This window comes from Haloferax sp. Atlit-10N (assembly GCF_003586325.1).
Classification (GTDB): domain Archaea; phylum Halobacteriota; class Halobacteria; order Halobacteriales; family Haloferacaceae; genus Haloferax; species Haloferax prahovense.
In genome coordinates this window covers 1-55,499 of the sequence record NZ_PSYX01000005.1, presented here as the reverse complement: position 1 = coordinate 55,499, position 55,499 = coordinate 1, and the positions used below count along the sequence as shown (strand labels likewise).

The following is a 55,499-nucleotide window of genomic DNA, read 5'->3' as shown; positions in this document are numbered from 1 at the left end:
CGTCGAGAAGCTTCGGGAGTTCGAGGCCGCCGTAGTCGCCGCGGGACTGCTGGTAGGGCGCGAGCGTCGAGTAGTTCCCGCGCTCGGAGGCCTCGGTGATGGCGACCATCGGTGACGAGGCGAGGCGCGCCTCCATCTGTCCGATGAGGCCGAGGCTTCCTATCCACGGCCCCTGTCCGGCGAGAACGCCCGGTTCGCCCGTCAACCGGCCGTACATCTCGGCCATGACGCTCGCCTCGCGCTCGTCGCGGGGGCGCACGAGGTCGATGTCCGACTCGGGTAGCAGGTCGAACAGCTCGATGACGCGGCCGCCGGGGTAGCCGAAGATTCGCTCGACGCCGAGCCGTTCGAGGCTCTCGACGAGTCGTTCGCTCGTGTTCATGGATTCAGGACCTGTCGAGGTGGACCGTCTCCTCGACGTAGAGCGTCGGCCCCTGCTCCATGTCGATGAACTCGGCCGCGTCGGCGTTCACGCGCTGGCCGACCTCGGAGTCGAACGCCGCCTTCAGTGCGGCCATGTCCTCGAAGTAGAGTTCGACGATGCCGTCGTACTCGGACCGCTCGGGGTCGGTCGGGACGCTCGTCGCGTACTTCACCAGCCCCGGTAGCTCCGCAGCGAGTTCCGCGTGGCTCCCCCGCCACCGCTCGACGAACTCCTCGTGCGTGTGGCCGTCGTCCCGGACGAGAATATTCACCAATTTAATCATGCACGTCTGCTATCCAATCGGACGCTACTTTGCTCTATCGCCGACTCGCGGTTCGAGCGTCCGCCGCGGTCGTTCGAGCAGGTGGAACCCTCGTTCGAACTGTTCGAACAAGATTTATCACGAACGAACACCGAAGATAGGTGATGACAGACGATGAACAGCGCCGACCGGTGACGACGGCCGCCACGTCGCTCGGCATCCTCGAACGGCTCAAATCGGGGGGCTCGATGGGGCCGACGGGGCTCGCCTCGGAGCTCGGGTTGGCCAAGAGCACGGTCCACCGGCACCTGAAGACGCTCGAACGCGAGGGCTTCGTCGTCCCCGACGACGACGGCTACCGGGTCGGCCTTCGGCTCCTCGACTTCGGCATCTACGCGCGCGACCAGCACCAGCTCTACGAGGTGGCGAAGCCGAAACTGGACGAACTCGCCGAGCAGACCGGCGAGAAGGTGTGGTGCGTCACGGAAGAGCAGGGCCGCGGGTTCCACCTCTACGGCGCGGCCGGCGCGCACTCGGTTCGGACGCCAGCCCGGGAGGGGACGCGCTCGTACCTCCACCAACTCGCCGCCGGCAAGGCCATCCTGTCGGCGTTCCCGGACGAACGCGTCCGCGACATCGTCGACCGACACGGCCTCCCGGCGAAGACGCCGAAGACGATAACCGCCCCCGACGCGCTCTTCGAGGAACTGGCGACGATTCGCGAGCGCGGGTTCGCGCTCAACCGCGAGGAAATCGTCCCGAAACTCCACGCCGTCGGGGTCGCCGTCACCGACAACGAGGGTCACCCCGTCGGGGCGATAAGCATCTCGGGCCCCTCGAACCGGCTTCGGGGCGACCGACTGACCGGCGACCTCGCCGACCTCCTCCTCGGCGCGGCCAACGAGGTCGAAATCAACCTCAACTTCTCCTGACCCGGCCACTCGCCCCGCCGGCGAACCGAGTATGCGGCACGTTCGTTCGAATGGTTCGAACTACCTCAACGAACATTCTCTCGCGCGAAGTCCGATATTTCCGCTTTCGAGAGGTCGAGACGACGACTCGATTTCGACAATCGCTGTTCGAACTCCTCGAACATATTGTGGTTATATACTTATTATACCATCGTAGATTGACGCGGTGGGAACGCGAGCAATTACAAAATTACACCTGTCACGGACTGTGGCGTGGGAGACGAACCGTCCGGCTGCCGTCCTGTGGGCCGGCCGCATCGTTGCTGGGTCTCGTTCGCCCCGAAACCGCCGTATCCCCGTCATTCGAGACTCGGTGTTCGGTTCGCGCGCGAGACGGTCTCGATAGCGACTGCCGATACGGCGGCGTCGCTCGAGTACGGACTCGCGTTCGAAAGGACGGAACGCCCGGTCCTCCACCGGCGCGCCCCCGATTCGGCCTCGCTCGCGGGCCGGTCGCTCCCGAAGACGTGTTCACGTCGTGAAACTAGCGCTCGCGCCTGCGCTGTGAGTTCTCGGCGGGCGGTCGCGGCGGTTTCGAAGTCGTTCGAGCAGTTCGAACGGCGCGAGTGGGGGTCTATCGTTCGCGCTCGTGCCACTCGGGCTCGCGGTCCTCGAAGAACGCGTCGATACCCTCGTCCTTGTCGGGCGAGCCGAACAGTTGGGCGAACAGCTCCGCCTCGTACTCGATGCCCTGTTCGAGGTCCGTCCGCGAGGCGGCCTTGACGGCCTTCTTGGCGAACTCCAGGGCCACGGGGCTCTTCGTCGCCATCATCTCGGCGAGTTCGTACACCCGGTCGTCGAAGGTGTCGTCGCCGTGGACCTCCTCGACGAGGCCGATGTCCGCGGCCTCCTCGGCGGAGATGAGCTCGCCCGTCAGGATGAGTCGCATGGCGTGGCCCTCGCCGACGAGGCGCGCGAGTCGCTGGGTGCCGCCCCCGCCGGGCATGATACCGAGATTGATTTCGGGTTGGCCGAGTTTCGCCCGCTCGTGGGCGATGCGCACGTCGCAGGCCTGCATCAGCTCGCAGCCGCCGCCGAGGGCGTGGCCGTTGACCCGGGCGATGACCGGCTGTCTGAGGTCGTCGACGCGCTCGTACACCCGCGGGCGCTTGCTCGCCTCGCGCTGTTCGAGCATGTCGCGCTCGCGGAGTTCCTTCACGTCCGCGCCGGCGACGAACGCCTTCGCCTCGTCGGAGCCGGTCAGGACGACGACGCGCGCGCTGCTCTCTTCGATGGCGTCGAGGACGCGCTTGAGTTCAGCCCGGAGCGTCGCGTTGAGCGCGTTCCGCGCGTCGGGGCGGTTCAGCGTCACGGTGACGACGGCGTCGACGCGGTCGCCGACGACGGCGTCGACCGTCTCACACTCGGCGGCGACGGACTCGACGGTCGGCGTTCCGCCGTCGGCTCGGGGGCCACCAGTCTCTCGGTCGTCGGCGCTCGGACCGTCGGCGCTTGGACCGTCACCGCTCATCGGTCCATCACGTCCTCGCTCGCGCCGACGATTTCGCCGTCCTCCCAGACGTAGAACCCCTCGCCGGTCTTCTTGCCGAGCTTGCCGGCGCGGACCTTTCGCTTGAGAATCTGCGGCGGGCGGAAGCGCTCGCCGAGTTCCTCGCGCAGGTACTCGAGGATGTCGAGTCGAACGTCGAGGCCGACCACATCGCCGAGTTCGAGAGGCCCCATCGGGTGGTTGTAGCCGAGTTCCATCGCGGTGTCGATGTCCGCGGGCGACGCGACGCCCTCCTGAACCATGCGCATGGCCTCGACGCCGAGAGCGACGCCGAGCCGCGAGGAGGCGAAGCCGGGCGAGTCGCCGACCTCGACGGCCGTCTTGTCGATGCCCTCGACGAACTCGGTGGCGAACGCCAGCGTCGCCTCGCTGGTCTGTTCCGCGACGACGACCTCCACGAGACCCATGATGTGGACCGGGTTGAAGAAGTGGAGTCCGAGGCCGCGCTCGGGACGTTCGAGGGCGCTCAGTATCTCGGTCACGGAGAGCGACGACGTGTTCGACGCGATGACGGCGTCGTCGTCGACGAGGGATTCGACCTCCGCGACCGTCTCGCGCTTGAGTTCCATGTCCTCGGGAACCGCCTCGACGACGAGGTCGGCGTCGGCGACCGCCGCCTCCAGCGAGGTCGTCCCCGAGAGCCGGTCGAGCGTCGCCGCCATCTCGTCGGGCGTCACCTTGTCGCGGTCGACGCCGCCCCGGAGGTTTGACTCGATGGCGTCCAGTCCGTCTTCGACGTACGCCGCTTCGATGTCGCGCATCGTCACCTCGTGACCGGCCATCGCGGCCACCTGCGCGATGCCGTGGCCCATGGTTCCCGCGCCGAGTACACTCACTTGCATCACCGGAAGGGGTTCGGGAACCCTCATAATCGTTTGCCCTCGTTAGAGGCCACACGACTTCGACGGCGTCCCGAACTACCGTCGCGCCTCGGTCGGGACGACCTTGAAGCCGTATCTCACGACGCCCTCCTGCTCGTAGATGCGGCGCGGCACGGCCTCGACGCGGTCGCCGATTGCGGGCGTTCCCGCGGGGGAGTGGACGACCTGTGCGGGCGCGCTCACGGTTCGAGTGTCGGCCTCTCCGCCCGGCCCGTCGAAGGCGACGACGGCGACCGGGAACGACCCGGCGCGCTGCTGCTGCTCGACGAACTCCGGCGGCGCGCCCCCCTGTCCGATGGCGGTCGCGGCCTCGACGGTTCCCGTCCCGGGGAGCGCCGCGTCGTCGTAGCCCGCGAGCGACCCGCAGTCGGGACACGCGCCCTCCGGCGGGAACGAGAGCGCACCGCAGTCGGCGCACTCGCCGGCGACGAGGCGGTGGCGCTGCGGAATCGTCCGCTTCCACGTCGGCACGCTGACGTACGCGCCCCCGCCGGCTGGCTCCCCGCCGGTGATGGTCCCACGCCGCCGGAGCGCCTCCGCGTAGGTGAGCTCCACGTCGCCGTCGAGGGCGGCCTCGACCGGGACGACGGAACTGGCGGCGGAGTTGGTGTCTGTTGCCCCCACGCTGAGCGCGAGCGCGGTCGCCCCCGCGCCGCCGCCGTAGCCGACGAGGAGCACCGAGCTCGCGGGGGACCGGCCGCTCGACTCGTCGCCTCCCGCGACGACCGCGGAGTCGAGTGCCGACGCGAGTCCGAGAAACGGCCCGGCGGCCCCGGTGTCGCCGGTTCGCGAGACGACGGTCCCGGCCGCGATTCGCGCCGGTTCGACGCCGAGCGCGTCGGCCGCGCGGTACGGGAGTTTCTCGTCCGGCGCGGTGAGCGACACGGCCTCGGGGTCCAGTTCGGCGACGTCGATACCGAGGGCCTCGACCGCCCCGCCGACCGCCCGCGTGTAGGCGTCGCGCTCGTACTGCGTGACGCCGATGGACTCCGTCTCGGCGCTCCCGAATCCTCGGAACCGCGTGCCGGGCGCGGGGTCGCCGAACTCGCCGACGGCATCGACGGCGAGCGGAGCGTCTCCGGTGAGAACGAGCGCGGCCGCACCCGCCCCGGCACCGGCCGCCTCGTCGCTTTCGGGCGCTCCTCGCGGGCTGTCGGCGACGACGACGAGTGCCGAACCGCCGCTCCCCGTTCCCGCGCCTGCGCCCGAGCCTCGGGTCGCCTCGACCGTCGCCGCCAGCGCCACCGCGCCGGCGCGGGTGCTTCCGCCGAACTGCCGGGTCGGAACCGACGGGTCGACGCCGAGGAGAGAGACCAGCCGGACCGCGCTTTCATCCTCGTCGTTCGGCGGCGTCGTGGTGGCGAACGCGAGGTGTCCGATATCGCTCGCGTCCACGCCGGCCGCGTCGAGCGCGCGCCGACCCGCTTCGGTCGCCATCGTCAGTGTGTCTTCGTCCGCGTCGGCGACGGCGACCCGCTCGACGCCCGGCGCGCCGCCTTTGCCCCACGCCTCGCGGTAGGCCGACGCGGGGAGGTACAACCGGGGGACGTACGCGCCGACCCCGGCGATTCCGGGAGTCGCTCGCGCCGAGTCGTCGGCGCTCATAGCGCCCCTCCTTCGAGGACGTGAACGACGGCGGCACCGCCCGACCCGCCGACGTTGTGGGTGAGGCCGACGTTCGCGCCGGAGACCTGTCGGTCCCCCGCCCGGCCGGCAAGCTGTTTGAACGCTTCGACGACCTGTCCAGCGCCCGTCGCGCCGATGGGATGTCCCTTCGATTTCAGGCCGCCGGAGGGGTTGACGGGTAGGTCGCCGCCGAGTTCGGTCGCGCCGGAATCGACCAGTTCGGGCGCGTGTCCGCGCTCGCAGAAGCCGAGGTCCTCGTACGCCAGCAGTTCGGCGATGGCGAAGCAGTCGTGGACCTCCGCGAAGTCCACGTCGTCGGGACCGAGACCGGCCATCTCGTAGGCGGCCGCGGCGGCCCGCTCGGACGATTCGACGGCGGTGTAGCTGTCGCGCTGGAAGAGGCCGACGCGCTCGGAGGCGGCACCCACGCCCGCGACGCGGACGGCGTCGTCGCACGCGCTGGCAACGTCCTCGCTGGCGACGAGGACCGCGGCCGCGCCGTCGGAGGTCGGACAGCAGTGATAGAGGTTCAGCGGCTCGGCCACGACGGGGGCGCTCCGCGCGTCGTCGAGCGAGCACTCGAAGCCGAGGTGCGCCTTCGGGTTCTTCGCGCCGTTCGCGTGGTTCTTCACGGCGACCTTCGAGAAGTGGTCCGGCGAGGCGTCGTAGGCGTCGAGGTACGCCGAGGCCATCTGGGCGTAGACGCCCGCGAACGTCGTCCCGGTGAGCCGCTCCCACTCCGTCTCGCCGCTGACGCCGAGCCAGTACTTCGCCACGTCGCCGCTCATGTCGGTCATGACCTCGTAGCCCCCCGCGAGGGCCACGTCCGCCATCCCGCTTTTGACCGCCTGTACCGCCTGTCTGACCGCGTAGCCGCTCGCTGCGCAGGCGTTTTCGATTCGGGAACAGGGGACGCCGTGGAGGCCGACGTGCTCCGTCACGGCCGGCCCCGATAAGCCGAGTTGCCGCCCGCCGACGCCGAGCGACCCGACGACGGCCTCGTCGATATCGGCCGCCTCGACGCCGGCGGCGCTCCCCAGCGCCTCCTCGAACGCGGTCGTGAACAGCGACCGATAGCTCTCGTCCGGGAACGCGCCGTACTTCGATTGGCCCGCTCCGACGATGTATGCGTCTCGCATGGTAGTCGATTGCGCATCCCCCTCGAAATAGGTTCGCCCCGCGGCGCGGTCGGCCGACCGCATCATTTTTGTCATATTCTATCATCGACTTCAAACGTACATGGTATTCGATAGCACGGAGGCCGCCTCGCGGGAGGAACTCCGCGAGGTGCAGGACGGTCGCCTGCGGGAGACGGTTCGGAACGCGTACGAGAACGTCGAGTTCTACCGCGAGACGTTCGACGAGGCCGGACTCTCGCCCGCGGACATCGAAAGCGTCGAAGACCTGTCGAAACTGCCGTTCACGACGAAAGAGGACTTCCGAGACCACTACCCGACGGGGATGTTCGCGGTCGACATGGACGACGTGATTCGCGTCCACGCGTCGTCGGGCACGACCGGCAAGCCCAAAATCGTCGGCTACACCCGCGAGGACCTCGACGTGTGGAACAAGGCCGTCGCGCGGTGTCTCGTCGCGGCCGGCGTCGGCCCTGACGACGTAGTCCAGAACGCCTACGGCTACGGCCTGTTCACCGGCGGTCTCGGCCTCCACCAGGGCGTCGAGGAGCTCGGCGCGACGGTCATCCCCATCGGCGGCGGCAACACCCAGCGACAGGTGGAACTGCTCTCCGACCTCGGAAGCGACGTCATCGCGTGTACCCCGTCGTACGCGCTCTATCTCGCCGAGGTCGCAGACGACATGGGAGTCGACATCCGCGACCTGCCGCTTCGGACGGTCATCTTCGGCGCGGAGCCCTGCACCGAGCCGATGCGGAACGAAATCGAAGCGCGACTCGGCGTGACCGGCATCGACATCTACGGCCTCTCGGAAATCGTCGGCCCCGGCGTCTCCGTCGAGTGCGAGGCGCAGGACGGCCTTCACATCTGGGAGGATTACTTCTACCCCGAGGTGGTCGACCCGAACACCGGCGACCCCGTCGAGGAGGGCGAGGAGGGCGAACTCGTGTTGACGACCCTCGCGAAGGACGCGCTGCCGGTCCTCCGGTATCGGACGGGCGACCTGACCACGCTGGACTACGGCACTTGCGAGTGCGGCCGAACCTGCGTCCGCATGGACAACATCACGGGCCGGTCGGACGACCTGATAATCGTCCGCGGCGTGAACTTCTACCCGAGCGAGGTCGAATCGGTCGTCCTCGAGTTCGACGAAATCGCGCCGCACTACCGCATCGACCTCCGCCGCGAGGGGAATCTCGACCGGGTCGAAATCACGGTCGAACTGGTCGAGGAGTTCGGCGGGTCGCTGTCGGACCTCGAAGGTCGGATTCAAAAGCGGCTCTCGAACGTGCTCTCGTTCACGCCCGACGAACTGAACCTCGTCGAGTACGGCGACATCGCGCGCACCGAGGTCGGAAAGGTCCAGCGCGTTTACGACCACCGCGGCCAGTAACGCGCGCCGTCAGCGACCGCCGGGCTTGTAGACGCGCCCTCGAAACGTCGCGATTCGCTCGCCGTCCCCGTCGGAGACGACGACCTCGTACTCGGCGGTCCGCCCCCCGAGATGCGTCTCCTCGGCGACCGCGCGGAGCGTCTCGCCCACCTCGGCGGCCGCGAGGTACGAGATGTTCGTCTCCAGCGCGAACGCGGCGTCGCCGTGGCTGTTCGAGGCGGCCGCGAAGGCCGCGTCGGCGAGGCTGTACACCGCGCCCCCGTGGGGCGTCCCGTGGAAGTTCAGGTGGTCTTCGGCCACGGTCAGCGTCGTCTCCGCGTACCCGTCGCCGACCTCGGCGAGGTCGATACCGACGCGCCCGCAGTAGGGGTCGTTCGAGGCGCGCTCCCGTCTCTCCGCGTGGTCGTCTTGCTCCGACATGCGACCACACGTCGTCCTGCGCTCCCCAAGTAGGCATCGACTGTCAGGAAAGATAGGTATGTAAACTACTTTATCTGATGGCGGTGACGGTGAGGTATGGCATACAGCTACGAACCGCACTACTTCGAGGACTTCGAGGAGGGCAAGGAGTTCCAGAGCGTCGGCCGCACCGTCACCGAGGCGGACTTCATGATGCACTCCGCGCTCTCGGGCGACTGGACTGAACTCCACACGAACAGCGAGTACGCGGAAGACACCCAGTTCGGCCAGCGAATCGCCCACGGGCCGATGACGTTCGTCCAGTCGACCGGCTTCGTGTATCGCTCGGGTATCGTCGAGCGCACCGCCATCGCCTTCCTCGGGATGAACTACATGGACCTGCCGAACCCGGTGTTCATCGGCGACACGCTCTCGCAGACGATGGTCGTCTCGGAGCGGAAGGACCTCGGGAGCCGCGATGACGCGGGACTGGTCGTCCTCGAAATCGAGATGACGAAGCAGGACGGCACCGTCGTCCTCGAAGGCGACATGAAGTTCCTCATCAAGACGAAGTCGGCCGAGGAGTAAGGCGGCTCCCCGACCGGCGACTCACGAATCCAACCGCTCGCCGCGGACGAACAACGCGTCGTCGGCTCCCTTCTCACCGTAGTCGTCGTGGTACTCCATCAACTGAGAGAGCGCGCCGGTCGGGTTTCGCGGCGAGACGAACGCCTCGGTCCAGCCGTCTTCCACCGCGCGCCCCACGACGCGCTCGCCCGGCGGCGCCGGCCCCGTCGCGGTCGCGGTTGTCGAATCCGAGGGTACCGAGTCGTCGGGAACCATCTCCGACGAACTCGGTGTTCCTAACTATTAATAGCTAAGGTGCGAACTCCGAGTCATGAAACTCGGGACGGGACTGTTCACCTGCCAGCGGCGGCCGGACGACGACCGGCCGATGGCCGACCTGTACGACGAGATGCTGACGCTCGGGCGCGCGATAGACGACGCGGGCCTCGACAGCGCGTGGGTGTCCGAACACCACTTCATGCCGGACGGCTACCTCTCGGGGACGATGCCCGCGCTCGGGGCGCTCGCGGCGGCGACCGAGTCGGTCGAACTCGGCACGTGTATCGCGCTCGCGCCGCTGTACGACCCGATTCGGCTCGCGGAGGACGCGGCGACGGTCGACCTTATCTCGGGCGGCCGAACGACGCTCGGCCTCGCGATCGGTTCTAACCCCCGCGAGTTCGACGCCTTCGGCGTTCCGCGAGACGAGCGCGTCGACCGCCTCGCCGATACGGTCTCCCTCCTCCGCGACGCGTGGTCAGACGGTCCGATAGCGCACGAGTCGCCGTTTCACGAGGGTGCGACCGGCGTCGACGTGACGCCCAAACCGGCACACGACGTGCCCCTCATGCTCGGCGGCGCGGCCAAGCCCGCGGTTCGCCGGGCGGCCCGGACGGCGGACGCGTGGTGTGCGCCGTCGTCGCTCTCCCTCGGCGGCCTGCGCAAGCGCGTCGAGGACATCCGGAGCGTTCGGGAAGCCGAGGGCCTCGACGGGGAGTTCACGATATACGTCCTCCAACACGGCTTCGTCGGCGACTCGAAGGCCGAGGCGTGGGACGCGATGAGAGACGGCTACCTCTACCTCCAGCTCCGGTACGCCGAGATATTCTCCGGCGACGAGGTCCACGAACTGTCCGACGAGCGCCGGGCGGAACTCAAAGCACAGGCCGTCTTCGGTACGCCCGACGACGTGGTCGCGGAACTCGCCCGCTACCGCGACGCCCTCGGCGACGACATCCACTTCATCTTCCGAACCTACCACCCCGGCATCGGTACCGACCGGATGGTCGAGTGCGTCCGCCGACTCGGCGACGAGGTCCGCCCGCGACTCGTCTGACCGACGAAACGAACTTAACGCACCTGTGCGAACTGGTGGCATGGACATCGAGGAGTTCTTCGAGAGCATGCCGTTCGCGCGGCTCTTGGGCGTCGAAGTCACCGAGGCCGCAGACGGGCACGCGGAGGGCCGCATCGAGATGCGCGAGGAACTGTCGTGGAACGCCGACCGGGTGATGGCCCACGGCGGCGTGACGTTCACCCTCGCGGACACGGTCGGCGGCGCGGCGCTCGTCAGCGAGGTCGACCAGCCCGTCCCGACCATCGACATGCGAATCGACTATCTCAACGCGGGGACAGGGGACCTCCGCGCCGAGGCCGACGTGGTCCGGCTCGGCGGCGACGTGGGAACCGTGGACGTGGACGTGTACGCGACGGACGGAAATCACGTGGCGACCGCGAGGGGGGTCTACAAGACCGGCTGAGTTCTCCCGCCGCGGAGTTAGTAACCAACAATAGTTAATATTATGCGCGAGAAGGATATTTCGTAATGGAATACAGTGGCCCCACCAGTCTCTACATTGACGGGGACTGGGTAGCCGCGGCATCGGACGAGACCATCGAGACGCGCGACCCGGCGACCGAAGCGCCGTACGCCGAGGTCGCCAGCGCGGGCGAGGCGGACGTCGACGCCGCGGTACGGGCGGCGAAATCGGCGGGCGCTCGCGGCGGCGAGTGGGAGACCACGAGCGCGGCCGAGCGCGGCGAGAAACTGCGCGCGATGGCCGACGCCATCGAGGAGCGGAAAGACGAGATAACGCTCGTCGAGTCCCACGACAACGGCAAGACGCCGTTCGAGGCCGCCATGGAGGTCCAGATGGTCGTCGACACCTTCCGCTACTACGCCGGGTGGACCGACAAGGTGACCGGCGAGTACAACCCCGTCCCCGGCCGGCGCGTCAACTACACGACCCGCGAACCGCTCGGCGTCACCGGACACATCGTCCCATGGAACTACCCCTTCCAACTCGCTGGGCGGAGTCTCGCGCCGGCGCTCGCCTGCGGCAACACGGCGGTGGTAAAGCCCTCCAGCCAGACGCCACTTTCGGCGCTCTACTACGGCCTCGCGGCCGAGGAAGCCGGCCTCCCCGACGGCGTGGTGAACGTGGTTCCCGGAAGCGGGTCCGAGGCGGGGTCGGCGCTCGCCTCGCACCCCGACGTGGCGCACGTCACCTTCACCGGCAGCACCGAAGTCGGTAAAGGCGTCATGGCCGACGCCGCGGCCAACGTGACCGGCGTCACGCTCGAACTCGGCGGGAAGGGCCCCAACGTCGTCTTCCCCGACGCCGACCTCGACGCCGCCGCCAAGGGCGTCCACTACGGCATCTTCATGAACGCCGGCCAGATGTGCTGGGCCGGGTCGCGCCTGCTCGTCCACGAGGGCGTGGCCGACGACCTCGTCGAGCGAATCGTCGCGCGCGCCGAGTCGACCCCGCTCGGTTCCGGCATCGACGACGACGGCCGGATGGGGCCGGTCGTCAGCGAGTCCCACCGCGAGGACGTGTTGGAGTACATCTCTCTCGGCGTCGAGGAGGGCGCGACCGTCGCCTGCGGTGGGGGCATCCCCGAGGACAAGGACACCGGCTACTTCGTGGAGCCAACGGTCCTCACCGACGTGACGAACGACATGACCGTGGCCCGCGAGGAGATATTCGGCCCGGTCCTCGTCGTCACCGAGTTCTCGGACCAAACGGAGGCGATCGAACTCGCCAACGACTCGCCGTACGGGCTTCTCGCCGGCGTCTGGACCGAGGGGCTCTCTCGCGCCCACCGCGTCGCCGACGCGCTCGACTACGGAATGGTCAGCGTCAACGAGTACCCGGTGACGTTCCCGCAGACGCCCTTCGGCGGCACGAAACAGAGCGGTCACGGCCGCGAGCAGGGCGCGGAGGCCGTCCGCGAGTTCACGCAGGCGAAGAACGTGAACCTCAACATCGGCTGACTCGGCCCCGAATCCGGCCCGTAATCTGCCGAACGCTCCGGCCCTCAACTTGCCGCCCCCGGACCGACCGCCTCGGCTCTCCGTGGCGGTCGGTCCCGAAAAAATCGTTCTTCTCCAGTCTCTCCGCCGACGCTATTCGAACCGCTGGAACGGCTCCTGACAGTCGTTACAGAAGTGCATCGACCGGCACAGTCCCGGCCCCTTCGGATGCTCGCGGACGGTGTTCGTGCCGTCGCAGTACGGGCACTCCGCGCCCGACGTTTCGCCCGTCGTCTCGGTGCTGGGGTCGAAGCGGCGCATCGCTCACACCCCCAGTCCGAACTCGCGGAGGGCCTCGCGGCCCGCCTCGGTCACCATGTCGACGGTCCACTCCGGCGTGAACCGGAGTCGCACGGACGCCTCGTCGACGCCGGCCGCCAGAATCGCGCACTGCACGTCGTTTTCGAGGTAGTCGCGCGCCGGACAGCCGGTGTAGGTCAGCGTCATCTCGACGATGCCGAGCGTCTTCGCCTCGCCGTCTTCGCTCTCCCGCTCGACGACGCGAACGTCGTAGATGAGGCCGAGGTCGACGATGCTCACCGGCATCTCTGGGTCCTCGATTTCGTAGAGGGCGTCCCAGATGTCGGCTTCGACGCCCGCGGCTCCGACGCCCGTCTTCGGGAAGCCCTCGGGAACCTCGCCGCCGGCGTACTCTGTGTAGCCGCAGGCGGTCGCCTCGGGCGCGTCGTCGGCGCTCACGTCAGACACGCTCCCTGCCGATTCTCGCCGGCTCGGGCGCTTCGAGCTCCTCGTAGGTCCGCCGGAACTCCGCGGCCAGTTCGTCCCAGTGGTCGGTGTGGGTGCCGTCGCGGCCGCGGGCGCTCGGGCGCTCGACCTCGTCGGGTTCGGGCACGTCGAGTCCGAGCGATTCGAGGTACGGGATGACCGTCTCCAGCCACTCGATGCGGAGGTCGGCGGTGGACATCGTCCGGAAGCCGTTGTCGACGATGGCCTCCTCGTGTTCGGGCTCGGCGAAGAGCGAGAGCGCGTGGGGGAACAGCCGGTCGAGCGCGTCCTGCACGCGGTCGCGGCTGTCGCCCTCGGCGAGGCGGTCGAGCCAGCTCTGGGCGTTTTCGAGGTGGTAGCGCTCCTCGCTCAGCACCTTGCCGACGCGGTCGGCGAGCGGCGCGTAGCTGGTGTCGACGAGCGCGTCGAGGCGCAGGCGCTCGGCGGCGTCGTAGAGGTAGCTCCGCAGGACGACGTCGGCCCAATCGCCCTCCGCGAACGGGAGTTCGACCAGCGTGGCGTGCCTGAACTCGCCGGCGGGGCGCTCCCAGATGAGTTCCGCTTCGGTGTGACCGAGTTCTTCGAGCAGGTCGTACCACAGCCGAGCGTGGCCGAACTCGTCCTGTGCGACGTTCGCCAACGCGAGGTCGGACTCCAGCGTCGGCGCGTAAATCTGCCACTCGATGAGGCGCTCGCCGTGGACGTACTCGTCGTCCGCGAGGCGGAACAGCAGCTCTTCGAGCGCGGCGCGCTGCTCGGCGTCGAGGTCTTCGGGGTTGAGTGCGTCGGTCATGGTTAGCTGTCCGCCTCGAGCGATTTCTCCACGTCGGCCTGCTCGGCCTCGCTTTCGGCGACTTCCGGCGCGGCCGGTTCGATGTCCGTGTACGAGGTGGCCCAGCGGTAGGTCTTGTCGGTCGTTCCGCCGAAGCTCGTCTCGTCGGCGTCGATTTCGCCGATTTCGTCGTGCGGGACGACCCACAGGCTGTGGGTCTTCATCCGCCGGCCGTGCTGGACGGCCGCGAACTGGAGCGCCAGCTCGCGGTCCGGCGCGTGGACGTTGCCGCAGTGTTTGTGGTACGCTCCCGGTTTGTCCTGTCTGAACACTTCCCAAATCATGGTTCTCAGTCCGCCGCCTGCGGGGTTCCGGCCCCCGACGCGCCCTCCCAATCGTGCATCGATTCGCGCACCCACTCGACCGCCTCCTGTGCCTGTGCGCGGGAGTTGATCTGCTCGTGGCTCCCCTCGGAGGCGTTCTTGGCGATAGTCCAGAACTCGTCCCAGTTCAGGTCGTCCTCGTTGACGTGGTAGGTGTCGAGTTCCCCGTCGTACTCGATGCGCGGGTACTCGGGGACGACGAGGCCGTACTTTTCGGCCTTCGGGACGTACGTGTCGAGGAACGTGTCGCGCAGTTCGTCGTTGGACTTCGTCTTCAGGCCGACTTCCTGCGCGAAGTCGTTGTGGACGGACTTGTCGTTGGTCGGGCCGAAGAACTGGATGATACGCGGCCACCACGTCTCGAAGGCGGCCTGCGTCTTCTCTTGGGTCGCCTTCGACCCGTTCATCAACTCGGAGAGGATGGACTCGCCGTGTTTGACGTGGAAGCCCTCCTCGAAGCACACCTTGTCCATCGCGTGGGCGTACGGCGTCCACGACGTGTTCTTGAGCGTCGCCTGCCGGTGCATGGCCGCGCCGTCGACGAAGAACGCTATCATCGGCACCTCGTGCCACGACTCCATCGGGTAGTGGAAGCAGTTGAGGAACTTGCCGTCGCCGCGGGCGAGCTCGTCCAGCATCTCGTCTCGCGTCTTGACGCCGAGGGACTCGGCCGCGCGGTAGAGCAGTTGCGCGTGGCCGATTTCGTCCTGCACCTTCGCTGAGAACGCCAGCTTTCGGTCGATACTCGGCGCTTGCCGGATGAACGGCTTTTCGAGGTATCCGCCCATCACCTCGCTGTTCGCGTGGAACTGAATCATCCGCGTCGCGGCCTTGCGGTACTCCTCGGGCATGTCGTCTTTCGGAGCGAACTGCCGCGGGCCCGCTCGTTCTTTGACGGTTTCGAGGTCCATTGGTCTATCAGGAACTATCATCTATAACTACTTACGAATTGACCCGTCCATGGCCTGCATTTTTATACCCGTGCCGCGTACGCACACGCCGATGATAGCGGAGTGCCTCGTGGCCGAGTTTCGCATCGACGGCGACGACTGCCCGTTGGCGCGGGCGACCGACGTGGTCCCCGTCGCGGTCGACGCGAACGCGCCGCAACTCCGCGCCGACGGCAACGTCCTGCTTCACTTTTCGGCCCCCGCGGACGACCGGCTCCCCGAGGCCCTCGACGACGACGACGCCATCCGCTACCTCCACGTCACCCGCGGCGACGACACGTACACCTTCCGCTGTCTCTCGAAACACCCCTGCGTCGTTCACGAACTCGTCGACGCCGGCTTCCTCGTCGAGTCGATGCGGTACGACGCCGGCGGCGCGACGATGCGCGGGGCGGTCGTCGGCTACGACGTGCTCCGCGGCGTAATGGAGAAGGCCGGCGGCACCGTCGGTATCCAACTCCAGCGCGTCTACCCCCTCCGGGCGGACGAGGAATCGCCCATCGGTCGGGCGTGGGACCTCACGCCCGCGCAGGAGGCCGCCCTCCGAACGGCCGTCGAGATGGGGTACTTCGACCTCCCCCGGAGCATCACGGCTCGGGACGTGGCGGACGAACTCGGAATCAGCAAGTCGGCGTTCCTCGAACGGCTCCGCCGGGCGCAACAGTCGGCGTTCGGAGCGCTGCTTGAGTGAGCCGGGGGCGTCGTCGACCCGCTCGACTCGCCCGGCGGTCCGCCGGCGAGGCTATTTACCCCGCGTCCCCGTAGCGCGGGTATGCGAGTCGACGACGCCGACGGCGTCCGGACCGTGACGTTCGACAGACCCGAGGCGAAAAACGCGTTCACCGCCGACGTGGCTCGAGAGCTCTCGGCGGCGCTCGAAGAACTGACGCCCGAGGCGTTCGACGCCGCGGTGATAACCGGCGACGGCGACGCCTTCAGCGCCGGCGGCGACATTCAGGCGATGGCAGAGCGCGACGAGACCGCCCGCGAGGCCTACGAGCGCGTCCGCGGCACCCTCGGCCGCGTCGCCGAGGCGATTCTCACCGCTCCGGTGCCGGTCGTCGCCCGCGTCAACGGCGACGCCGTGGGCGCGGGGACCTCCGTCGTCGCCGCCTGCGACTTCGCCTACGCCACCCGCGACGCTCGCTTCGGCGCGTCCTTCGTCAACGTCGGTCTCGTCCCCGACGCGGGCGCGACGGTGACGCTCCCCCGGTTGGTCGGCCTCCGGGCCGCGAAGGAACTCGCCTTCACCGGGAAACTCATCTCGGCCGAGCGCGCCGCCGAACTCGACCTCGTGAACGAGGCGGTCGCCGCCGCCGACCTCGACGCCACCGTAGACGAGACGGTAGAGACGCTCGCCGCACAGCCGACGGAGACGCTCGCGCTGGCGAAGGAAGCGATACACGCGAACCTCGGCCGGTCGTGGGCCGACGGTCTCGAACGCGAGGCGCACGCGCAGACACTCGCCTACGACACCGACGCCCACGAGGAGGGCGTTTCCGCGTTCTTGGAAAAGCGGCGGCCGCAGTTCGACTGAGGACGCCGGCCCCGTCCTGTTTCGTCTTGTCTCGCCCGTTCCGTTCTGTCCCGTCCCGTCTCACTCGTCCGTTCTGCCCTGCCTCAGTCGAGGCCGAGGAACTGCTCCGCGTTCTCCCAGAGGAGCTTTCGCTTCACCTCCTCGGAGGCGTCGAAGTGCTCCTCGAACGACTCGAACCACCGGCCCGGCCGAATCATCGGGTAGTCGGTGCCGAACATCACCTTGTCCTGCAGGACGGTCTTGGCGTAGTGGAGCACCTGCTCGTCGATGTACTTCGGGAGCCAGCCCGAGAGGTCCATGTAGACGTTGCCCTTCTGCTGACAGATGGCGAGCTGTTCTCTCTCCCACGGGTACGCCGGGTGGGCGATGAGAATCTGGAGGTCCGGGTGTTCGGCGGCCACGTCGTCGATGAGCATCGGGTTGCCGTACTTGATTTTCAGGCCGCGACCGCCGGGCGAGCACGCGCCGAGGGTGGAGTTCCCGCCGTGGAAGACGACCGGGACGCCGAGGTCCTCGATGGTATCGAATAATGCTCTGTGTTCGTCGTCGCTCGGGTCGAACCCCTGCGCGATTTGCTGGAACTTGAACCCCGAGAGACCGAGGTCTTCGACACACCGAACCGCCTCCTCGACGCAGTCGTCTTTCAGTGGGTCCACGCTCCCGAAGCCGACGAAGAAGTCGGGGTACTCGTCTCTCACTTCGGCCACGTAGTCGTTCGGAACCGGCGGGTTCCCGGTGTTCGTCTCGGCGTCCCACCCGAGGAGTACCGCCCGCCCGATGTTGTGCTCGCGGTACTCGGCTATCATCTCCTCGTAGCTCCACGTCTCCATCTCCGCGCCGAACCTGTTCGCCGCGTCCCGCATCATCTCGCCGCCGGCGTCTTCGAGGAACTCCGCGGTCGGTTGGTGGGCGTGCGTGTCGATGATGCGCGGCTCGTCGAGCCAATCCAACACGGTCATTCGTGTATGACCGTCGCGGAGCGATAAAAATCGAACGGACGAATCCGACCGAATGATGGCGCGGCGGCGTTGGCGTACCGCCACGGGAGGCGATTCGACGCGCAGCCCAATCAGTCACCGGCCAATCCGGTTAGGCTCGCCGCTCAGTCGTCGTCTCGGTTCGAAGCGGCGTTGCACTCGTCGCTGAAGTCGGATGTGACACTCGCATCTGTGGTCTCGCTGAGACCGATGAAACAGACGTGAATTTTAATATATAAAAATGGAGTTCCGTTGAATATTTTTCTCGCCTGCGATTTACTAAGGCAGGTTTCCAGCAATACCCACGGAAACTGTGTGAAGAGGGGCTACTATCAATATCAACGTTGAACTACTTCAACAGATCCAAATTGATACACTTTGTCTATTCTGGTATATGGACCAAACGATACTACGAGTCAAATTGGAAAAACAAATATTTGATAACGAATCACCAGCAATGAATCGTTCGTAGTTGTGGTATTTTATCTTCTGTACCCGGTCCAGTCCCTCGTTTCACAATACTTTCGTTAATAAAATAAAAAGATCGCCAGGCTGTACTTCCAGCTCTTCTATCTTCAAGGGTTGTCACTTCTACGCGATGTATTGTAATCATAAACCCGTCTCCAGATTCACCCACGGACACATCTCTTGGAGTAATCGTTACTGAATCCAGGTCGTCGTCGTACTCGCTGTTGTATGCTACAACGCTTTCGACATCTACTGCAAGTTGCCCAACACTACCCCGGGAAATTTCGTTCGGCTTCTGAGGGAATTCTTTTGCCTCACTTTTGGATAATTCTTCGTTGTTGGGTGTATATGCAATATCACAACTTTGCACAGTTGCGGTCTGTGTATCTGCCATGGTTGTAGTCTGTTCTGTTGGCGTACTTGCAATACACCCCGAAGTCGCTAACATCAAAACCACCAAAATGATCTTTTTCCACATTTCAACCAAACCAATTATTAACAAATAGTAAAAATTTATGCCCATGATAAATTATCAATGAATTGTCTTAATTGCGAAGTGGCAGTCTACCTCAGCAAACGCGTGGCTACGTGTGTTGATTCAAATCACGCGACAGAATATTAGTTCAAATACGAGCAGAAATATTCCAACACTAAAGTAAAATGGACCATAATGAGGTCAGAAAATGATGTCTTTTAGAAATGTGGGCGGGTTCACAATTTAGTTTGATATCAATAACACATATCAAAGATATTTTAAACAGATAATTGTTTCTACACGGACTCACTAAATAATTCTGTATTGGGCGTAATAAGCGTGAATCACCGAATTGCCGACAAAATCTGAGACTAGCCATTTCAGAACTAATATGTGATTTCTTTTATTTAGACGCGTTTCAAGCGTGTTCTTCTTCGAACTTCTCTAAGACAAATTTATTGGAATACTTTCATTTACTCCTCTCCGCGGATACGACTGCGCGCCACCCCTCGTGTTCCGCGCGATAATTGTCGCTGTCGCGGAGCGTCGGTCGTCGCGGAGTTCGGTCGATTCGTCGTAGTAGACCACGGTGAGGTCGAGACAGGCCCGGAGCAGTTCGTTCGAATCGAAGCGGTATCTGTCGGTGCTCGGCCCGACCGTCGCCGGCGGGTCGGCCCGCAGGTGGTGCTGGTAGAACAGGACGCCGCCGGGTTTCAGCGACGCTTTGATGTCCGCGAGGCGGTCCAGCGTCCGGAAGTAGCTGATGGTGACGAGGTCGTACGTCGACTCGGAGAAGTCGTAGGTCGTCGCGTCCGCCTGAATCGTCTCCACGCGGTCGGCGAACCCGCGGGACCGAGCGCGCTCTTCGACGATACTGAGCCCCTCGCCCGACTGGTCGAGCGCGTCGACGCGATAGCCGTTTTCCGCGAGAAAGAGCGTGTTGCGGCCGTTCCCGGCCGCCACGTCGAGGGCGCGACCCTCGGGCAGTTCGTCGAGGTACGACCGTAACACCGGCGACGGCTCGGGGTCGGTCGGGTACGTTCCGGTCCGGTAGCGCTCGTCCCACTTCATGAGGGCGCTACGCGGACCGCCGTGTTCAAGCTACGGCGTCGTTCCCGGCGGACGGGACGGCGTCGAACGCTCACGCGGAACCACCGGCGGAGCGCCGGGACGCCGGAAGCACCAGCGCTTTCCGCGTCAGCGACGTGGAGAGAGCCGTGACCACGATTCGCCCCGACGAACTCGACGCCCGCCTCGCCGACGGCGACGACCCCTTCATCCTCGACATCCGCCCGGAGTCGAACTACCAGCGCGGCGCAATCGACGGGAGTCGCGTGAGCGTCAGCGAACGTGACTACGTCGGGGAAGTGAATGGAGCGAACGGACCGGACAGGAGCCGCAACGTCCCCGTCTACGACGACCTCCGGTCGGGCGACGACGCCTCGCTTCGAGGTCGGCTGGACGAGATTCCGCGGGACCGAGACGTGGTCGTCGTCTGTAAGATGGGCATCGTCGCGAAGCGGGCGACGGAGCTCCTCCGCGAGGAGGGGTACGACGCGGCGACGCTCGCGGGCGGCATGAGCGGGTGGAACGGCTACCAGCGCGGGTCACTGAGCTACAAACTTCGGTCGCTCATCTGGCGACTGTTCTGAGGCCGTCGAGGAACTCCCGAAGGGCGTCCCCGAAGAACGCGGGGTTGTCGAGGTTCGACGCGTGGCCCGCGTCGGGAACCGCGCGGACCGTGACGGTCGGAATCCCGTCGCCGAACGCCGCGGCGTGCCTGCGCACGAACGGGAGTTCGTTCTCGCCGTACAGGACCAACGTCGGGACGTCGATGTCGCCGAGGACGACCGACGAGTCGGTGAACCGACTGACCGCCCGAATCACCTTCGCGAACTCGTCGGTCGCCATCGGCGGGCCGCGCTCCCGAAGACGCTCGACGTTTCCGTAGTCGCCGCCCGCGGGCGTTCCCGACAGCCGCTCTTGGAACCAGACCATGACCTTCTCGACGCGCTCGTAGCCGACGAGTCGAACGAACGGAATCGTCAACCGGGGGACGACGAGTCGCTGGAACCGTTCGAGACGGTCGAAGACGACCGGGGAGAACGTGTCCGCGAGAACGAGCCCCGAGAGCCCGTCGGGATACCGCATCGCGTATGCCTGCGCGACACAGCCGCCGGTCGAGAGTCCGCAGACGACGGGCCGGTCGAGGCCCAACTCCGAGACGAGCGCCGCGAGGTCGTCGGCGAACAGTTCCATCGAGTACGTCGCTGGCTCCGAGCCGCCGGTCCGGCCGTGTCCCCGGACGTCGTACGAGACCGTAGTGTAGTCGTCGCACAGCGCCTCAGTCTGGCGGTCCCACTGGCTGTGGTCGAGAATCGCCCCGTGAACGAAGACCACCGGCGGTCCCTCACCCCGCCGTTCGTAGTAGGTGTCGATGCCATTTGTTCGAGCGAACGCCATGCTATCTAGTGGCGCGCGGAGAGCATGAGCGCGCGCCTCGATGTAACAGATAGATGATACTCTCGTCGGCAGTACGGTCACTTATCCGTCTCCGGCAGAGAGTAGGCGGTATGACGATAGAAACCGGCGACTCCGTTTCGCTCGAATACGTTGGAAAGCTCCCCGACGGCACGGTCTTCGACACGTCGCGTCAGGACGTGGCCGACGCCGAAGGACTCTCCGAGGCGCAGGGCGACCGCGACTACGAGCCGCTCGTGGTCGAAGTCGGCGCGGGAACCGTCATCGAGGGCCTCGACGAGGCGCTCGTCGGCATGTCCGTCGGCGACGAAGAGAGTATCGAGATTCCGCCGGAGAAGGCCTACGGCGAGCACGACGAAGACCTCATTCGCGAGCACGAGACCGAACAGCTCCGCGAGGTACTCGGCGACGAGCCCGAGGAGGGACTGTACGTCCAGACCCAGCAGGGCGGCCTCGGCGAAATCGTCCACGCCGACGACGACGTGGTCCGCATCGACTTCAACCACGAGCTCGCCGGCGAGACGCTCGTCTTCGACGTCGAAATCGTCGACGCCAACTGAACTGAACTGAACTGAGCCGCGGTCTCGCGGTTCGACCGTTCTTCTCCCGCTACTCGCGCCACCATGCGACGGCGTACAGCACTCCGCCGACGAGAATCAAGACCGCGCCGACGCCGGCAACGCCGAGTCCGACGACGAGCGCGGCCCCGAAGCCGAAGTCGTCGACGTGCCCGTAGACGGTGATGCTGTGGAGCGTTCCATCCTTCTCGACGAGCGCCGGGAGGCGGTCCACGAAGGCGTCGTTCACCCGCGGTCGGTAGCCGAAGTCCTCGTCAGAGGAGTTCCGAAGGATTCTATCGACCGTCTCTCTCGCCTCCGGCGAGAGGTTCTCGTAGCGATACGCCCCTCGCTCGACGGTGGCGTTTGCGACGCGCTGGAGTGTGGCGTTTCGCGCGGTGACGACCGAGCCGTTTTCTTCCACGCTGAACCGGTAGTACTGCTGGCGCTCGCCGTAGGCGTCGTGGACGTACGTGTTGTTCCGCGCTATGGCTTGGAGGTCGGCTCTCGCGCCCGCCGCCGCGGTCCGGGCGGTGCCGTTCCGCATCGCCGCCGCCAGCGTCTCGCGGGTCTCGTTCGGCGCGCGGTACCCGCCGGCCGAGTACCGGTGGCTGACTTGGTGCACCGAAATCGAGACCGTCCGCCCGTGGCGACTCACGATAGTCTCGACGTCCGATTGGTTCGCGAGCGACACGGTCTCGGCTCGGTACGACTGCGAGGTTTGCGGCGGCGGCGACGTCGCCTCCGCGAGCGCGGGCAGGTACACCGGCGCGGGGAGACAGACGAGGCCGACCACCGCGAGGATGAGGGCGAGTTTCCGGAGACGCATCGTCGGAAGTTCCGCCGAGCGCGGTAAGTGTTTTTTTGTCGCCGTCTCGCTCGCCTCACGGTCCCATCGCCGCGGTCGCCGGGCGACGCTCAGTCGTCCAGTCGCGAGTGCGCGTCGAGGCAGTCCCGAACCCGCTCGCGCTCCTCGCGGGCCGAAGCCAACTCGTCGGCCACGACGCCCCGCCGGAGGCGGTCGCGCTGGTCGTCGGTGAGTTCGGCGCGGGCGACCGCGGCGTCGCGGAGGCGGTCGTAGGACTCCTCGTACGTCAGTTCGTGGACCTCGCGGACCCGCGCGACCGTCTCGTCGCCGGCGAACCGACTCACCACGGCGACGAGTTCCTTCGTCCGCCAGCGGAGTTCCGAGGCGGGCTCCGGCGGCCACGACACGGTCAGCGGGTCGGCGTCGAGCGTCTCCAGAAACCGCTTGTTCGTCCCGACGGCCGCGGAGAACCGCTTGGGGTCGTCCACGTAGTGGTCGAGTTTCGACCGCGAGTAGCCGGCGTACTCGACGAGCGTTGGAATCGGCTCGTCGCCGATGGCGGCGGTTTCGAGGTACTCGCGCAGTCGCTCAGGAGGACTGGGCGTCTCGACGAGCGGATAGGACTCCGCGGCCGCCAGCCACGCGAGCACCTCGCGGGCGGGCGACTCGGCGCGGAACCGGTCGAACGCCTCGGCCACGGCGTCGTCGTACCGCTCGATGGGGTCGCGGAGTTCGTCCACCGGCGCGTCGATGTCGACCTCGCCGAGCCGCTCTACGCGTTCGAGGCGCTCGATTCGCGCGTCGAGTTCGTCCGCGCGCTCCTGCACTCGGCGACGGGCGCTCCGGTAGTCGTCTTTCGCCTCGTCCAGTTCGTCGAGGAGCGCCGCCTCCTCGCGGGCGGGGCCCAACTCGCGTCTCGCCTGCTCGAAGTCCGACGCCGACAGCGACGACGTGATGCCGGTGGTGAGCGACTCGTTGGCGGCGATGAAGGCGTCGCTGTGGCGCACGTCGGCGGGAACCTCCTCCAGCCGGTTCGACAGCGTCTCGCGGAACGCGACGTAGCCTTCGAGGTCGTCGGTCGCCCGCTCTTCGAACCGGTCGAGAATCCCCGTCACGTCGCTGACGGCTGACGAGAGCGTCCAAAGCTCCTCGCGGCCGATTTCGTCGACCGTCTCGCGTCGGCCGCGGAGGGTGTCGGCCGCCGTTCGGAGCGCCGCTACGGGGTCGTCGGCGAGCGCGGCGTCAGTCACGCCGCGGCACCTCGGGAGGGCGGCCCGTGCGCGGAATCGGTGTCATGCCCGACGAGTCGGTGCGCGAGGGTTGAAAACTTGGTGACCGAGGAAGACGGGACGGCAGTGGGTCGAGGAAGCCGAGTCAGCGCCGGTCTCGGCCGGTCGCCACGTCGAACGCGGCGGCGAGCGCGACCGCGAGCACGCACAGCGCGACCGACGGCGACAGGGAGAACAGGTCGACCATCCCGGGGAACGTGGCGACGACGAGGAGCGAAACGGCGTAGTAGACGCCGGCCACCGCGGCCGACGTACGGGCCGGCGCGGCGCGCAGTCGAGGGAGCGCGAGCATCGCACAGAGCGCGACGCAGCCGGCGACGACGACCGAACCGGGGAGCCCCGCTCCGGCGAGGTCGGCGCGCGCGCCGAGGAACGTCCCGAGGCCGAGCGTCGCGTTCAGATAGGCCGCCCGGCGGGCGAGAAAGCCGTACCCCGCGTCGGGGCCGAGGCCGATTTCGTTGTCCTCGATGCGGTGCCACGGCGCGCCGACGGAGACGGCGTTCATGCGGAGCGCGCCGATGGCGAGGCAGGCGACCGCCAGCGAGACGACGGCCGCGGTCGTGACCGCCACGGGCGTCGAAACGGTCATGAAGCCGACCCAGAGCATCGGGAGCGCGAGGAGTAGGTGCTGTCCGAGCCCGAAGTAAATCGTCGCGTCGAGCCACGCGTCGACGCCGGTTTCGTCGTCGTCGCCGCCCTGTCGGCGGTGGCGTCGCGTCCGCGCGCCGCCGTGCGGAGACTCGTCTGTCGGTGCCATGACCGTCCGATTGTGACTGTCGAGTGATAACTGTGTGGTGCGGTTGGAGCTAGCGCCCCCGACGATGGCCGGTCCGCGGTCGCCGTCCGGCGAAAGGACTTACCGGCGACCGGGTGTATGACAGGCTATGTACGAGCGCATCCTCCTGCCCGTCGACGAGAGCACGTCGTCGAGCGCGGTTCTCCACCACGCCAGCGAACTCGCCCACTGGGACGACGCGGAGATACGACTGCTCTTCGTCGCCGACACGACCCGCGACAGCGTCACCGTGGTCGGGAACGACGTGGTCGACGCGCTCGAACGCGAGGGCGAGAGCGTCGTCGACGAGGCGGCGGAGACGCTCCAAAACCTCGGCGTCGATTACTCGACGGACGTGGTGCAGGGCAACCCCGCGCCCACCATCGTCGAGTACGCCGAGGAGTACGACTACGACCTCGTCGTGATGCCGACCCGCGGGCGCAAAGGCATCTCTCGACAGCTCCGCGGGAGCGTCACGGAGAAGGTCGTCCGCCTGTCGGACCGGCCGGTGCTCACCGCCCGCATGAAGCCCGACGAGGAGCTGACGTTCCCCTACGAGCGCATCCTCATCCCGACCGACGGAAGCCGCTCCGCGAAACGAGCGACGAGCCATGGCCTCGCACTCGCAGCCGAACTCGACGCGACGGTTCACGTCCTGTCGGTCGTGGACGACTCCGCGCTCGGCTTCGACGTTCGGTCGATGCTCTCCGGCGAAGAGAGCGAGCGCGGCGCAAACGAGGCGATTTCGAAGGTCGTCGAGGAGGCGAACGAACGCGGCGTCACGAAGCTCGCCGAAACCATCGAACACGGCTCGCCGAGCGAGGCGATTCGGGAGTACGTCGAAGGTAACGACATCCACGCCGTCGTCATGGGGGCCACCGGGCGGAGCGGCGTGGACCGAATCCTCCTCGGGAGCGTCGCCGAGCAGACGGTTCGGAGCGCGCCCGTCCCCGTCATCACGGTGTCGCCCGGCGAGGAGTAGCCGGGACGAATTGGAGGCGGCGGACCGCCCAACGCGAGCGGGTAGGCCGCCCGGCTCGGGATACAGCTATTACCCGCGGGCGACGTATCGGCGTAGTAACCGTGGTCGAACAGGACCGTCCCGGACGCCCGCCCAGCCCCGACAGCCGGAGGTCCCGGTAGCGATGCTTCGCGCGACCATCCTCCTCGAACTGAACGAGGACTACGTGCTGTCGCACGTGAGCGACCTCGTCGACGGGCCGGTCGTCGTGACGAACTGCGAGGTGCTCGGCGAGACGGACATCCGATTCGTCGTCGACGCCGGGGAGCACCGCGACGAGATGGCCGAACGGCTCGCCGCCAGCGAGGTCGTCCGCGACCTCGAACTCGTCGGCGACGACCAACTGCTCATCACGAAGCGGTCGTCCGGGGCGCTCCCCGTCATCCGCGAGAACCACGGGATGCTCCAGCGGATGAGCCAGTTCTACGGTCGCTCGCGCGTCTTCGACGTGGTCGTGTTCCGGCGGGCCGACCTCAAGGCCATCATCTCGGGGCTCCGGTCGCTCGGGACCGTCGAACTCCGCCGGCTGAAGCCCTTCGTCGGCCCTTCCACGCGGCTCTCGAAGCGGCAGGCCGAGGTCGTCGGCTACGCGCTCGAACGTGGCTACTACGACTGGCCGCGGGGCGTCACGGTCGAGGAAATCGCGGCGGCGTTCGAGGTGAGCCGACCGACCGTGTTGGAACACCTCCGGCGGGCGGAAAAGAAACTTCTCAGCGACGCGCTCGCCGATGCGACGACGCCCGCGAACCCCGACAGCACCTGACCTCAGCCGAGTCCGACTGCCTCCGGCGCACGCTGCACCCCGAATTTTGAGCACCTAGTACACCTGAAACACGTCACCATATCTTCGAAAACCACTATAAAGAGCCAACAGGTGTAGGCACTACTCCCGTGGCCTCTAGCGGTGTACGTATTGTTTGCAATTACCATGATGAATGGGAATCACTCTCGTGGTGGTGACGGGCGGAAAACGCGCGGGTCGTCGCGCCGGACGTTCCTCGCGGCGGTCGGGAGCGCGGCGGCGGTGACGACGGCGGGCTGTCTGGGCGGCGGCGGTGGCGGCGGCTCCAACGAGCCGATTCGATACCTCTCGGACCGGGGCGACTCGAAGGACGTGATGGACGAAATCATCGCCGAGTTCGAGGAGGAGACAGACCACACGGTCGAGATGATTTACACGGCGAAGGGGACCTCCTCGGACGCCGAGATGCAGAAGATGGTCGCCGCTGGCAACCCGCCGGACCTGCTTTTCGACACCTCGACGGACGCGTATCGGCTCCAGCGCGACGGCGTCCTCGCGCCCGTCACGGGGGCGGTTCAGGACAACGACCTGCCCGACCCGGTCAGCGTCGGCGGCGAGTCGTACTTCGCGGCCGCGATGGTCGAACCACTCATGGGCTGGTACCGAAACGACGTGTACTCGGAGATGCCCGCGTCGTGGAGCGAGTGGGTCGAGGCGGCCGGCGAGGTGTCGGCCAACGAGTCGATGGAGGGCTACGTCATCCAGTCGGGCCAGACGAACAACGCCGACACCCAGATGACGCAGTACCTCTGGCAGAACGACGTGGAGATTTACGGCGGCCCCTCCGACGGCATCGAGGTCAGACTCGACAACGACGACAACCGACAGGCGGCCGTCGAGACGTTCGAGTGGGTCCAGTCGATGGCCGAACACTCGCCGAACGGCTCGGGGTGGGCGTGGGGCGACGCCATCGGCGCGCTCCAACAGGAGAACGCCGCGGCCATCGCCAGCGTCGGCGGCCTCCCCATTCTCACGATTCAGGCCAACCGACCCGACCTCGTCGAGAATCTCAGCCCGATGCCCTTCCCCGTGCCGAGCGGGGCCGCACAGGACAGGTGGTGGGCGTACATGGAGGGTCACCTCGTCCGCAACGACGGCCAGAACACCGAGGGCGCGCAGGCGTTCGTCGACTTCTTCACGAGTTCGTCGCGCTTCTTCGACTTCGTGCTCTCCGCGCCGCTGTTCCAGTTCCCGCCGACGCGGGAGCAACTCGACGCGCCCGAGGTGGCCGAAAACGAGGTCATCCAGCAGCACCCCGACGTGATGAATCTCGTCCGCGACAACTGGGACGCCTTCACGAGCGTCCTCGCGACGGGCGACGACGGCGCGCCGAACATCGTCGCGGCCGACGCCTACAGCGAACAGCTCTTCGGACAGGCGGCTGACCAGCTTCTCGTCGGCGGGCTCACACCCGACGAAACGGTCGACTGGTTGGCCGAAGAGCTCCGCGGGTTGCAATGAGTACGGCCCTCAAATCGCGGTTGGCGGCCGCCGGGTCGGCCCTCCGAGAGCGTGACGTGGACGGCACGACGCTCCTGTTGGCGGCGTGTTTCGTCCCGATGCTCGCGTTCTTCGTCGTGGTCTGGGTCATCCCCATCGTCTACGCGCTCGGGATGAGCCTGTTCGCGTCGCCGGTGCGGAACCCCGAGTTCGTCGGCCTCGGCAACTACGCGGAACTCCTCGGAAACGGCGCGTTCTGGGGCTTCCTCTGGAACAGCGTCGTCTACGCGGTGGCGACGACGGGGCTGAGCCTCGTCATCGGGCTGGGGCTCGCGCTCGTCATCAACCAGCGCATCCGCGGCGGCGACGCCCTGCGGACGCTGATGATTTTCCCCTACCTCCTGCCGACGCTCGTTGTCATCTTCATGTGGAAGTTCATCCTCGACCCCAACATCGGGATTCTGAACCAGTTCCTCGTCGACGCCGGGCTCATCGACAAGCCGATAGCGTTCTTTTCGACCCTGGAGTTCGCCATGCCGGCGGTCGTCGTCACGAGCGTCTGGAAGTTCGCCAGCTTCGCCTTCTTCATCCTGCTCGCGCGCCTGCAGGCAATCGACCCCGACCTCTACGAGCGGGCGCGGGTCGAGGGCGCGACGACGTGGCAGGCGTTCCGCGACATCACCTTCCCGCACCTCCGCGGGGCGATCCTCATCATCCTCCTCGTCAGGGGTATCTGGATGTTCAACAAGTTCGACATCATCTACCTCTCGACCCGCGGCGGCCCGCTCCAGCAGACGACGACGCTCCCGATTCGCGTCTACCAACTCGCGTTCAGCGAGGTGAACTTCGGCATGGCGACGGCGCTCGCCGGCGTCATGTTCTTCCTCCTCGCCGGCGTCGCGGTGGTCTACTTCCGGGCGTTCGCCCCCGAAAAGGAGGTGGCGTGAGATGGCGACATCGACCGGTCGCAGCCTCGTCTCCCACGACACCCAGAAACGCCTCCAGCGAATCGCCGTCTACCTGACGGCGCTTCTCATCTCGGTGTTCACCATCATCCCGGTGTACGTGATGGTGGTCATCGCCATCCAGTCGCCGGCGACGACGTTCGCCGGCGGGCGGGTGAACCTGTTGCCCACCCAGCCGTCGCTCCGGAACTTCCTCGTCCTCCTCGGGTCGACCGACACGGTCCGGTACTTCGTCAACAGTCTCGTGGTCACGCTCGGTTCGACCGTCCTCTCGACGACTATCGCGGTCGCGGCGGGCTACGGCCTGACGCGCTTCGACTTCACCGGGAAGTCGCTGGCGGCGCGGGCGGTGCTGTTCTCGTACATGTTCAGCCCCATCGTCCTCGCCATCCCGCTGTACGTCGTCTTCTCGACGCTCGGCCTGCTCAACAGCCACTTCGCGCTCACCCTCGCGCTGACGGCCATCTCCGCGCCGTTCTGCATCTGGCTGATGTGGCAGTACTTCCAGACCGTCCCCATCGCGCTCGAAGAGTCCGCGTGGGTCCGCGGCGCGAGCCGCTGGCGCACGGTTAGAGACGTGGTCCTGCCGGTCGCCCGCCCCGGCTACATCTCCGCGGCCATCTTCGCGTTCGCCGTCGCGTGGAACGACTTCACCATGGCGCGCGTCGTGATGAGCCGCGACGAGATGTACACCATCACCGTCGGCGCGTCGCTGTTCTTGGACCGCGTCAGCATCGGCTGGGGCGAGACGATGGCCGTCTCGCTTCTCATCTCGATTCCGCCGTTCCTCATCGCACTGTTCCTGCAACGATACCTCCTCCAGGGCTTCAGCGTTGGAGGCCTCGAATAATGGCAACCAGCATCCACCTCGACACCGTCAGAAAGGAGTTTCGCACCCTCGGAAACACGCACGTCGCCGTCGACGACCTCAGCCTCGACATCCCCGAAGGCTCGTTTACGACCTTCGTCGGCCCTTCGGGCTGCGGGAAGACGACGACCCTGCGCATGCTGGCCGGGCTGGAGACGCCCACCTCGGGCACCGTCTCGTTCGGTGACGAGGACGTGACCGACCTCCCGCCGCAGGAGCGCAACGTCTCGATGGTGTTCCAGTCCATCGCGCTCTACCCGCACATGTCCGTCCGCGAGAACATCGGCTACGGCCTGAAGATTCACGGCGTCCCGAAGGCCGAGCGCGACGAGCGCATCGACGAGGCCGCCGAGGTCCTCCAAATCGAAGCGCAGTTGGAGAAGATGCCCGCCGAGCTCTCCGGCGGCCAACAACAGCGCGTCGCCCTCGGCGGCGCGTTCGTGCAGGACCCCGACGTGTTGCTGTTGGACGAGCCGATGTCCGACCTCGACGCGAAGCTCAAATCCGACCTCCGCGTCGAGATTCAGCGACTGCATCAGGAACTCGACACGACCGTCGTCTACGTCACTCACGACCAGACCGAGGCGATGACGATGAGCGACCAGGTGGTCCTCCTGCGCGACGGCGAACTCGCGCAGGTCGACCCGCCGAAACAGCTGTTCGACTACCCGAACTCGGAGTACGTCGCGCAGTTCATCGGCATGCCCTCGACCAACGTCGTCGACTGCGCGGTCGAGCACCGCGACGGCGAGACCGTGCTCGTCGGTCCCGGGTTCGAGCTTTCGCTCCCGGCCGGCGTCGACGCCCCGACCGCCGGCCGCGTCAGACTCGGTATCAGGCCGCAGTACCTCGATGTCGGCTCCGCCGGGGCGTGTCGGCTCTCGGTCGACGTGGAGGTCGTCGAGACGCTCGGCACCGAGTCCGTGGTCCACGGCCGCCTCGAAGACGGCACCCCCTTCGACGTGGTCAGCGACGCCGTCGACGACGCGGTCGCGGGCGACCGCCTCGACGTGTCGTTCGACCTCGCCGACGCGTTCGTCTTCGGCGAGGACGGCGAGACGATACTCTTCGGGTCTGAACGCGCCGGCGAGCGCTCGTCGTCGCCCGCGGGGGCGGGGGGCGTCACTCCATGAGCGGCGACAGCGCCGAGCGCGCCGAGAGTACCGAGACTGCCGCGGGCGCGACCGACTCTGTGACCGCGTCGGCGACGCGAGGACTCCCGCTCGACGGCGTGCGCGTGCTCGAACTCGGCCATATCATCGCCGGGCCGTTCTGTTCGATGCTCCTCGCCGACCTCGGTGCGGACGTCATCAAGGTCGAACACCCGAAGGGCGGCGACCTCATCCGCGGGTCGTCGCCGGTCGGAAACAGCTCGTTCAACTACGTCAACCGGGACAAGCGGAGCCTCACGCTCGACCTCAAGTCCGACGCGGCACTCGACGCGTTCTTCGACCTGCTCGACGAGACCGACGTGGTCGTCGAGAACTACGCGCCGGGAACCGCCGAACGGCTCGGCATCGGCTACGAGCAGTTGAAAGAGACGCATCCGGGCCTCGTCTACTGCTCCATCAAGGGGTTCAATCCCGGCCCCTACGAGTCGTACCCCGCGCTCGACCCCATCGCGGAGGCGCTGTCGGGGCTGATGAGCGTCACCGGCCACGAGGGGATGCCCCCGGTCCGGTCGGGCACGAGCATCGCCGACATGGCCGCGTCGTTCTACGGCGCGATAGCGGTCCTCGGGGCACTCTACCGCCGCGACCGGACCGGAGAGGGGTCGAAGGTGACCGCACCGCTGTTCGAGTCCACCGTCTCGATGATGGGCTACTGGCTCGCGTACACCGAGGCCTACGACGACGTGCCGGGTCCGATGGGCGCGTCGCACCCCAACTGGGCACCCTACGACGTGTTCGAGACGGCCGACGACGAGTGGGTGTTCATCGGTCCTTCGGGTGAGCGTCAGTGGGCGGCGCTCTGCGAGGCGCTCGGCCTCGACCTCCACGAGGACGACCGGTTCGACACGCTCCCGGGCCGCCGGGAGAACCTCGACGAACTCATGGACCTGCTCCGCGCCGAGTGCGAGACCCACGACGCGGCCGACCTCGTCGCCGGCCTGCGCGAGGTCGGCGTCCCCGTCGCCAAGGTGAACTCGATGGACGAGGTCGCCGAGGACCCGCACCTGCGGGCGACCGACTTCTTCACCGAGGTCGAGACCGCTGAGGGAACGTCGCGGTCGGTCAGCGTCCCGCGGTTCCCCGTCGTCGCCAGCGGCTTCGACCGTCCCGAATCGACCGACCCGCCGAAGCTCGGCGAGCACACCGAGGCGATTCTCTCGTCGCTCGGCTACGACGACGCCGACATCGACGCGCTCCGGCGCGCGGGAGGGGTCTGAATGGCCGCCGCGGAGCCGGTCCTCCTCGACGTGACCTGCCGCGAGGGCGAACAGCGACCCGGCGCGTCCTACACGACGGAGCAGAAGGTCGCGGCCGTGCGCGCGCTGTCCGACCTCGGCGTCGACTACGTGCAGGTCGGCTTCCCGATTGCGGGCGCACAGACCGGAGCGGTCTGCGACGCCGTCGACGTCGAGACGAAACTGACGGGCATCGCCCGAGCCGTCTCGAAAGACGTCGAGGCCGCGGTCGACGCCGGCGTCGACGTTATCGACGTGTTCGCGCCGACCAGCGAGCGACAGCGGACCGAACTGCTCGGGAAGGACGCGGACGAACTGCGCTCGCTCGTCGGCGAGACGGTCGATTCCGCGACCGAGACCGGGCTGGAGGTCCACTTCACCGCGATGGACGGCTTCCGGACCGACCCCGCGTTCCTCGACGGCCTGTTCGACTCGATAGACGCGACGTACCTCACTATCGCGGACACCGTGGGCTCGAAGACGCCGTTCGAGGTCTCGTCGTTCCTCCACGACCTCGACACCGACCCGACCCGCCTCGGCGTCCACTTCCACGACGACCTCGGCGTCGCCACGGCCAACGCGCTCACCGCGGTCGCCCACGACGTGCAGAAAGTGGACGTGTCGGTCGGCGGTATCGGCGAGCGCGCCGGCAACGTCCCCGTCGAGGAGTTCGTCGTCGCGGCCGAGACGAGCCGCGCCGTGAACCGCCCGGCGCTCGCCCCCTCGACGCTCATCCCCCGGGCGAACGACGTGTTGACGGCGCTCGGCGAGTCGGTGCCGGCGGAGAAATCGGTGCTCGGGTCGGACGTGTTCTCCCACGAATCCGGGCTCCACACCGCGGCGATGCTCGACGACCCGGCGACGTTCGAGCCGTTCGACCCGGCCGCGTTCGGCGGGTCGCGGACGCTCTACTTCGGCCCGCAGAGCGGGACCGGCGCGGCCCGGCGGCTCTTGGAGCGGGTCGGCGACGACCCCGACGAAACGCGGGTCGCGGCGCTCGTCGAGACGCTCCGGTCGCTCGACGAGCCGGTGCCGACCGACGAGGCGCTGGACATCGCCCGACGGCTCTGAGCCGTCGGCGCTCCGTCGGACTGGCCGACGCGCTCAGTATTCAGTTCCTTTTCTCGCGCGCTGGCCGGCGTCGATGGGGTGTTTCTCCTTTCGAACGTTGGTCACGAGGTCGGCGGCGTCGGAGACGTAGGTCGGTTCCTCGTGGCTCCCGGTCAACACGAGTTCGAGATGCTCGGGCTTTCGCTCCACGAGGTCGAGCACGTCTTCCTCGTCGAGCAGTCCCATCGCGACGGCGTAGAGGAGTTCGTCGATGATGAGGAGATGGACGCCGTCCTCCGGCGGGCCGTCGAGGGCGAGCGGTTCGGTGAGGTCGGCGTCGGCCGCGGCGTCGACGAGTTCGCGCGCCCGGTCGAGACCGGCGGCGACCTGCGCCTCGTGGTCGGCGTCGTCGCTCCCGTCGGCCATGCCGGCCCAGCCGTAGTGGCCGAGGTTCTCGAAGGAGAAGCCGGGCATCGCCGCGATAGCGTTGTACTCCCCACGGACGGCCTCGACGGAGTCCGCGCCGCCCTTCAGGAACTGGAGCATGTGGACGCGGTAGCCGTGGCCGGCGGCGCGGAAGCCCATGCCCATCGCGGCCGTGGTCTTGCCCTTGCCGTCGCCCCACCACACCTGCACGAGGCCGAAGTCGTCGGGCGCGGCGGGTTCGATGGCGGCCGCTTCGGGGCGGACGCCGCGGCCAGGGGTGTTCGCTCGAACCGAGTCGGGGGTGGTCTCGTCGTCTGTCTCGGGATTTCCGTCGGGTGCGTCGGTCATCGTTGAGTGTGAATCGGTGTCGCGTCGGGGTCGGATCGGTGCGGATCGGTCAGGTCCGTCCCGCCCCGCGTGGGTCGGTCGTCGGTCGGTGCTTGTCGCGGCTTCGTATATAGGGGTTCGCCGCCCTCGCTCCCGCGCTCTCACGCCCTCGCGCTCTCGCCGCGGTCAGTCCGCCAGCCGCGAGACGAAGCGGTCGAAGGCCCCGCTCTCGGGGTGGACGTGGGCGTAGGTGCCGAGGGTTCGGTACTCCGTGAGTCCCTCGCGGCCGTCGATACCGGTGCCGCGCTCCACGTCGAAGGCGAACCGGGCGTCGGTCGCGGGGTCGGCCGACGAGTAGTGGAACTCGTGGCCGCGGAGCGTCTCGCCCGCGTCGGCGGTCAGCGTCCCGTCGGTCGCGCGGAGTTCCACGTGGTCGAGCGCCTGATAGCGCTCCCGCATCGTCACGTCGGCGGGGAGGATACCGGCCATCTCGTGGGTGTCGCCGTCGGTCGTCGTCAGCGACTCGGTGAGCGCCATCAGGCCGCCGCACTCGCCGAACACCGGCAGGCCGTCGGCGGCCCGGTCGGCGAGCGCCGGGAGCGTCGTCGACGACGCGAGTTCCGCGGCGAACCGCTCGGGGTAGCCGCCGGGCAGATAGACGCCGTCGCAGTCGGGGAGGTCGTCGCCGGCGACCGGCGAGAAGTACGAGGCGGTTCCGAGCGATTCCAGTCTGTCGAGGGTCGACGGGTAGACGAAACAGAACGCCTCGTCGCGGGCGACGGCGACCGTCGGACCGTCGGAATCCGTAGCTTGGGACGACTCGGCTCGAATGCCCGCTTCGAACTCCTCGGTGTTCCACTCGGGTTTTCGCGCCACCTCGGCGAGCGCGTCGGCGCGAATCCCGTCGGCCGCGGCGTCGAGCGCCTCGTCGGACAGCGGGGCCTCGTCGCCGAGGTGGAGTCCGAGGTGGCGCTCGGGGATTTCGAGGTCGTCGCTCGGCGGGATTCGACCGAGATACGGCAGTTCCTCGGGGAGGGCGTCGCGGATGCCTTCGGCGTGTCGGCCGCCGTGGGCGCGGGAGGCGATGACGCCGGCCACGTCGGCCTCGATGCCCATGCGGTCCGCGTAGGTCCGGAAGCCGTAGGCCGTCGCCGCGACGCTCTGCATCCCGGCCCTCGCGTCCGCGACGAGGACCACGGGGAGGTCGAGGAGGGCGGCGACCCGAGCCGTCGAGGTGTCGCCGTCGTAGAGGCCCATCATGCCTTCGACGACGCAGATGTCGCCCTCGCCGCGGGCGTAGGTCCGGCGCATGCCGTCTTCGCCTTCGAGCCACGGGTCGAGCGTCCGCGACGGTTTGCCGACGACGGCGGCGTGGTGTGAGGGGTCGATGAAGTCGGGGCCGGCCTTGGCCGGCTGGACCGCGTAGCCCTCGCGTTCGAGCGCACGGCACACCGCGAGCGTCGTGACCGTCTTCCCGACGCCGGAGGCCGTGCCGGCGACGACGACGCCTCTCATCTGGTCACCGCGGCCCGGGTCGCGGACGGCGCTCCCGGCGGGTCGCTCGCGAGTCGAGACGGACGTTCAGCAGTCATATCAACAAGTGAAATTTCAGTAGTCAAAGTTGTGTTGGGTCGGTCGCCGGGGGCGGCGTCGGTCGGTGACTCGCGTTCTGCTCAGTCCCAGAGGTCGTACATGTCGTCTTCGACGCCGTCGGCGTAGTCGGTCCCGTCGTAGACGACGCCCACGTCCGAATCAACGACAGTGTCCGCGGCCGCGCTCGTGCCGTCGTCCGCCGCCTCGACGGTTCCGACGACTGTCGCCTCGATTCGCTCGTCGTCGAGCGCGGCGAGCACCTCGTCGGCCTCGTCGCCGGGGACCGCCGCGAGGAGCGCGCCGGAGCCGAGAATCCGCATCGGGTCGACGCCCATCGCGTCGCAGAGCGCCCGCGTCTCGGGGCGGACGGGCACGTCGTCGCCGTCGACCTCGATTCGGACGCCGGAAGCGCAGGCGAGTTCGACCAGTCCGTTGAGGACGCCGCCCTCGGTCGGGTCGTGCATCGCGGTCGCGTCGGACGCGAGCACGGCGGATTCGGGGAGGACGCTGATGTCGTCGAAGAAGCCCGCGGCGCGCTCGACCGTCTCGGCGTCGACGCCGGCGGCATCGAGGTCGGCGCGGAAGTCGGTGGCGAGGACGGCGGTGCCCTCGACGCCGGCACCCTTGGTGAGAATCACCGCGTCGCCGGGTTCCGCGCCGCCGGTCGGGACGTACCGGTCGGTCGGACCCATACAGGTGAGCGACAGGAGCGGCCGGGAGAGACCGGCGACCGTCTCGGTGTGGCCGCCGACGATACTGATGCCGAGTCTGTTGGCCTCCGCGTCGAGTTGGGCGGTGATGTCGTCGAGCAGGTCCACGTCGGGTTCGGGGAGGAGGACGGTGCTCACGAGCCACTCGGGCACGCCCCCGCAGGCGGCCACGTCGTTGCTGGCGATAGCGACGCCGAGGGTGCCGATGCGCTCGGCGGCGAGCGAGATGGGGTCGGTGCTGACGACCATCGTCCCCTCGCCGGTGGCGACGGCGGCGGCGTCCTCGCCGTAGCCGGCCCCGACGAGCAGGTCGTCGTTGGGGGCCCCCGTCCGCGAGAAGACGTAACGGTCGAGGTCCGCAGGTGAGAGTTTGCCCATACACGTGGGTGACGGCGAGGGCGCTTTTGTGCCTTCCCGTCCGCCGCCGGCGCTGGCGGTCGCGCTCGCCGGCCGCGTCCGCCGCCCACCACCCCCGCCGAGCAGGCCGTGGTCGGGCACCCGCCGCGGATGCCGTACTGCTAAGACGCTCTGTTCGTAACGGGAATCCATGCTGATGACACCCGGTCCCACGGCCGTGCCGCCGCGGGTCCGCGACCGACTGAGCGAGCCGATGCCGAATCCCGATATCGAGCAGTCCTTCTTCGACACCTACGACGGCGTCTGCGAGAAGCTCCGGCGGGTCTACGACACCGACGACGACGTGGTCGTCATGGGCGGTGAGGGTATCCTCGGTCTCGAAGCCGCCATCGCCTCCACGGTCGCCCCCGGCGACGACGTGCTCTGCGTCTCGAACGGCCTCTACGGCGACGGCTTCGCCGACTTCGTCGAGAGCTACGGCGGCGAACCGACCGTCGTCGGTGCCGACTACACCGACCCGCTCGACGTGACGGGCGTCGAAGCCGCGCTCCACGAGGGCGAGTTCGAGGTCGCCACGATGGTCCACTGCGAGACGCCGACGGGGACGCTCAACGACATCGCGCCGGTCCTCGAACTTCTGTCCGACCACGGCGTGTTGACCATCGTCGACGCCGTCTCCTCGCTCGGCGGCACCCCCGTCCCGAGCGAGCACATCGACATCAACCTCGGCGCGTCCCAGAAGGCGTTCAGCTCGCCCCCGGGCCTCACCACGGTCGCCGTCAGCGACCGCGCGTGGGAGGTCATCGAGGAGCGCGACCCCGACTCCCTCTACACGAACCTCCTGCCGTGGCGCGACACGAGCGGGGGCTTCCCGTACACCCACCTCGGCGCGAACGTCGCCGCCCTCGACGAGTCGCTGTCGATGCTCCTCGAAGCGGGCCTCGACGCCGTCTACGAGCGCCACGAGGAGGCCGCCGCGCACTGCCGCGAGCGCGGGGCCGACCTCGGACTCGACCTCTACCCCGACGCCGAGCGGAGCGCTCCGACGGTGACGGCGTTTTACCTTCCCGACGAGGCGAAACGCGTCCGGAACGAACTCGAAGCCGAACACGACATCGTCCTCGCGACCGGCCTCGCCGACCTCGCCGACGACATCCTCCGCGTCGGCCACATGGGTTACAACGCCGACGTGGAGAAGGTCGACCGCGTGATGGACGCGCTCGCGACCGTCGTCTGAGGGCGGCCGTTCGTCCGGAACCGACCGCCGTCCGGCTGTCAACGTTTTTACCCGAAGCCGACGACAGTCTCGGTGAGAACAACCGTGACCGAGACGAGTGATTCAGCGGGACGGCGGCGACCAGACGACGGAATCAGGGCTGCCATCGTCGCCGTGTTCCTGACGGGGCTCCGCCGCCGCAACCCGGCCGCGATGGTGAACGCCGTGTTCGCCCTCGCGGGCACGTTCCTCCCCGTCGCAGTCGAGCGACTGGCCGGCGTCGAGTTCCGTCCGTGGCAGCGCCTCTACGTCGAATCGGCGATGCTGACCCACTCGGTCGGGATGCTCGGCCCCTACGACGACGTGTGGTGGTGGGACCACCTCACCCACGCCCACTCGGCGACGATTCTCGGCGGGGTCGTCTACGTCCTCTCGCGCCGCCGCGGCCGCGACCCCTCGACGCGCGTCCTCGCGGTCGTGGTCTGCGCCGGCGTGCTCTGGGAACTCGCCGAGTACGCCATCCACCGCGGGGCCGACGCGCTCGGTATCGAACCCGTGCTCGTCTCCTACGGCCGGGCCGACACCGCCCTCGACCTCGTCTTTAACCTCGTTGGCGCGGCGCTCGTCGTCCTGTTCGGCGACCGCGCCCTGACGAATCTCGTTCCCGAAGTCGCGTGAGCCCCGGCCAGAACGCGCCGGGCACCGGAACGGTGATGTGACTCCGTCGGAGTTACAGCGTCGTGAATCGGCGGTCGCTACTTGCAACATCGGGCTCGGTTCGGTCGCCGCGCTGAGCGGCTGTCTCACCATCGAAGGAGTCAACGGGGGCGTACTCACGGTGATGCACATCCCGTCACCGGAGGCCGCGGAGATCGTTTCCGCCTCGGACGAACGACTCGACGGAGCGGAGTTGATACTGCGAGCGCTCGACCGAGTGACCCAACGAGACCCCTACAGCGTGATGGACTTTCGTCTGGCCAGAGACGAGTACGCGGCTGTCGCGGCCGCACTCGAGGACCTTCCGTACTACGACCGCTCGGAGCACGAAGCGTCGATTCCATCGGGGTACTACGTGAGCCACGGCGAGTTCGTCTATCGACTCGCGCACACACCCCTCTGTTCTGATACCCCGCTCGTCTCCGCTGACGACTCTCGGAACCGGTGTTGGACGTCAGTTCCCGAAGTTCCCGAAGACGCAACCACGTTGTAGCGACGCTCTCGTCGTCTCCGTCGACCCGTTCTCTGCTACGGGGCGGGTGTGCCGCGGTTCTCGCCCGCTGAGACGGCAGATGCTTCGATATTGCAAATAATTATTCCGTCTCGCACCACGAGTAGCGTATGTCAGCAGGCAGTTTTCGAGTCGCCGTTCTCGGGGGAGGGGTCGGCGGGCTGAGCGCGGCGCACGAACTCGGGGAACGCGGCTTCGACGTGACCGTGTACGAGGCCAAATCGCGACTGGGCGGGAAAGCTCGGAGCTTCTCGGTCCCCTCCGGTGACGACGGTCACTCGCTGCCGGCAGAACACGGGTTTCGGTTCTTCCCGGGGTTTTATCGGAATCTCCGCGACACGCTCGGCCGAATTCCGCGGGCGGCCGGGGGCACGGTCGCGGACAACCTCGTCGAGACGGACGAAACGCTCATCGCGACGACGACGGGCGAAGAGATGCGGTCCGAGACGCGGACGCCGAACACGATTGCCGAGTGGGTCGCCGCGCTCAAACCGACAATCGGCGGCGGCGAAATCAGCCCCGCCGAGACGAACTACTTCTTACGACGCCTGCTGGTGCTGCTGACGAGTTGTCGAGCGCGCCGCGAACGGGAACTCGACCGCGTGTCGTGGTGGGAGTTCGTCGACGCGGAGGCGCAGTCACCGGCCTACCGCAAGCACCTCGCCGAGAGCACGCAGGCACTCGTCGCGCTGAAGCCCCAGCGCGGGAGCGCCCGTACCATCGGACAGATCTACGCGCAGTTGATGCTCGATCAGATTGACCCCAACCGGCCGACCGAGGCGGTGCTCAACGGCCCGACGAGCGAGGTCTGGATGACGCCGTGGGAGTCCTATCTGGAATCGTTGGGCGTGTCCGTCCGCACGGAATCGCCGGTCACGAAAATCGACTCCGACGGCCGTCGCGTCACCGGCGTCGAACTCGCCGGCGGGGAACGAGTGACCGCGGACTACTACGTGGCGGCGCTTCCGGTCGAGGTAATGGCGTCGTTGGTGACGCCGGAACTCCGGCTGGCGGCCCCGTCGCTCGGAACCATCGGGCGACTCGACACCGCTTGGATGAACGGGATTCAGTTCTACCTCACCGAGGACCTGCCACTCGCGCGCGGCCATCAAGCGTACACAGACTCCCCGTGGGCGCTGACCGCGATCTCGCAGCGCCAGTTCTGGGACGACGGCCCGTTCGACATCGAGACGTGTGCCGACGGCTCGATTCGAGGGGTCCTCTCCGCCATTATCTCGGACTGGGAGACCCCCGGATCGGTGTACGACAAGCCGGCCCGCGAGTGTAGCCGCGAGGAGATCAAAACCGAGGTCTGGCACCAACTGACGGCTCACCTCAACCGGGATGCGGAGCGGCTCTCGACCGAGTACCTGTACGACTGGGTTCTCGACCCCGCAATCGTCGAGACCGGCGACGGCATGGAGAATCACGAACCGCTGCTAATCAACACGGTCGGCTCGCTCCGAGACCGGCCCCCTGCGGTGACCGACGCACCGAACCTCGTGTTGGCGGCCGACTACGTCCGCACGGACACTGACTTGGCGACGATGGAGAGCGCGAACGAGGCGGCCCGCCGAGCCGTCGGTGGCATCGTCGAGCGCACGGGGGCCGGAGCGCCGCCCCCGACTGTCTGGGGGCTGTCTGAGCCACAACTGTTCGACCCGCCGAAGCGGCAGGACGAGGTCGCGTTTCGGCTGGGACTCCCACACCCCGGCGAGGCCGAGCGCGGACTGCGGTCGACGTTCCGAGGGCTGCGCACGAGCGGCTGGGGATTCGATGACTGACCCTTGTCCTCGGCGCTGGGTTCGCATCGAAGCTCCGGAAACGGATCGATTGCCGCGCCCCCGGAGTCGTCTGTGACGGCGTCCACCGCGACCGACCGGATTCGAGACGCCGTGTACGACTCGCTGACGGCCGAGTTCGCGACGACCCGCGACAACCGCCCGGCGGTGGTGCCGGTCACGCCCTTTTTCGACCGCGAACGGGAGGTCGTCGTGGTAACGGCCGCGCCGGCGTTCGCGGGGAAAGCCGAGCGAGCGGCGGCCAACCCGCGGGTGTCGCTCCTGCTCCACGAAGGTGAGGGTCGATTGCACCTCACTGGACGCGCAACGGTTCGAGACGACGACTTGGAAGCGAACACCGCCGTCGTCGAGCGACTCATCCGCGACGAGCCGCCGTCGCCGAAACGGGAGGCGATGGTCGAGGCGGCAGACTTCCTCGGAACGCGGCTCGGGCTGCTCCTTCTGGACTGGTACGGGCTTCGGATTCTCATCGAAATTCGGCCGACTGCAGTCGACTCCCGCCCGTCCGATGGCACGACGACGGTCCCGACGTGGAGCGCGGCCGGCGTCGACAGCGGAGAGGCGGAGACGTACGACCGGGTGGTCGCGACCGTCACCGACGACGCGGGATATCCCCGAAGTTGGCCGGTTTCGTCCGCGACCGTTCGCGACGGTCGGCTCCGGCTGACGCCGCCGGACGACGTGAGGCCGGTCGACGGCCAGCCCGCGTGCGTCCTCGTCCACTGGCACGACGCGGACCTCGCGAAGCTCGAACAGCGACTCATCCGCGGTCGGTGTCGGAAGGACGCGCGCGGACTGGTGTTCGACCCCGCGAGTTCGTTCCACCTGCGGAACCGAACGCCGCGGGACCGCCTTCGGTTCATCGTCGACGGCAAGCGTCGGACGCGGGCCTACTTCGACGACCGCGGACGGACGTACAGACCGGTTCCTCGCCTTCGGACGCTCCTCGAGTGGTGAAAGTCAGTACGACCGCCGAACGGACACCCTACGCGCGCTGGGTGTGTTCCGCGGACTCGGTGCCGCCCTCGCGGGCGGGCTTTTCGTCCATGTTTCGGGTCCGGACCGCCGTCCTGAGCCCGACTTCGGCGACGTTACCGGCGTGTTCGGCAGTTCGTTCGAGCGCGTGAAGCGCGTGCGCGAATCGGTAGTTCGCGTCAGCGTCGACCTCCTCGAACAGCCGTCGCTCCACGTCGGCGACGCCCTCGCAGACCCGGTCGCGCGCCGCCAGCGCCTCCCGCGCCGCGTCGGGGTCGTCGCCTTCGAGGGTGACCTGTACCGCTGATTCGAGCGACTCCGGGACCAACTCGGCGAGTTCGGACACCTCGTCGGCGACTGCGGGAGGAAGCGGGTCGGCGACCGCCGACGCGACGGCGGCGATTCGCTCGGCCTGGTCGGCGACGCGCTCTAGCTCGCGGGCCGCGGTGTGGAGTCGGAACAGCTCCGGGCGCGTCTCTCCGAGGGCGTCCACCTCGTCGAGGCGGTCGAGCCCGCGGGTGAAGTGCCGGTCGACCATGGCGAACAGGCGGTCGGCGCGGTCGTCGCGCTCCGCGAAGCCGTCGAGGGGGGCGGCACCGGTGAGTGCGGCGGTCGCGTCGCGGTGCATCGAGACGGCGACGAACTGGAGTTGTCGAACCGACTGGCGGATAGAGACCTCGTTCGCGTCGAGGACGTTCCGCACCGTGACGGCGGTGTCCGACTCCTCCGTGATGGTCACGCCGACGAGGTTCCGTGCGACCCGCCTGACGGCCTGTCGCTGTTCGGCGTCGAACGTCCCGTCGGCCTCGATGACGACCTGTTTCGACCCGGCGGCGTAGGCCGCCCGGAGCGTCTGTTCGAGGAAGTCGCCGCCTGTGGAGTCGACTCCGCCGTCCGCGTCGCTCCCACCGACAGTCACCGTGAACTGCATCGACGAATCGTCCTCGCGCTCGGGAGCCTGCACGACTAACATCCCGTCGAGGTGCGTGTGGAGGTTGACGACGGTTCCGGCGGTGATGCCCTCACCGTCCGCCCACTCTCGGGGGAGCGAGACGGTGAACGTCCCGTTGCTGACCTGCTGAATCTTGCGTGTCTCCATTGTGTTGGCTGTCTGAGTTCGTGTTGTCTGAATGCCAGTTCCGCGGTGACGCCGACCCCGCCTCGGCGGGTGGCTCGACTGGCGAGAAGCGAGCGCCGCCGACTGATGGGCCGACTCCGACGGCGGCAAGTCGTCGAACCCCGTCGTCGCGTCGGGAAGTCGAAGTCGGGATACCGGCCGCGGGGACGGGCGGGCGGGTCGGCGGTCTGTCCGGGTCGAGACGGCGGGTGTGGGTCTGGCGTCGACTACCCGAACTTCCCGCTGATGTAGTCCTCGACGCGCTGGCTCTGGGGGTCTTCGAACACCTGGTCGGTGTCGCCGTACTCGACGAGTTCGCCGCCGGTGAGGAACACCGCCGTCTGGTCCGAGATGCGCGCCGCCTGCTGCATGTTGTGGGTGACGATGACGACCGTGTACTCCTCGGCGAGGTCGTGGACGAGGTCCTCGATTTTCGAGGTCGCGATGGGGTCGAGCGCCGAGGCGGGTTCGTCCATGAGCAGCACTTCGGGGTCGGTCGCCAGCGCGCGGGCGATGCAGAGCCGCTGTTGCTGACCGCCCGAGAGCCCGAGCGCGTTGTCGTCGAGGCGGTCGTTCACCTCGTCCCACAGCGCCGCCTGTCGGAGGGAGCGCTCGACGAGTTCGTCGACCGCGTCGTCGTCGCTCCGGCCGAGCAGGTTGGCGAGCAGACCGGTGTCGAGGTCGCCGTGCTTCCGCGGGCCGTAGGAGATGTTGTCCGCGATGCTCTTCGGGAACGGGTTCGGCGACTGGAACACCATACCGACGCGCTTGCGAAGTTCGACGAGGTTGACGCCGTCCTGGTAGAGTTCCTCGCCTTCGAGTCGGACCGAGCCGTCGATGCTCGCGGCCTTGATGCGGTCGTTCATTCGGTTGAGACACCGGAGGAACGTCGACTTCCCGCAGCCGGAGGGGCCGATGAGCGCCGTGACGCTGTTTTCGGGAATCTCCATCGAGACGCTCTTCAGCGCGTGGTCGTCGCCGTAGTACACGTCGAGGTCGGAGACCGAGAGCTTCGCCTCGCCCTCGAACTCGTGTTCGACCCACTCCTCGCGGGTCCGCTCGCGCGTCTCGCCGCTCGTGACTTCGAGCGGCTGGTCGGTGCCGGGGCTCGCGCCGCCGGCGAGTTCGCTGTCCGCCGTCGCCTGTGCGTCGTCCGTCGTCTGTCTGGTTTCACTCATGGTTAGTCGTGCTGAAGTTTACTCCGGAAGTAGTATCGCGTCGCGATGCCGATCGCGTAGAAGCCCAAGACGACCACGAGCAGGATGAGCGCCGTCGCCCACCGGAACTCGTCGATGGCGCTGATGTTCGACGACTCCCCGACGCCCGCGGTGATAAGCGAGTAGAGCTGATACGGAAGCGCCGAGGTCGCCTGCATCAGTTCGGGGTTGGTGACGAACGGCGGCGCGTACTGGAGCTGGAAGCCGCCGAGCACGTCGACCGTCTGGCTGCCCGGCGGGGCGACGCTCCCCGACATGGTCAGGAGAATCGGCGCGGTCTCGCCGGCGATGCGGCCGACCCCGAGGATGATACCCGTGACGATGCCCGGAAGCGCTGCCGGGAGGACGATGCTCCGAACGGTCTGCCACTTCGTGACGCCGAGGGCTGCGCTCGCGTCGCGGTACTCGTCGGGGACCGCCAGCATCGACTCCCGACTCGTGATGACGACGAGCGGGAGGAGCATGAAGCCGAGCGTGAGCATCCCCGCCAGCAGCGACTTCTGGTTGCCGAGCCGCGGAACGAGGAACGCCAGTCCGAACAGCCCGAAGACGATGCTGGGCGTGCTCCACAGACCGTTAGTTGCGATTTCGACGACCTGCGTGAAGCGCCCGCGGTCGGCGTACTCGGTGATGAAGACTGCCGCACCGATACCGAGCGGAACGGCGAACAGCACCGCGCCGACGACGAGCCAAATCGTGCCCACGATGGCCGGAAGGACGCCGTTCACGTCGTTGAGGAGCGCAACGCCGTTCATCACGAACGGCCACGAGACGGGAAGCGAGAACGTCACGCCGACGAGCGTCACTTCGGGACCCGCACCCGCGCCGAACGCGAGGCCCTTGAACAGCCCCGGCAGGCCCTTCAGGACCGTAAACGCGACGAGGAGGAACAGCAGCGCGATGATGGAGATGGCGTTCAGGTAGACGAGGACGTACGCGCCGATGTGGCGGCCGCGCGCGCCGAACCCGCCGTAGGCCTTCGCGGCGGCCCAGCCGACGAGCAGGGAACAGAACGCCGTCAGGACCGGAATCGTGAACTCGGCGTTGAACGACGCCTGCTGTTCCCACCCGAGGTCCCAGAGCCACGATGGGCCGATGACGCCGGTGAGGAAGACGACGCCGGCGAAGACGGCCAGCGCGCCGGCGGGGAGCGTCGAGCCGATGTCCTCGCGGGGGAGCGCGCTCACCGCGAACGCGGCCCCGCCGGTGACGAGCGACGCGACGACCCACCCGGCCGTCCCGAGCCCGAGCGTCTGCGAGGCGACCAGTCCGCCGACGACGAACCAGATGAGGCCGAACGTCCCGGAGGCGAGAAGCCCGGCGGTCGGTCTGGGGTCGGTGGCGACGTAGCCGAGTCGGGAGCCGACGCCGAAGGTGACGACGGCGAAGCCGAGAACGACCAACAGTCCGCCGAGGAGCGCGACCATCGGCACGCCCGCGACGGGGTCGGTGATGGTCACGAGTTCGAACACCGACGCGAGCGAGAGGGCGAACAGCACCGCCGCCAGTCCCACCGCGCCGGCGGCGACCGCTTCTGTTTCGGAGGTGTCCTCGCTGACGAGCGCGGTGTCGGTCGCGCCCGCCATTATTCGGCACCTCCGAGCTTCCGGCGCATGCGCGCCTCGATGTACTGCGAGCCGATGCTGAGGAACAGCACCGTGACGAACAGGATGACGCCCGCGACGAACAGCGCCGAGAGCTGGAGACCGTCGGCGTCGCCGTAGTTCGCCGCGATGAGCGACGTGAGCGTGTCGTTACCGTAGAAGACGTTGTACAGCGGCTTCGTGAGGCCCGGACTGCCGCGGAGCATCACGGTGGCCGCCATCGTCTCGCCGATGGCGCGGCCCACGCCGAGGAGGACCGCGGCCGAGACGCCCGAGAACGCCGCCGGCAACGTGATGGAGGTCATCGTCTGCCAGTCGGTCGTGCCGAGAGCGAGCGACCCGCTTTTCATCGACTCGGGGACGCTGTTGAGCGCGTCTTCGGCGACCGAGACGACCGTCGGGAGCGCCATCAGGCCGACGACGATGCCGACGAACAGGTACGTGCCCTGCCCGACGATGTCGAACTGGTCGGCCGCCCACGGGCTGAGGATGGTAAAGCCGATGAAACCGTAGACGATGGAAGGGATGCCCGCCAGAATCTCGACCCCCGGTTTGACGAGTTCGCGGACGGTCCGCGGGGCGATTTCGCTGAGGAAGAGCGCCGCGGCCACGCCCAGCGGGGCGGCGACCGCCGTCGCGATGATGGTGACGAGCACCGTCCCGTGAATCATCGGGACGAGCGAGTACTGAATCGGCGGCGTCACCGGACTCCAGCGCGTCTCGATGAAGAGTCGCAGGCCGGGAATCGGCACGCCGAAGACGTTCACGGTCGCGTACTGCACGGTCGGCCACGCCTCCGCGAAGATGAAGACGAGAATGAGCCCGAGGACGAGGATGGTCGAGACCGTCGTCGTCAGCGTGAGCACGCGCGCTGTCAATTCTTGGTGTCTGAGCCAGCCGTAGCCCGTCGCGACGAGGAACACCGCGAACGGGATAGCCGTCAGCGAGGAGACGGCCAGAAAGCCCGCGAACGCCGCGAGAAGCGACACCGCCGCGACCGTGACCGTGACGAGCGCGTCAGGCGGCGTCTCGTCGACGAAGTCGCGACCGCGCCGGAGCCCTCGCCGAGCCGCCGCTCGGAGGCCGGCACCGTCGGAGTTTGGAAGTACGTTCATGATTGGAGCGTCGATGAATGGAAAGAACGAGGTTCAGGAACCGCTACCGCGTCCGAGTCGCGTTACGCTTGGCTCGGAAGCTTGTCCTTCTCGGACTGAAGGTCCTTGTCAGGCAGTGGGATGTAGTTGTTGTCCTCGACGAACACCTTCTGACCGAACGTGGTCAGGAACATGTTCATGAACGCGGCTTCGCGCATGTCCGTCCCGCTCGGGGTGTCCTCCGTGATGGTCGTGTACTGGTGGAGGTCGCGGTTGAGTGGGTAGTCGCTGTCGAAGATGGTGTGCTCCGCGCTCTTGTCCGGCGCGTAGAGCGTGCCCTCGAATTCGATACCGATGGGCTGGACCTGCGGGCCGGTGAACGCGAGTGCCATGTACGCGATGGCACCGTCGTTCTGCTGGACGACGGTCGCAACCTGCTGGTTCTGGCCCTTCCGGGTGTCGACGCCCTCCATCGAGGCGTCGGCGCTGCCGAGCATGTTGAGGCGGAACGAGGTGTCCGTCCCGGAGCCTTCCGCGCGGCCGACCACGTAGATTTCCTGGTCGTGGCCGCCGACTTCGCTCCAGTTGGTGATTTCGTCCTGGTAGATTTTGCGAACTTCTTCGCCGGTGAGTTCCGTCACGCCTGCGTCGTAGACGTCCTTCGAGACGACGACGGGCTGGCCGTCGCGGCCGAGGACGTGGTCCACGTAGTTCGCGTCGCGCTCTTCTTCGCTGATGCCGAGTTCTGCCGTGATGGGGCCAGAGGAGTTACCGATGTCCACGAGGCCGTCACGGACGGACTTACAGCCCGTCCCGGAGTGGCTCAGGCCGATGGACGTTGCGAACGCGGGGTTCGCCTGCGTCTCGGTCGGCTCGAAGCCGTAGAGGGATGCGAAGTAGTCGGCCAGACGCATGTCCGGTGCGCCGAGTTCGTCCCAGCCGGGGACGGTAGATTCGTCGTTCGAACCCCAGTACTCGCCGTCGCTCGGCGGCGCGTTGGAGTTCCAGTAGGAACTCCCCTTGTTCGCGATGGGATACACCGTCGAGGAGCCCTCGGCGGTGAGCATCTGCGGCGCGCTCGATTCGGTCGTCTCCTCGGGGGTCGAGGTCGTGGTCTCCGGAGCGTCCGTCTCTTCTTCTTCGGTCGCCGGCGCGTCGGTCTCGGGGTTCGACTGCCCCGAACAACCGGCGAGCCCCGCGACGCCCGCCGCGCTCGATGCGACGAGGAACTGCCGACGTGATACGCTGCCTGCCAACTTCTTGGAATCTTGCGCCATCACGTGGTCAGACCCGGTTTTAAATAAAATGCGTTTATAATACCACTTTAGTTCTATCAGAGTTCAACGTAACACTAAGAGTCGAAATAGTTCGATATTAGCGCACACATCGGTACCGAGACCTATATACTCGAACGTAATCGAGACGACAGAAAATATAACGGGCCCCGGGATACGTACGCACGATGGCCCAGCAGGACGGAACCACCGGCTCAGAACGTATCGTCGGTCTGTCGAAATCCGCGGCGGTCGAGCGCGTCGTGGACGCCGACGAGTCCCGAGACCCCGACACCGTTCGCGCGGTGCTCGACCACGTGACCGAAGACGGCATCGTGACGGCCGACGGCGTCGACTCGGCGGTCACGGACACGTCGATGATTCTCTCGACCGCGGAGACGCGCGTCGAACTCGCGTCCATCGACCTCGACGACGCCGGTGAGGCCGCCGGCGACGACGCGGCCGTCGGTGCCGTTCGGTCCCGTCTCGACGTGTTCGAGTCGAAGGTCGCGAACGCGGCCGAGCGGGTCGAATCGCTCGGCGAGAAGTTACAGGGGCTCTCCGGGTGGCGCGACGACCCCCGGTCCGTCTACGATACTGTGCTCGGACTCCGGAAGGTCGCGTCCGAGTCGCAGGCGCTCACCGCGCACGCGGACAACGTACAACTCGACATCGAGGAGTTCGAGCGCTGGCTGTCGAACCACGACGCTCGCGTGCGCGGGCTCGACGGCGACGTGACGGCGCTCGAACAGTCGCTCGACGGGCTTGCCGACCGAGTGGCGTTCGTCGCCGACGCGAACGATGCCGACACGCCCGAGGCGGGAGGCGACGACCGCGCGACCGAGTGGTACAACGCCGCGCTCCGCGCCCGCGTCTCCGACCTGCTGGTCGAGGACGTGCGGGCCGAACTCGCCGACCTGCGGGAACTGGCTCCCGAGTCGGCCGCTGAGAGTGACGGTCTCGGCGACGCTGCCGCCGACCTCGACGAACTCGACGCCCGCGTTGAACGGCTCCGCGGGCGACTCGACGAGCTCGTCCGACCGTCGTGGGGCGACGAGTACGGGGCGCGAATCGAGTCGTTCGAGGCGACGCTCGCCGCGTTCGAACCGCCGGTGTCGTGGGGCGCGGTGCAGGCCGAACTCGACGACGCCCGGGTCGGCGACGACGAGTGAGTGGAGGAGGGTGGTAGAGAGTGAAGGCCCCACTTACTCCAAGAGGAGGACGGAGGGAAGTCGGTCGGGGTTCTCCAGTCGTAACAGCGAGTAGACGACGCCGGAGAGGCCGTGGAAGAACATCGGGTTCGGAAAGGTCGCCGTGTGTCCGGTCATCGAAAACTCGCCGTGGGCGTCTCTCCGAGTGAGACACCGGCGGGCCAGTTCGATTGCGTGTGAGCCGTCGAGAGGGCCGCGGCGCGCGCCGACGAGAAGCGCTTCGACCCGCCCGAAGTTCCCGCAGCAGACGTGGTCCATGTTCGACGGTTCGGCTCGCGCGGTCTCCGAGAGCGCGTCAATCGCGGCGTTGTGGAGGTCGCTGTCGTCGAGCGCGTCCGCGATGCCGAGCCGAGCGAGTGCCATTCCCGACCGCCCGTGACACCACTTATCATCATAGCTCGGGTCCTCGTGCGATTTCGCCCAGTTGTTCTGGTTCGGGTCGTACAGCGCCGATTCGAAGGCGAGTGCCTCGCGCGTTGCGTCCAAGAACCGTTCGTCCCCCGTCGCCTCGGCGAGGCGGGCGAGCGCGTAGCCGATTCCGCACGCACCGTGTGAGAACCCCGTGAGCGGCGGTTCATCCTCGGCAGTTCGCCACACTCGGTAGCCGTCTTCCAGCACGCGGCCATCAAGGAGGCGCTCTCCGCACGCGACTGCCCGGTCGAGAACGGACTCGTCGCCGTGCCGGTCGTAGTACGCGAGGAGGCCAAGCATGGTCCCGGCGGCCCCCTCCAGTACGTCGAACGTTTCGTCGTTCGTCACGTGGGACTCCGTGACGACGTCCGCGGCGGACCGCGCGGCGCGGCGGTATTCGTCGGCGTCGAGAAGCTCCGAGATGACCGTAAGCGTGTAGACGACCGACCCGACGCCGAGCATCCCACCCAAGTTCGGCGGCGGGCCACCGTCTTCGATGGCGTCGAGCACGGGCGATAAGACCTCTTCCGCCACGGTTCGATAGCGCGTCTCGCCCGTGGTCTCGAAGAGTGCCGCGGCCGCCAGCGCGATACCACCGCGTCCGTGGTACAGCGAGAAGTCAGTCGGATAGAGGTCGATACCCGTCTTCGTCGGTGAGATAGACACCCAGGCGTCGCCGTCTGGCGTCTCGATACCGGCGTCCAGAACCTCCTCGAACAGGGTCTTCGCGGTCGCACCGAACACCTCGGCAGAGACGTCAGGTTCGGGTGCGGGGCCCGGCACTTGCGGGCCGAACGCGTACTGTAGTAGCCACGCTTGTCGGTCGCGGTCGTCGTCGCTCATCGAGGCGACGCGCTGACGGCAGCGGTCGAATCCCGGCGTGTCGACATCGACGGGCAACTCGTTTCTATCGTGAGTGACTGTACTACTCGTCGGCGACGACGCGAACCGAGGGAAATCGCGGCGGCGAAGCGCCCTCCGCTCGGCGGCGTACAACGGCCAGTATCCGTCGGCGTCGATTCGGCCGTCGAAGAAGGGGACCGCGAGCTTTTCGTACTCGACCGAGAGGCGGGCCCCGTCTCGAAGCGGGTCGCGTGCGGCCGCCGACCGGAGAATCGAGCCGTATCGGGCCGTCGCCCGGTACACCAACCGATTTTCGATACCATCGACGAGGGTGGACGGCAACACGTCGCTGAAGAACGCGCCGTCTTCGTGTAGCGACCGGATGGTGTCGTACGCTTCGGTGAACCCCTCGACGAGCGCCTCGGTGTACGAAACCGGCGGGTGGTCGCCATCCGCGGTACTCGCGGTGTTCGTGGTCAGGTTGACCTCTGGCCGGACTTCCTCTACTGTCATGACGTCCGTGTTCGCCGCTTCGATACCGGGTTTGGAGACGTCTTTGAACGCTCGCTCACTCGAACTACCGAAGCCGGCGTGGGGAACGCCTGCATCGTCGTCGCTCGGGGTGCGCGGGTCACCAACCGACCACGGTGCCAAGAGCGTAGAGAGTATCGTACTGTGGGCGACCGTGGACACTTCCGTCGGCGTCGGCATGGCCGCCGGGTCAAGGGAGGGGTGGAAAGCCGTCTCGCCGTCGACGACCATCGGGCTCTCCCCGTCTACGAGCAGGTTCTCGTACTGGCAGTCGGTCATGTTGAGCGCGTACGCGACGCAAGTGAGGAGACCCGCTTGCTCGTAGTACCGCCGCACTGCGTCGGTATCGGCTAAGTCGTCGTACGCTATTGGCTCCATCCACCCGTAGCCGTCTCTGGGGAGGTACTCCGGGGACTGAAAGGTCGCGACCGACGTGCGTTCGCTCACGCGTTCGAGCACTTCGTACAGGGCCACGCCCCCGTCGACACCTCTCGGTTTGTAGATAACGTCCCTCGAACCGAACGAGACGCGGACGGGAATTCGGCCCTTCGCGTGCGCGTCCGTCGAGAGCGGTTCGAGCGAGGTCACCGAACCGTCGATGTCGAACCGCGCTTTGAGCGCGGGGGTGTCGTCTCGAATCCGCCGGCAGAGTTCGGAGACCGCATCGACCCAGTTGTCGATGATGACGGCGATTTGCCGGGCGAGAACGGGGTACTCGACGCAGAGGTTGGACATCCCATGTGCGAACATCGCGTCGATGAACTCCTCGTAGTACTCGGTCGGCGGGTCGTCAAACTCGTCAGGGTCGGCCGCAGCTAGTTCGGGGTCGAAGTGTTCTACGAAGCTCTTGAATTCGACGTATAGCGGCCGGACGCAGAGCGCGTGGAACCGTCTGGTTAGCCCCTCGACCAACGGCTCCACCGACTCGTCCGGAACGGAGAGCGTCCCGAGCCGACTCCGCGCGAACTCGCTGAATCCGGTCAAAAGCTCCCGGAACGGGACGTCATCCGGCGTGCTCGAGTAGCGCGTCGGGTCGGAAGACCGGAGGTACTCGATTAGTTCCTCGATTGTCTCGAGCCACGCCGGGAGCGGCACGTCGCTCGGCCACTTCGTGGCCGCCGACTCCGATTCGATGTCTCCCCGCCGGATTCCATCGGCTGACAGCCGCTCGGAGAACTGTTCTTCGTCGGCGAAAAGCCCTTCCCACTCGTCCAGAATCGTCGTCGGGGATATCTCGGGGTCGGGGCCGGGGTCGTTCGAAGGCCCTTCGAGACGCTCGTGGAGCGTCCGGGCACGACCGGCGATTTCGCGACGTTGTTGTTGTGTGAATACCGTCTCGTCAGATGTCGATGTAGCCATAGTAGGTGTGAATCGGTACGCTGTGGGGTGAATTGGAGAGCGCCTGCGAGCCGCCAGAAAAAACTGATGTACTTCTCCGCGGTCGAGCGACGCGGAGAAGGCTCGGAAACACCTCAGTTGGTGGTGTCGCAGCAGGGGAGCTTCGAGGCCGTGTGGCACGGGAGATAACACGACGCCGTCCCGGTGCTGTCGTGAGACATCTCGAACTTGTCGGAGATGATCGACCCGAAGAGGCCGTCGTAGTGTGATTTGTCAACAGTACGTGCAATACCGATGTCCAATGCGACTGACATCAAACTGTATGTCTGGACGACATGTTATAAATCTAATGGCAATTGGTTATAAACTCAGCTCGCGTCGCCGCTGGGGAGAGTGGGACGGCACCCGAACGGTGGATATTCGCTCAGTAGTGTCCCATGACGCCGCGGCGACGAGCGACCCGCGAGCAGTACTTGAAGACGACGTATCCGCAGACGAGGTAACCGACGCCGACCCCGAGGAGGACGGACAGTTCCTCGGCCGAGAACTCCCACAGTCGAATCCCGTGGCGCATCGATTGCTGGAGGAGCGCGGACCCCTGAACGAGCGGCAGTAGTCGAAGGAGCGGTACGTCTGCCGTTGGGGCACCCACGAGACCGACCATCGCGAACTGCATGAGGTTCGAAACCGCACCGATTCGCTTGTAGATGAGCGCGAGACCCGCGAACACGAACCCGATTCCGACGACCGAAAGTAGCGAAGCGGTTACCACGGGGACGATAGTGAGCAGGTCGACCGAGAGCGTCCGTCCCGTGGTCACCAGCATGAGAATGAGGATAACTCCGCCGATGGCCATGCTCTGAATCACGTTCGAGGCCGCTTTCAGGAGCATGACGCGGCCGAATCCGAACGGAGACATGTATAGCTGTTCGAGGGTTCCCCACTGGGACTCCTGTGTGATGTTCCCCGAGAGACCGGAGTACGCGCCTTGCGCCATCGTCCAGAGGAACCAACCGACGATGACGCCGTTGAGCGTCGAGTCGAGCGATTGTGGCGACCCACCGATTCCGCCCACCACCGCTTGCCCGCCGAAGAAGACGATGGCGAAGAACACGTACATCGTCGCCACGTTGATGGCGAAGTTCACGCGGTACCGGAGCATCACGGTGAACTGTTTTCTGATGACCTCCCAGAGGAGGCGACCGAGGCCGACGAGTGTCGTCGTCCCACCGAGGCTAGTCGAGTGCGCTGGCTCCGAACTCATGTCTGCGTGTCCATCTGTGGTGGGCGGTCAGATCCGAGTGAGCCCTCCGAAGACTCGTTTGTCAGTTGGATGAATATCTCCTCGAGATCTGGTTCGACCGAAGTGAACGACTCGACTTCGCACCCGACCTCGCGCAGTCCGTCGACGAGTCGGTAGAACTCGTCGCCGCCGACGCGGACCGAAAACTGGGTCGAATCACCTCTCGTCTCGAACGAGTCCGCGTCGAACTGAGCCGAGAGGTGCTGACGGTCCCGCTGTGAGAGCGTCCCATCGACTACGATACGATACGACTGTATGTCGAACACGTCGAGGAGGTCCGAGACGCTCTGGTCAGTGACGACCTCACCGTCATTCATCACCACAACTCGGTCGCAGATGTCCTCGATGACGTCCATGTCGTGGCTCGACAGGAGAAGCGTCGTTCCTTGGTCCGTGACGAGACGACGAAGTTCCTTGCGCAGCTCGAGCGAACTCTCGACGTCGAGTCCGAGCGTCGGCTCGTCCAGCAGAACGACGTCGGCGTCCCTCGCGAGCGTGCAGGCGAGCGAGACTTTCTGCTTTTCGCCCCGCGAGAGTTCTCTGACGGTCGAGTCAGCTTTGTCTGTGAGCCCAAATTTATCGAGCAGTTCCTGTTGACGTCGCTCTGTTTGCCCCGTCGACTCTCCGGCGAGTGCCGCGAAAAACCGCATATTCTCCCGAACCGTCAACCGCCAGTAGACGTTCCGAGCGCCCTCCAGCATCGCCCCGATGTGTTGGTACGCGCGCTCCGGTTCGTCATGTACGTCAGTCCCGTGAATCTGGACCGTTCCGTTCGTGGGAACGATGAGGCCGAGCAACGATTTAATCGTGGTCGTCTTCCCGGCACCATTGGGTCCGAGCAACCCGACGGCGGTGCCCCGCTCGATGTCGAAGTCCACTTGCTCGACTGCCGTGACCCGACCGTCGCTACCCTCGTACTGCTTGTGGAGGTCTGACACCGAGAGTGCGATAGGGTCCGGTTCAGAGGGAGGAACCGCTCCATCAGTTTGTAATGACGAATCGTTGAACTCTTCGAGCACGTCAGTTCGTGACGGCGGTCTACTATAATAAATTGTTGGCTACTAAACACGAACGGCAACTCCGCGAAGCCAGGGCTTTATCCCGCCCGCAGAGTGCATCTCCCCAGATCTCGAACCAGGCGAACGACTCGGATTCGTCTATTTGAAAGGCGTCCTACTGCTCGGCCCGCAGGCACTCTCCAAGAGCTAGTAAATCGTGGGTCGAGGTGCGAGCGTAAACTATCACATCCACTACGTAAATCGCGTTCAGCGAAAGTACATGTGTGTTCGGTCCCTCGGTCTAACTGCGAACACCAATGTCAGACTACGAACTTGACCCCCTCCCGTACGAGTACGACGCGCTTGAGCCCCACATCTCCGAGCAGGTGCTGACGTGGCATCACGACACCCACCATCAGGGCTACGTCAACGGCTGGAACGCGGCCGAGGAGACCCTCGCCGACAACCGCGAAGCAGGCGAGTTCGGCTCGTCTGCCGGCGCGCTTCGTAACGTCACCCACAACGGCTCGGGACACATTCTGCACGACCTGTTCTGGCAGAACATGTCGCCGGAAGGCGGCGACGAGCCCGAAGGCGCGCTCGCAGAGCGCATCGCCGAGGACTTCGGCTCCTACGAAGCCTGGAAGGGTGAATTCGAAGCGGCGGCCGGCGCAGCCGGCGGCTGGGC

56 protein-coding genes and 1 pseudogene (1 of these 57 running past the window's edge) are annotated in these 55,499 nt (G+C 66.9%); 25 read left to right on the top strand and 32 right to left on the bottom strand.

The features are described 5' to 3' along the window. Both C5B91_RS15000 and C5B91_RS14995 read right to left on the bottom strand, forming a co-directional pair. On the bottom strand, positions 1-382 hold the 5' end (the start) of the coding sequence (locus C5B91_RS15000; RefSeq protein ID WP_115819938.1) for a thiamine pyrophosphate-binding protein. The gene continues 1,313 nt to the left of window position 1, outside the view; the window shows 382 of its 1,695 coding nt (coding positions 1-382); the start codon lies at positions 380-382; its stop codon lies beyond the left edge, outside the window. A 4-nt stretch (positions 383-386) separates the two neighbouring features. Then, positions 387-707, bottom strand: coding sequence for an EthD family reductase (locus C5B91_RS14995; RefSeq protein ID WP_008093927.1), 321 nt, complete (start codon positions 705-707; stop codon positions 387-389). Between the two features lie 143 nt (positions 708-850). On the opposite strand from C5B91_RS14995, the gene C5B91_RS14990 reads away from it, so the two are divergent. Next, on the top strand, positions 851-1,618 hold the full coding sequence (locus C5B91_RS14990; RefSeq protein ID WP_008093926.1) for an IclR family transcriptional regulator: 768 nt from the start codon (positions 851-853) through the stop codon (positions 1,616-1,618). A 613-nt stretch (positions 1,619-2,231) separates the two neighbouring features. Here the strand turns inward: C5B91_RS14990 and C5B91_RS14980 are convergent. From C5B91_RS14980 to C5B91_RS14965, 4 genes are all read right to left on the bottom strand, one after another. Continuing rightward, positions 2,232-3,128 (bottom strand): enoyl-CoA hydratase/isomerase family protein, encoded by an 897-nt coding sequence (locus C5B91_RS14980; RefSeq protein ID WP_008093922.1) that lies wholly within the window; start codon positions 3,126-3,128, stop codon positions 2,232-2,234. After that, entirely contained in the window at positions 3,125-4,009 is an 885-nt protein-coding gene (locus C5B91_RS14975) for a 3-hydroxyacyl-CoA dehydrogenase family protein (protein WP_049968963.1), read from the bottom strand. The genes C5B91_RS14980 and C5B91_RS14975 overlap by 4 nt, the downstream gene beginning before the upstream one ends. A gap of 75 nt (positions 4,010-4,084) precedes the next feature. Next, entirely contained in the window at positions 4,085-5,653 is a 1,569-nt protein-coding gene (locus C5B91_RS14970) for a zinc ribbon domain-containing protein (protein ID WP_115819936.1), read from the bottom strand. Continuing rightward, entirely contained in the window at positions 5,650-6,813 is a 1,164-nt protein-coding gene (locus C5B91_RS14965) for a thiolase domain-containing protein (protein ID WP_115819935.1), read from the bottom strand. The genes C5B91_RS14970 and C5B91_RS14965 overlap by 4 nt, the downstream gene beginning before the upstream one ends. Positions 6,814-6,913: 100 nt before the next feature. On the opposite strand from C5B91_RS14965, the gene paaK reads away from it, so the two are divergent. Beyond that, entirely contained in the window at positions 6,914-8,203 is a 1,290-nt protein-coding gene (gene paaK / locus C5B91_RS14960) for a phenylacetate--CoA ligase PaaK (RefSeq protein WP_115819934.1), read from the top strand. A 9-nt stretch (positions 8,204-8,212) separates the two neighbouring features. Here the strand turns inward: paaK and paaI are convergent, their stop codons facing one another. Beyond that, on the bottom strand, positions 8,213-8,623 hold the full coding sequence (gene paaI / locus C5B91_RS14955) for a hydroxyphenylacetyl-CoA thioesterase PaaI (RefSeq protein WP_008093911.1): 411 nt from the start codon (positions 8,621-8,623) through the stop codon (positions 8,213-8,215). A gap of 96 nt (positions 8,624-8,719) precedes the next feature. Here paaI and C5B91_RS14950 point away from each other — a divergent pair, with 96 nt between their 5' ends. Then, complete coding sequence (locus tag C5B91_RS14950; protein WP_004978303.1) at positions 8,720-9,190, top strand: MaoC/PaaZ C-terminal domain-containing protein; 471 nt, start codon at positions 8,720-8,722, stop codon at positions 9,188-9,190. Positions 9,191-9,211: 21 nt separating this feature from the next. Here C5B91_RS14950 and C5B91_RS14945 read toward each other — a convergent pair whose 3' ends face one another. Then, positions 9,212-9,445 carry a hypothetical protein gene (locus tag C5B91_RS14945; RefSeq protein ID WP_049968960.1) on the bottom strand — a complete coding sequence of 78 codons (234 nt, stop codon included), beginning with the start codon at positions 9,443-9,445 and terminating at the stop codon, positions 9,212-9,214. A 55-nt stretch (positions 9,446-9,500) separates the two neighbouring features. Between C5B91_RS14945 and C5B91_RS14940 the strand changes: the two genes are divergently transcribed. From C5B91_RS14940 to C5B91_RS14930, 3 genes are all read left to right on the top strand, one after another. Further along, entirely contained in the window at positions 9,501-10,505 is a 1,005-nt protein-coding gene (locus C5B91_RS14940; protein ID WP_115819933.1) for an LLM class flavin-dependent oxidoreductase, read from the top strand. Positions 10,506-10,545: 40 nt separating this feature from the next. Beyond that, a complete protein-coding gene (locus tag C5B91_RS14935; protein WP_004978316.1) occupies positions 10,546-10,929 on the top strand; it encodes a PaaI family thioesterase in 384 nt (127 codons plus the stop codon). Between the two features lie 65 nt (positions 10,930-10,994). Next, complete coding sequence (locus tag C5B91_RS14930; protein ID WP_115819932.1) at positions 10,995-12,446, top strand: aldehyde dehydrogenase; 1,452 nt, start codon at positions 10,995-10,997, stop codon at positions 12,444-12,446. Positions 12,447-12,578: 132 nt separating this feature from the next. Here the strand turns inward: C5B91_RS14930 and paaE are convergent, their stop codons facing one another. The 5 genes from paaE to paaA are packed head-to-tail and all read right to left on the bottom strand — an operon-like array spanning position 12,579 to position 15,277. Then, positions 12,579-12,746: a 1,2-phenylacetyl-CoA epoxidase subunit PaaE gene (gene paaE / locus C5B91_RS22495; RefSeq protein ID WP_004978321.1), complete on the bottom strand. Its 168-nt coding sequence runs from the start codon at positions 12,744-12,746 to the stop codon at positions 12,579-12,581. 3 nt (positions 12,747-12,749) lie between these two features. Then, positions 12,750-13,193: a 1,2-phenylacetyl-CoA epoxidase subunit PaaD gene (gene paaD / locus C5B91_RS14925; protein WP_115819931.1), complete on the bottom strand. Its 444-nt coding sequence runs from the start codon at positions 13,191-13,193 to the stop codon at positions 12,750-12,752. Beyond that, on the bottom strand, positions 13,186-14,004 hold the full coding sequence (gene paaC, locus C5B91_RS14920; RefSeq protein WP_049968957.1) for a 1,2-phenylacetyl-CoA epoxidase subunit PaaC: 819 nt from the start codon (positions 14,002-14,004) through the stop codon (positions 13,186-13,188). The genes paaD and paaC overlap by 8 nt, the downstream gene beginning before the upstream one ends. A gap of 2 nt (positions 14,005-14,006) precedes the next feature. Continuing rightward, the gene (paaB, locus tag C5B91_RS14915) at positions 14,007-14,327 is read right to left on the bottom strand and encodes a 1,2-phenylacetyl-CoA epoxidase subunit PaaB (RefSeq protein ID WP_004040859.1); all 321 of its coding nucleotides are present in this window, start codon (positions 14,325-14,327) and stop codon (positions 14,007-14,009) included. Positions 14,328-14,332: 5 nt separating this feature from the next. After that, entirely contained in the window at positions 14,333-15,277 is a 945-nt protein-coding gene (paaA, locus tag C5B91_RS14910; protein ID WP_008093892.1) for a 1,2-phenylacetyl-CoA epoxidase subunit PaaA, read from the bottom strand. A 91-nt stretch (positions 15,278-15,368) separates the two neighbouring features. Here paaA and C5B91_RS14905 point away from each other — a divergent pair, with 91 nt between their 5' ends. Next, positions 15,369-16,007: a helix-turn-helix domain-containing protein gene (locus C5B91_RS14905; protein WP_008093891.1), complete on the top strand. Its 639-nt coding sequence runs from the start codon at positions 15,369-15,371 to the stop codon at positions 16,005-16,007. Between the two features lie 81 nt (positions 16,008-16,088). After that, a complete protein-coding gene (locus tag C5B91_RS14900; RefSeq protein ID WP_049968956.1) occupies positions 16,089-16,853 on the top strand; it encodes an enoyl-CoA hydratase/isomerase family protein in 765 nt (254 codons plus the stop codon). 83 nt (positions 16,854-16,936) lie between these two features. Here the strand turns inward: C5B91_RS14900 and C5B91_RS14895 are convergent, their stop codons facing one another. From C5B91_RS14895 to C5B91_RS14890, 3 genes are all read right to left on the bottom strand, one after another. After that, entirely contained in the window at positions 16,937-17,812 is an 876-nt protein-coding gene (locus C5B91_RS14895) for an amidohydrolase family protein (RefSeq protein ID WP_115819930.1), read from the bottom strand. A 466-nt stretch (positions 17,813-18,278) separates the two neighbouring features. Continuing rightward, positions 18,279-18,776 (bottom strand): hypothetical protein, encoded by a 498-nt coding sequence (locus C5B91_RS21935; RefSeq protein ID WP_147299502.1) that lies wholly within the window; start codon positions 18,774-18,776, stop codon positions 18,279-18,281. Between the two features lie 441 nt (positions 18,777-19,217). Beyond that, positions 19,218-19,844 carry a bifunctional 2-polyprenyl-6-hydroxyphenol methylase/3-demethylubiquinol 3-O-methyltransferase UbiG gene (locus tag C5B91_RS14890; protein WP_115819929.1) on the bottom strand — a complete coding sequence of 209 codons (627 nt, stop codon included), beginning with the start codon at positions 19,842-19,844 and terminating at the stop codon, positions 19,218-19,220. 146 nt (positions 19,845-19,990) lie between these two features. Between C5B91_RS14890 and C5B91_RS14885 the strand changes: the two genes are divergently transcribed. After that, positions 19,991-20,425 (top strand): rhodanese-like domain-containing protein, encoded by a 435-nt coding sequence (locus tag C5B91_RS14885; protein ID WP_049968953.1) that lies wholly within the window; start codon positions 19,991-19,993, stop codon positions 20,423-20,425. On the opposite strand, the gene C5B91_RS14880 is transcribed toward C5B91_RS14885, so the two are convergent. Next, positions 20,406-21,236 (bottom strand): alpha/beta fold hydrolase, encoded by an 831-nt coding sequence (locus C5B91_RS14880; RefSeq protein WP_115819928.1) that lies wholly within the window; start codon positions 21,234-21,236, stop codon positions 20,406-20,408. The genes C5B91_RS14885 and C5B91_RS14880 overlap by 20 nt on opposite strands. A gap of 110 nt (positions 21,237-21,346) precedes the next feature. Between C5B91_RS14880 and C5B91_RS14875 the strand changes: the two genes are divergently transcribed. Then, the gene (locus C5B91_RS14875) at positions 21,347-21,814 is read left to right on the top strand and encodes a peptidylprolyl isomerase (protein WP_008093880.1); all 468 of its coding nucleotides are present in this window, start codon (positions 21,347-21,349) and stop codon (positions 21,812-21,814) included. Positions 21,815-21,863: 49 nt separating this feature from the next. On the opposite strand, the gene C5B91_RS14870 is transcribed toward C5B91_RS14875, so the two are convergent. The 3 genes from C5B91_RS14870 to C5B91_RS14860 all read right to left on the bottom strand — a co-directional run bounded on the left by C5B91_RS14870 (position 21,864) and on the right by C5B91_RS14860 (position 24,665). Continuing rightward, positions 21,864-22,640: a hypothetical protein gene (locus C5B91_RS14870; protein WP_115819927.1), complete on the bottom strand. Its 777-nt coding sequence runs from the start codon at positions 22,638-22,640 to the stop codon at positions 21,864-21,866. 89 nt (positions 22,641-22,729) lie between these two features. Further along, complete coding sequence (locus C5B91_RS14865) at positions 22,730-23,869, bottom strand: hypothetical protein (protein WP_115819926.1); 1,140 nt, start codon at positions 23,867-23,869, stop codon at positions 22,730-22,732. A gap of 124 nt (positions 23,870-23,993) precedes the next feature. Next, positions 23,994-24,665: a hypothetical protein gene (locus C5B91_RS14860; RefSeq protein WP_115819925.1), complete on the bottom strand. Its 672-nt coding sequence runs from the start codon at positions 24,663-24,665 to the stop codon at positions 23,994-23,996. A 127-nt stretch (positions 24,666-24,792) separates the two neighbouring features. Here C5B91_RS14860 and C5B91_RS14855 point away from each other — a divergent pair, with 127 nt between their 5' ends. The 8 genes from C5B91_RS14855 to C5B91_RS14820 all read left to right on the top strand — a co-directional run bounded on the left by C5B91_RS14855 (position 24,793) and on the right by C5B91_RS14820 (position 33,257). Then, positions 24,793-25,665, top strand: a complete 873-nt coding sequence (locus tag C5B91_RS14855) for a universal stress protein (RefSeq protein ID WP_008093872.1) — start codon at positions 24,793-24,795, stop codon at positions 25,663-25,665. 163 nt (positions 25,666-25,828) lie between these two features. Then, positions 25,829-26,467, top strand: a complete 639-nt coding sequence (locus C5B91_RS14850) for a helix-turn-helix domain-containing protein (RefSeq protein ID WP_004978354.1) — start codon at positions 25,829-25,831, stop codon at positions 26,465-26,467. A gap of 261 nt (positions 26,468-26,728) precedes the next feature. Beyond that, on the top strand, positions 26,729-27,967 hold the full coding sequence (locus tag C5B91_RS14845) for an ABC transporter substrate-binding protein (RefSeq protein ID WP_049913470.1): 1,239 nt from the start codon (positions 26,729-26,731) through the stop codon (positions 27,965-27,967). Beyond that, positions 27,964-28,893, top strand: coding sequence for a carbohydrate ABC transporter permease (locus C5B91_RS14840; protein WP_004978357.1), 930 nt, complete (start codon positions 27,964-27,966; stop codon positions 28,891-28,893). Before C5B91_RS14845 ends, C5B91_RS14840 begins: the two co-directional genes overlap by 4 nt. A gap of 1 nt (position 28,894) precedes the next feature. Further along, on the top strand, positions 28,895-29,761 hold the full coding sequence (locus C5B91_RS14835; protein ID WP_008093868.1) for a carbohydrate ABC transporter permease: 867 nt from the start codon (positions 28,895-28,897) through the stop codon (positions 29,759-29,761). Then, positions 29,761-30,912 (top strand): ABC transporter ATP-binding protein, encoded by a 1,152-nt coding sequence (locus C5B91_RS14830; RefSeq protein WP_115819924.1) that lies wholly within the window; start codon positions 29,761-29,763, stop codon positions 30,910-30,912. Before C5B91_RS14835 ends, C5B91_RS14830 begins: the two co-directional genes overlap by 1 nt. Beyond that, a complete protein-coding gene (locus tag C5B91_RS14825) occupies positions 30,909-32,168 on the top strand; it encodes a CaiB/BaiF CoA-transferase family protein (RefSeq protein ID WP_115819923.1) in 1,260 nt (419 codons plus the stop codon). Before C5B91_RS14830 ends, C5B91_RS14825 begins: the two co-directional genes overlap by 4 nt. Beyond that, positions 32,169-33,257: a LeuA family protein gene (locus C5B91_RS14820; RefSeq protein WP_049968944.1), complete on the top strand. Its 1,089-nt coding sequence runs from the start codon at positions 32,169-32,171 to the stop codon at positions 33,255-33,257. 33 nt (positions 33,258-33,290) lie between these two features. Here C5B91_RS14820 and C5B91_RS14815 read toward each other — a convergent pair whose 3' ends face one another. From C5B91_RS14815 to C5B91_RS14805, 3 genes are all read right to left on the bottom strand, one after another. Then, positions 33,291-34,010 carry a cob(I)yrinic acid a,c-diamide adenosyltransferase gene (locus C5B91_RS14815; RefSeq protein ID WP_115819922.1) on the bottom strand — a complete coding sequence of 240 codons (720 nt, stop codon included), beginning with the start codon at positions 34,008-34,010 and terminating at the stop codon, positions 33,291-33,293. A gap of 165 nt (positions 34,011-34,175) precedes the next feature. After that, complete coding sequence (locus tag C5B91_RS14810; RefSeq protein WP_115819921.1) at positions 34,176-35,504, bottom strand: cobyrinic acid a,c-diamide synthase; 1,329 nt, start codon at positions 35,502-35,504, stop codon at positions 34,176-34,178. Between the two features lie 158 nt (positions 35,505-35,662). Next, entirely contained in the window at positions 35,663-36,670 is a 1,008-nt protein-coding gene (locus C5B91_RS14805) for an AIR synthase family protein (RefSeq protein ID WP_115819920.1), read from the bottom strand. A 169-nt stretch (positions 36,671-36,839) separates the two neighbouring features. Between C5B91_RS14805 and C5B91_RS14800 the strand changes: the two genes are divergently transcribed. The 5 genes from C5B91_RS14800 (at position 36,840) to C5B91_RS14780 (ending at position 41,852) form a co-directional block, all read left to right on the top strand. Continuing rightward, positions 36,840-37,886, top strand: a complete 1,047-nt coding sequence (locus C5B91_RS14800) for an alanine--glyoxylate aminotransferase family protein (protein WP_115819919.1) — start codon at positions 36,840-36,842, stop codon at positions 37,884-37,886. 72 nt (positions 37,887-37,958) lie between these two features. Then, a complete protein-coding gene (locus tag C5B91_RS14795; RefSeq protein ID WP_049968941.1) occupies positions 37,959-38,543 on the top strand; it encodes a hypothetical protein in 585 nt (194 codons plus the stop codon). A gap of 37 nt (positions 38,544-38,580) precedes the next feature. Continuing rightward, complete coding sequence (locus tag C5B91_RS14790) at positions 38,581-39,075, top strand: hypothetical protein (RefSeq protein ID WP_233514267.1); 495 nt, start codon at positions 38,581-38,583, stop codon at positions 39,073-39,075. A gap of 128 nt (positions 39,076-39,203) precedes the next feature. After that, the gene (locus C5B91_RS14785; protein WP_049968940.1) at positions 39,204-40,877 is read left to right on the top strand and encodes an FAD-dependent oxidoreductase; all 1,674 of its coding nucleotides are present in this window, start codon (positions 39,204-39,206) and stop codon (positions 40,875-40,877) included. A gap of 72 nt (positions 40,878-40,949) precedes the next feature. Continuing rightward, positions 40,950-41,852, top strand: a complete 903-nt coding sequence (locus C5B91_RS14780) for a pyridoxamine 5'-phosphate oxidase family protein (protein WP_115819918.1) — start codon at positions 40,950-40,952, stop codon at positions 41,850-41,852. A 28-nt stretch (positions 41,853-41,880) separates the two neighbouring features. Here the strand turns inward: C5B91_RS14780 and C5B91_RS14775 are convergent, their stop codons facing one another. The 5 genes from C5B91_RS14775 to C5B91_RS14755 form a co-directional block, all read right to left on the bottom strand. Next, positions 41,881-42,969, bottom strand: coding sequence for a phosphate uptake regulator PhoU (locus C5B91_RS14775; protein ID WP_115819917.1), 1,089 nt, complete (start codon positions 42,967-42,969; stop codon positions 41,881-41,883). A 245-nt stretch (positions 42,970-43,214) separates the two neighbouring features. Beyond that, positions 43,215-44,165: a phosphate ABC transporter ATP-binding protein PstB gene (pstB, locus tag C5B91_RS14770; RefSeq protein WP_049968938.1), complete on the bottom strand. Its 951-nt coding sequence runs from the start codon at positions 44,163-44,165 to the stop codon at positions 43,215-43,217. 2 nt (positions 44,166-44,167) lie between these two features. Continuing rightward, complete coding sequence (gene pstA / locus C5B91_RS14765) at positions 44,168-45,790, bottom strand: phosphate ABC transporter permease PstA (RefSeq protein WP_115819916.1); 1,623 nt, start codon at positions 45,788-45,790, stop codon at positions 44,168-44,170. Then, positions 45,790-46,923: a phosphate ABC transporter permease subunit PstC gene (pstC, locus tag C5B91_RS14760; protein WP_008093844.1), complete on the bottom strand. Its 1,134-nt coding sequence runs from the start codon at positions 46,921-46,923 to the stop codon at positions 45,790-45,792. Before pstC ends, pstA begins: the two co-directional genes overlap by 1 nt. Before the next feature lie 62 nt (positions 46,924-46,985). Then, entirely contained in the window at positions 46,986-48,179 is a 1,194-nt protein-coding gene (locus C5B91_RS14755; RefSeq protein WP_008093842.1) for a substrate-binding domain-containing protein, read from the bottom strand. 185 nt (positions 48,180-48,364) lie between these two features. On the opposite strand from C5B91_RS14755, the gene C5B91_RS14750 reads away from it, so the two are divergent. Continuing rightward, on the top strand, positions 48,365-49,348 hold the full coding sequence (locus C5B91_RS14750) for a halo transducer protein (RefSeq protein ID WP_115819915.1): 984 nt from the start codon (positions 48,365-48,367) through the stop codon (positions 49,346-49,348). A 33-nt stretch (positions 49,349-49,381) separates the two neighbouring features. On the opposite strand, the gene C5B91_RS14745 is transcribed toward C5B91_RS14750, so the two are convergent. From C5B91_RS14745 to C5B91_RS14730, 4 genes are all read right to left on the bottom strand, one after another. After that, entirely contained in the window at positions 49,382-52,531 is a 3,150-nt protein-coding gene (locus tag C5B91_RS14745; protein ID WP_115819914.1) for a type 2 lanthipeptide synthetase LanM family protein, read from the bottom strand. A 113-nt stretch (positions 52,532-52,644) separates the two neighbouring features. Further along, positions 52,645-52,824 (bottom strand): hypothetical protein, encoded by a 180-nt coding sequence (locus C5B91_RS14740; RefSeq protein WP_049968935.1) that lies wholly within the window; start codon positions 52,822-52,824, stop codon positions 52,645-52,647. Between the two features lie 110 nt (positions 52,825-52,934). Then, complete coding sequence (locus tag C5B91_RS14735; RefSeq protein WP_008093836.1) at positions 52,935-53,774, bottom strand: hypothetical protein; 840 nt, start codon at positions 53,772-53,774, stop codon at positions 52,935-52,937. Next, positions 53,771-54,751 (bottom strand): ABC transporter ATP-binding protein, encoded by a 981-nt coding sequence (locus C5B91_RS14730; protein WP_008093835.1) that lies wholly within the window; start codon positions 54,749-54,751, stop codon positions 53,771-53,773. The genes C5B91_RS14735 and C5B91_RS14730 overlap by 4 nt, the downstream gene beginning before the upstream one ends. A 377-nt stretch (positions 54,752-55,128) precedes the next feature. Between C5B91_RS14730 and sod the strand changes: the two are divergent. Beyond that, positions 55,129-55,499 (top strand): annotated as a pseudogene (gene sod, locus C5B91_RS14725) (superoxide dismutase [Mn]); the annotation flags it as partial.

Excerpts from the sequence above, each read along its gene's own strand:
- C5B91_RS14995 (WP_008093927.1), bottom strand. The coding sequence starts at position 707 with ATGATTAAATTGGTGAATATTCTCGTCCGGGACGACGGCCACACGCAC.
- C5B91_RS14990 (WP_008093926.1), top strand. The coding sequence starts at position 851 with ATGACAGACGATGAACAGCGCCGACCGGTGACGACGGCCGCCACGTCG.
- C5B91_RS14980 (WP_008093922.1), bottom strand. The coding sequence starts at position 3,128 with ATGAGCGGTGACGGTCCAAGCGCCGACGGTCCGAGCGCCGACGACCGA.
- C5B91_RS14975 (WP_049968963.1), bottom strand. The coding sequence starts at position 4,009 with ATGCAAGTGAGTGTACTCGGCGCGGGAACCATGGGCCACGGCATCGCG.
- C5B91_RS14970 (WP_115819936.1), bottom strand. The coding sequence starts at position 5,653 with ATGAGCGCCGACGACTCGGCGCGAGCGACTCCCGGAATCGCCGGGGTC.
- C5B91_RS14965 (WP_115819935.1), bottom strand. The coding sequence starts at position 6,813 with ATGCGAGACGCATACATCGTCGGAGCGGGCCAATCGAAGTACGGCGCG.
- paaK (WP_115819934.1), top strand. The coding sequence starts at position 6,914 with ATGGTATTCGATAGCACGGAGGCCGCCTCGCGGGAGGAACTCCGCGAG.
- paaI (WP_008093911.1), bottom strand. The coding sequence starts at position 8,623 with ATGTCGGAGCAAGACGACCACGCGGAGAGACGGGAGCGCGCCTCGAAC.
- C5B91_RS14950 (WP_004978303.1), top strand. The coding sequence starts at position 8,720 with ATGGCATACAGCTACGAACCGCACTACTTCGAGGACTTCGAGGAGGGC.
- C5B91_RS14945 (WP_049968960.1), bottom strand. The coding sequence starts at position 9,445 with ATGGTTCCCGACGACTCGGTACCCTCGGATTCGACAACCGCGACCGCG.
- C5B91_RS14940 (WP_115819933.1), top strand. The coding sequence starts at position 9,501 with ATGAAACTCGGGACGGGACTGTTCACCTGCCAGCGGCGGCCGGACGAC.
- C5B91_RS14935 (WP_004978316.1), top strand. The coding sequence starts at position 10,546 with ATGGACATCGAGGAGTTCTTCGAGAGCATGCCGTTCGCGCGGCTCTTG.
- C5B91_RS14930 (WP_115819932.1), top strand. The coding sequence starts at position 10,995 with ATGGAATACAGTGGCCCCACCAGTCTCTACATTGACGGGGACTGGGTA.
- paaE (WP_004978321.1), bottom strand. The coding sequence starts at position 12,746 with ATGCGCCGCTTCGACCCCAGCACCGAGACGACGGGCGAAACGTCGGGC.
- paaC (WP_049968957.1), bottom strand. The coding sequence starts at position 14,004 with ATGACCGACGCACTCAACCCCGAAGACCTCGACGCCGAGCAGCGCGCC.
- paaB (WP_004040859.1), bottom strand. The coding sequence starts at position 14,327 with ATGATTTGGGAAGTGTTCAGACAGGACAAACCGGGAGCGTACCACAAA.
- paaA (WP_008093892.1), bottom strand. The coding sequence starts at position 15,277 with ATGGACCTCGAAACCGTCAAAGAACGAGCGGGCCCGCGGCAGTTCGCT.
- C5B91_RS14905 (WP_008093891.1), top strand. The coding sequence starts at position 15,369 with ATGATAGCGGAGTGCCTCGTGGCCGAGTTTCGCATCGACGGCGACGAC.
- C5B91_RS14900 (WP_049968956.1), top strand. The coding sequence starts at position 16,089 with ATGCGAGTCGACGACGCCGACGGCGTCCGGACCGTGACGTTCGACAGA.
- C5B91_RS14895 (WP_115819930.1), bottom strand. The coding sequence starts at position 17,812 with ATGACCGTGTTGGATTGGCTCGACGAGCCGCGCATCATCGACACGCAC.
- C5B91_RS21935 (WP_147299502.1), bottom strand. The coding sequence starts at position 18,776 with ATGTGGAAAAAGATCATTTTGGTGGTTTTGATGTTAGCGACTTCGGGG.
- C5B91_RS14890 (WP_115819929.1), bottom strand. The coding sequence starts at position 19,844 with ATGAAGTGGGACGAGCGCTACCGGACCGGAACGTACCCGACCGACCCC.
- C5B91_RS14880 (WP_115819928.1), bottom strand. The coding sequence starts at position 21,236 with ATGGCGTTCGCTCGAACAAATGGCATCGACACCTACTACGAACGGCGG.
- C5B91_RS14875 (WP_008093880.1), top strand. The coding sequence starts at position 21,347 with ATGACGATAGAAACCGGCGACTCCGTTTCGCTCGAATACGTTGGAAAG.
- C5B91_RS14870 (WP_115819927.1), bottom strand. The coding sequence starts at position 22,640 with ATGCGTCTCCGGAAACTCGCCCTCATCCTCGCGGTGGTCGGCCTCGTC.
- C5B91_RS14860 (WP_115819925.1), bottom strand. The coding sequence starts at position 24,665 with ATGGCACCGACAGACGAGTCTCCGCACGGCGGCGCGCGGACGCGACGC.
- C5B91_RS14855 (WP_008093872.1), top strand. The coding sequence starts at position 24,793 with ATGTACGAGCGCATCCTCCTGCCCGTCGACGAGAGCACGTCGTCGAGC.
- C5B91_RS14850 (WP_004978354.1), top strand. The coding sequence starts at position 25,829 with ATGCTTCGCGCGACCATCCTCCTCGAACTGAACGAGGACTACGTGCTG.
- C5B91_RS14840 (WP_004978357.1), top strand. The coding sequence starts at position 27,964 with ATGAGTACGGCCCTCAAATCGCGGTTGGCGGCCGCCGGGTCGGCCCTC.
- C5B91_RS14835 (WP_008093868.1), top strand. The coding sequence starts at position 28,895 with ATGGCGACATCGACCGGTCGCAGCCTCGTCTCCCACGACACCCAGAAA.
- C5B91_RS14830 (WP_115819924.1), top strand. The coding sequence starts at position 29,761 with ATGGCAACCAGCATCCACCTCGACACCGTCAGAAAGGAGTTTCGCACC.
- C5B91_RS14825 (WP_115819923.1), top strand. The coding sequence starts at position 30,909 with ATGAGCGGCGACAGCGCCGAGCGCGCCGAGAGTACCGAGACTGCCGCG.
- C5B91_RS14820 (WP_049968944.1), top strand. The coding sequence starts at position 32,169 with ATGGCCGCCGCGGAGCCGGTCCTCCTCGACGTGACCTGCCGCGAGGGC.
- C5B91_RS14815 (WP_115819922.1), bottom strand. The coding sequence starts at position 34,010 with ATGACCGACGCACCCGACGGAAATCCCGAGACAGACGACGAGACCACC.
- C5B91_RS14810 (WP_115819921.1), bottom strand. The coding sequence starts at position 35,504 with ATGAGAGGCGTCGTCGTCGCCGGCACGGCCTCCGGCGTCGGGAAGACG.
- C5B91_RS14805 (WP_115819920.1), bottom strand. The coding sequence starts at position 36,670 with ATGGGCAAACTCTCACCTGCGGACCTCGACCGTTACGTCTTCTCGCGG.
- C5B91_RS14800 (WP_115819919.1), top strand. The coding sequence starts at position 36,840 with ATGCTGATGACACCCGGTCCCACGGCCGTGCCGCCGCGGGTCCGCGAC.
- C5B91_RS14785 (WP_049968940.1), top strand. The coding sequence starts at position 39,204 with ATGTCAGCAGGCAGTTTTCGAGTCGCCGTTCTCGGGGGAGGGGTCGGC.
- C5B91_RS14775 (WP_115819917.1), bottom strand. The coding sequence starts at position 42,969 with ATGGAGACACGCAAGATTCAGCAGGTCAGCAACGGGACGTTCACCGTC.
- pstB (WP_049968938.1), bottom strand. The coding sequence starts at position 44,165 with ATGAGTGAAACCAGACAGACGACGGACGACGCACAGGCGACGGCGGAC.
- pstA (WP_115819916.1), bottom strand. The coding sequence starts at position 45,790 with ATGGCGGGCGCGACCGACACCGCGCTCGTCAGCGAGGACACCTCCGAA.
- pstC (WP_008093844.1), bottom strand. The coding sequence starts at position 46,923 with ATGAACGTACTTCCAAACTCCGACGGTGCCGGCCTCCGAGCGGCGGCT.
- C5B91_RS14755 (WP_008093842.1), bottom strand. The coding sequence starts at position 48,179 with ATGGCGCAAGATTCCAAGAAGTTGGCAGGCAGCGTATCACGTCGGCAG.
- C5B91_RS14750 (WP_115819915.1), top strand. The coding sequence starts at position 48,365 with ATGGCCCAGCAGGACGGAACCACCGGCTCAGAACGTATCGTCGGTCTG.
- C5B91_RS14745 (WP_115819914.1), bottom strand. The coding sequence starts at position 52,531 with ATGGCTACATCGACATCTGACGAGACGGTATTCACACAACAACAACGT.
- C5B91_RS14740 (WP_049968935.1), bottom strand. The coding sequence starts at position 52,824 with ATGTCAGTCGCATTGGACATCGGTATTGCACGTACTGTTGACAAATCA.
- C5B91_RS14735 (WP_008093836.1), bottom strand. The coding sequence starts at position 53,774 with ATGAGTTCGGAGCCAGCGCACTCGACTAGCCTCGGTGGGACGACGACA.